This is a genomic window from Streptomyces flavusporus, assembly GCF_046267975.1.
GTDB lineage: Bacteria > Actinomycetota > Actinomycetes > Streptomycetales > Streptomycetaceae > Streptomyces > Streptomyces flavusporus.
Genome location: NZ_CP176503.1, coordinates 5,893,575 through 5,951,245, shown reverse-complemented (window position 1 = coordinate 5,951,245; position 57,671 = coordinate 5,893,575). Strand labels below are relative to the sequence as shown.

Annotated in this window: 50 protein-coding genes, 1 tRNA gene and 3 pseudogenes (2 of these 54 cut by a window edge); 27 read left to right on the top strand and 27 right to left on the bottom strand. The window is 67.4% G+C overall.

Translation table 11 applies throughout. The features are described 5' to 3' along the window. From ACKTSN_RS28210 to ACKTSN_RS28195, 4 genes and pseudogenes are all read right to left on the bottom strand, one after another. Positions 1–514, bottom strand: a pseudogene (locus ACKTSN_RS28210) (hypothetical protein) (its annotated part extends 19 nt beyond the left edge of the window); the annotation flags it as partial. 273 nt (positions 515–787) lie between these two features. After that, complete coding sequence (locus ACKTSN_RS28205; protein WP_409471671.1) at positions 788–1,123, bottom strand: TniQ family protein; 336 nt, start codon at positions 1,121–1,123, stop codon at positions 788–790. Then, a complete protein-coding gene (locus tag ACKTSN_RS28200) occupies positions 1,116–1,982 on the bottom strand; it encodes a DUF6221 family protein (protein ID WP_409474939.1) in 867 nt (288 codons plus the stop codon). The genes ACKTSN_RS28205 and ACKTSN_RS28200 overlap by 8 nt, the downstream gene beginning before the upstream one ends. A gap of 150 nt (positions 1,983–2,132) precedes the next feature. Beyond that, positions 2,133–2,300: pseudogene (locus ACKTSN_RS28195) on the bottom strand (TniQ family protein); the annotation flags it as partial. Between the two features lie 70 nt (positions 2,301–2,370). Here ACKTSN_RS28195 and ACKTSN_RS28190 point away from each other — a divergent pair. Further along, the gene (locus ACKTSN_RS28190) at positions 2,371–3,633 is read left to right on the top strand and encodes an IS701 family transposase (RefSeq protein ID WP_409467247.1); all 1,263 of its coding nucleotides are present in this window, start codon (positions 2,371–2,373) and stop codon (positions 3,631–3,633) included. Between the two features lie 106 nt (positions 3,634–3,739). On the opposite strand, the gene ACKTSN_RS28185 is transcribed toward ACKTSN_RS28190, so the two are convergent. The 3 genes from ACKTSN_RS28185 to ACKTSN_RS28175 form a co-directional block, all read right to left on the bottom strand. Next, complete coding sequence (locus ACKTSN_RS28185) at positions 3,740–4,018, bottom strand: TniQ family protein (protein WP_409471670.1); 279 nt, start codon at positions 4,016–4,018, stop codon at positions 3,740–3,742. After that, positions 4,015–4,149, bottom strand: coding sequence for a hypothetical protein (locus ACKTSN_RS28180; RefSeq protein WP_409471669.1), 135 nt, complete (start codon positions 4,147–4,149; stop codon positions 4,015–4,017). Before ACKTSN_RS28180 ends, ACKTSN_RS28185 begins: the two co-directional genes overlap by 4 nt. Before the next feature lie 212 nt (positions 4,150–4,361). After that, on the bottom strand, positions 4,362–5,873 hold the full coding sequence (locus tag ACKTSN_RS28175; RefSeq protein WP_409471668.1) for a transposase domain-containing protein: 1,512 nt from the start codon (positions 5,871–5,873) through the stop codon (positions 4,362–4,364). 323 nt (positions 5,874–6,196) lie between these two features. On the opposite strand from ACKTSN_RS28175, the pseudogene ACKTSN_RS28170 reads away from it, so the two are divergent. Both ACKTSN_RS28170 and ACKTSN_RS28165 read left to right on the top strand, forming a co-directional pair. Beyond that, positions 6,197–7,434: pseudogene (locus ACKTSN_RS28170) on the top strand (amidohydrolase family protein). Positions 7,435–7,644: 210 nt separating this feature from the next. Beyond that, positions 7,645–8,205, top strand: coding sequence for a class I SAM-dependent methyltransferase (locus ACKTSN_RS28165; RefSeq protein WP_409471667.1), 561 nt, complete (start codon positions 7,645–7,647; stop codon positions 8,203–8,205). A gap of 8 nt (positions 8,206–8,213) precedes the next feature. Here ACKTSN_RS28165 and ACKTSN_RS28160 read toward each other — a convergent pair whose 3' ends face one another. The 8 genes from ACKTSN_RS28160 to ACKTSN_RS28125 form a co-directional block, all read right to left on the bottom strand. Then, positions 8,214–9,143, bottom strand: a complete 930-nt coding sequence (locus ACKTSN_RS28160) for an LnmK family bifunctional acyltransferase/decarboxylase (protein ID WP_409471666.1) — start codon at positions 9,141–9,143, stop codon at positions 8,214–8,216. 2 nt (positions 9,144–9,145) lie between these two features. After that, complete coding sequence (gene hisC, locus ACKTSN_RS28155; protein WP_409471665.1) at positions 9,146–10,267, bottom strand: histidinol-phosphate transaminase; 1,122 nt, start codon at positions 10,265–10,267, stop codon at positions 9,146–9,148. 42 nt (positions 10,268–10,309) lie between these two features. Continuing rightward, the gene (locus tag ACKTSN_RS28150; protein ID WP_409471664.1) at positions 10,310–10,540 is read right to left on the bottom strand and encodes an acyl carrier protein; all 231 of its coding nucleotides are present in this window, start codon (positions 10,538–10,540) and stop codon (positions 10,310–10,312) included. A 142-nt stretch (positions 10,541–10,682) separates the two neighbouring features. Continuing rightward, positions 10,683–11,723 carry a 4-hydroxy-2-oxovalerate aldolase gene (gene dmpG, locus ACKTSN_RS28145; RefSeq protein ID WP_409471663.1) on the bottom strand — a complete coding sequence of 347 codons (1,041 nt, stop codon included), beginning with the start codon at positions 11,721–11,723 and terminating at the stop codon, positions 10,683–10,685. Then, the gene (locus tag ACKTSN_RS28140) at positions 11,720–12,613 is read right to left on the bottom strand and encodes an acetaldehyde dehydrogenase (acetylating) (RefSeq protein WP_409471662.1); all 894 of its coding nucleotides are present in this window, start codon (positions 12,611–12,613) and stop codon (positions 11,720–11,722) included. The genes dmpG and ACKTSN_RS28140 overlap by 4 nt, the downstream gene beginning before the upstream one ends. 46 nt (positions 12,614–12,659) lie before the next feature. Further along, entirely contained in the window at positions 12,660–13,454 is a 795-nt protein-coding gene (locus ACKTSN_RS28135) for a 2-keto-4-pentenoate hydratase (protein ID WP_409471661.1), read from the bottom strand. 34 nt (positions 13,455–13,488) lie between these two features. Further along, positions 13,489–14,475 (bottom strand): class I SAM-dependent methyltransferase, encoded by a 987-nt coding sequence (locus tag ACKTSN_RS28130; protein ID WP_409471660.1) that lies wholly within the window; start codon positions 14,473–14,475, stop codon positions 13,489–13,491. Positions 14,476–15,063: 588 nt separating this feature from the next. Continuing rightward, positions 15,064–15,891 (bottom strand): aspartate 1-decarboxylase, encoded by an 828-nt coding sequence (locus tag ACKTSN_RS28125; protein ID WP_409471659.1) that lies wholly within the window; start codon positions 15,889–15,891, stop codon positions 15,064–15,066. 1,007 nt (positions 15,892–16,898) lie between these two features. Here ACKTSN_RS28125 and ACKTSN_RS28120 point away from each other — a divergent pair. The 14 genes from ACKTSN_RS28120 (at position 16,899) to ACKTSN_RS28055 (ending at position 33,214) form a co-directional block, all read left to right on the top strand. After that, positions 16,899–18,227 carry a hypothetical protein gene (locus ACKTSN_RS28120; RefSeq protein WP_409471658.1) on the top strand — a complete coding sequence of 443 codons (1,329 nt, stop codon included), beginning with the start codon at positions 16,899–16,901 and terminating at the stop codon, positions 18,225–18,227. Positions 18,228–18,527: 300 nt separating this feature from the next. Next, positions 18,528–19,790, top strand: a complete 1,263-nt coding sequence (locus ACKTSN_RS28115; protein WP_409471657.1) for an ATP-grasp domain-containing protein — start codon at positions 18,528–18,530, stop codon at positions 19,788–19,790. A 9-nt stretch (positions 19,791–19,799) separates the two neighbouring features. Continuing rightward, entirely contained in the window at positions 19,800–20,675 is an 876-nt protein-coding gene (locus tag ACKTSN_RS28110; RefSeq protein ID WP_409471656.1) for a TauD/TfdA family dioxygenase, read from the top strand. 5 nt (positions 20,676–20,680) lie between these two features. Then, positions 20,681–22,609: a methylaspartate mutase subunit E gene (locus ACKTSN_RS28105; protein WP_409471655.1), complete on the top strand. Its 1,929-nt coding sequence runs from the start codon at positions 20,681–20,683 to the stop codon at positions 22,607–22,609. Positions 22,610–22,703: 94 nt separating this feature from the next. Next, complete coding sequence (locus ACKTSN_RS28100; protein ID WP_409471654.1) at positions 22,704–24,011, top strand: trans-sulfuration enzyme family protein; 1,308 nt, start codon at positions 22,704–22,706, stop codon at positions 24,009–24,011. Next, complete coding sequence (locus ACKTSN_RS28095) at positions 24,008–25,042, top strand: OsmC family protein (protein ID WP_409471653.1); 1,035 nt, start codon at positions 24,008–24,010, stop codon at positions 25,040–25,042. The genes ACKTSN_RS28100 and ACKTSN_RS28095 overlap by 4 nt, the downstream gene beginning before the upstream one ends. 120 nt (positions 25,043–25,162) lie before the next feature. Next, positions 25,163–26,512 (top strand): lysine N(6)-hydroxylase/L-ornithine N(5)-oxygenase family protein, encoded by a 1,350-nt coding sequence (locus ACKTSN_RS28090; protein WP_409471652.1) that lies wholly within the window; start codon positions 25,163–25,165, stop codon positions 26,510–26,512. 6 nt (positions 26,513–26,518) lie between these two features. Continuing rightward, complete coding sequence (locus ACKTSN_RS28085) at positions 26,519–27,784, top strand: MFS transporter (protein ID WP_409471651.1); 1,266 nt, start codon at positions 26,519–26,521, stop codon at positions 27,782–27,784. A 901-nt stretch (positions 27,785–28,685) separates the two neighbouring features. Then, a complete protein-coding gene (locus tag ACKTSN_RS28080; protein ID WP_409471650.1) occupies positions 28,686–29,303 on the top strand; it encodes a hypothetical protein in 618 nt (205 codons plus the stop codon). A 138-nt stretch (positions 29,304–29,441) separates the two neighbouring features. Next, entirely contained in the window at positions 29,442–30,464 is a 1,023-nt protein-coding gene (locus ACKTSN_RS28075; RefSeq protein ID WP_409474938.1) for an ABC transporter ATP-binding protein, read from the top strand. After that, positions 30,461–31,102: an ABC transporter permease gene (locus tag ACKTSN_RS28070; protein ID WP_409471649.1), complete on the top strand. Its 642-nt coding sequence runs from the start codon at positions 30,461–30,463 to the stop codon at positions 31,100–31,102. Before ACKTSN_RS28075 ends, ACKTSN_RS28070 begins: the two co-directional genes overlap by 4 nt. A gap of 1 nt (position 31,103) precedes the next feature. Next, entirely contained in the window at positions 31,104–31,766 is a 663-nt protein-coding gene (locus ACKTSN_RS28065; RefSeq protein ID WP_409471648.1) for an ABC transporter permease, read from the top strand. Positions 31,767–31,775: 9 nt separating this feature from the next. Further along, positions 31,776–32,714 carry an ABC transporter substrate-binding protein gene (locus tag ACKTSN_RS28060; RefSeq protein ID WP_409471647.1) on the top strand — a complete coding sequence of 313 codons (939 nt, stop codon included), beginning with the start codon at positions 31,776–31,778 and terminating at the stop codon, positions 32,712–32,714. Between the two features lie 74 nt (positions 32,715–32,788). Beyond that, positions 32,789–33,214 carry a hypothetical protein gene (locus ACKTSN_RS28055; RefSeq protein WP_409474937.1) on the top strand — a complete coding sequence of 142 codons (426 nt, stop codon included), beginning with the start codon at positions 32,789–32,791 and terminating at the stop codon, positions 33,212–33,214. A 431-nt stretch (positions 33,215–33,645) separates the two neighbouring features. On the opposite strand, the gene ACKTSN_RS28050 is transcribed toward ACKTSN_RS28055, so the two are convergent. After that, positions 33,646–35,034 carry a cystathionine beta-synthase gene (locus ACKTSN_RS28050; RefSeq protein ID WP_409471646.1) on the bottom strand — a complete coding sequence of 463 codons (1,389 nt, stop codon included), beginning with the start codon at positions 35,032–35,034 and terminating at the stop codon, positions 33,646–33,648. Positions 35,035–35,190: 156 nt separating this feature from the next. Between ACKTSN_RS28050 and ACKTSN_RS28045 the strand changes: the two genes are divergently transcribed. The 3 genes from ACKTSN_RS28045 (at position 35,191) to ACKTSN_RS28035 (ending at position 38,795) form a co-directional block, all read left to right on the top strand. Then, complete coding sequence (locus tag ACKTSN_RS28045; RefSeq protein ID WP_409471645.1) at positions 35,191–36,210, top strand: SGNH/GDSL hydrolase family protein; 1,020 nt, start codon at positions 35,191–35,193, stop codon at positions 36,208–36,210. A 314-nt stretch (positions 36,211–36,524) separates the two neighbouring features. Next, on the top strand, positions 36,525–37,745 hold the full coding sequence (locus ACKTSN_RS28040) for an acetyl-CoA C-acetyltransferase (RefSeq protein ID WP_409471644.1): 1,221 nt from the start codon (positions 36,525–36,527) through the stop codon (positions 37,743–37,745). Between the two features lie 270 nt (positions 37,746–38,015). Then, a complete protein-coding gene (locus ACKTSN_RS28035) occupies positions 38,016–38,795 on the top strand; it encodes a hypothetical protein (protein ID WP_409474936.1) in 780 nt (259 codons plus the stop codon). Between the two features lie 179 nt (positions 38,796–38,974). On the opposite strand, the gene ACKTSN_RS28030 is transcribed toward ACKTSN_RS28035, so the two are convergent. Then, positions 38,975–39,286 (bottom strand): hypothetical protein, encoded by a 312-nt coding sequence (locus tag ACKTSN_RS28030; protein WP_409471643.1) that lies wholly within the window; start codon positions 39,284–39,286, stop codon positions 38,975–38,977. A 103-nt stretch (positions 39,287–39,389) separates the two neighbouring features. On the opposite strand from ACKTSN_RS28030, the gene ACKTSN_RS28025 reads away from it, so the two are divergent. Beyond that, complete coding sequence (locus tag ACKTSN_RS28025; RefSeq protein WP_129799881.1) at positions 39,390–39,617, top strand: DUF4287 domain-containing protein; 228 nt, start codon at positions 39,390–39,392, stop codon at positions 39,615–39,617. Between the two features lie 102 nt (positions 39,618–39,719). On the opposite strand, the gene ACKTSN_RS28020 is transcribed toward ACKTSN_RS28025, so the two are convergent. From ACKTSN_RS28020 to ACKTSN_RS28005, 4 genes are all read right to left on the bottom strand, one after another. Then, positions 39,720–40,619 carry a Bax inhibitor-1/YccA family protein gene (locus tag ACKTSN_RS28020; protein ID WP_409471642.1) on the bottom strand — a complete coding sequence of 300 codons (900 nt, stop codon included), beginning with the start codon at positions 40,617–40,619 and terminating at the stop codon, positions 39,720–39,722. Positions 40,620–40,822: 203 nt separating this feature from the next. Next, positions 40,823–41,998, bottom strand: coding sequence for a 4-hydroxybenzoate 3-monooxygenase (locus ACKTSN_RS28015; RefSeq protein WP_409471641.1), 1,176 nt, complete (start codon positions 41,996–41,998; stop codon positions 40,823–40,825). Between the two features lie 194 nt (positions 41,999–42,192). Then, the gene (locus tag ACKTSN_RS28010; protein WP_409471640.1) at positions 42,193–42,681 is read right to left on the bottom strand and encodes a DoxX family protein; all 489 of its coding nucleotides are present in this window, start codon (positions 42,679–42,681) and stop codon (positions 42,193–42,195) included. A 257-nt stretch (positions 42,682–42,938) separates the two neighbouring features. Beyond that, positions 42,939–43,021, bottom strand: a tRNA-Leu gene (locus tag ACKTSN_RS28005). Positions 43,022–43,456: 435 nt separating this feature from the next. Between ACKTSN_RS28005 and ACKTSN_RS28000 the strand changes: the two genes are divergently transcribed. Further along, positions 43,457–44,227, top strand: a complete 771-nt coding sequence (locus ACKTSN_RS28000; protein WP_409471639.1) for an ABC transporter ATP-binding protein — start codon at positions 43,457–43,459, stop codon at positions 44,225–44,227. Between the two features lie 37 nt (positions 44,228–44,264). Continuing rightward, a complete protein-coding gene (locus tag ACKTSN_RS27995; protein WP_409471638.1) occupies positions 44,265–46,793 on the top strand; it encodes an ABC transporter permease in 2,529 nt (842 codons plus the stop codon). Between the two features lie 70 nt (positions 46,794–46,863). On the opposite strand, the gene ACKTSN_RS27990 is transcribed toward ACKTSN_RS27995, so the two are convergent. The 4 genes from ACKTSN_RS27990 to ACKTSN_RS27975 all read right to left on the bottom strand — a co-directional run bounded on the left by ACKTSN_RS27990 (position 46,864) and on the right by ACKTSN_RS27975 (position 50,147). Further along, entirely contained in the window at positions 46,864–48,156 is a 1,293-nt protein-coding gene (locus ACKTSN_RS27990) for a class I SAM-dependent methyltransferase (protein ID WP_409471637.1), read from the bottom strand. Positions 48,157–48,276: 120 nt separating this feature from the next. Beyond that, positions 48,277–48,894 (bottom strand): Uma2 family endonuclease, encoded by a 618-nt coding sequence (locus ACKTSN_RS27985; protein WP_409471636.1) that lies wholly within the window; start codon positions 48,892–48,894, stop codon positions 48,277–48,279. Between the two features lie 126 nt (positions 48,895–49,020). Next, complete coding sequence (locus tag ACKTSN_RS27980) at positions 49,021–49,812, bottom strand: ATP-binding protein (protein WP_409471635.1); 792 nt, start codon at positions 49,810–49,812, stop codon at positions 49,021–49,023. Continuing rightward, positions 49,809–50,147: a hypothetical protein gene (locus ACKTSN_RS27975; RefSeq protein ID WP_409471634.1), complete on the bottom strand. Its 339-nt coding sequence runs from the start codon at positions 50,145–50,147 to the stop codon at positions 49,809–49,811. Before ACKTSN_RS27975 ends, ACKTSN_RS27980 begins: the two co-directional genes overlap by 4 nt. A gap of 208 nt (positions 50,148–50,355) precedes the next feature. Here ACKTSN_RS27975 and ACKTSN_RS27970 point away from each other — a divergent pair, with 208 nt between their 5' ends. The 4 genes from ACKTSN_RS27970 to ACKTSN_RS27955 all read left to right on the top strand — a co-directional run bounded on the left by ACKTSN_RS27970 (position 50,356) and on the right by ACKTSN_RS27955 (position 54,591). Further along, positions 50,356–51,228, top strand: coding sequence for a helix-turn-helix domain-containing protein (locus ACKTSN_RS27970; protein WP_409471633.1), 873 nt, complete (start codon positions 50,356–50,358; stop codon positions 51,226–51,228). After that, positions 51,225–51,434, top strand: a complete 210-nt coding sequence (locus ACKTSN_RS27965) for a DUF397 domain-containing protein (protein ID WP_409471632.1) — start codon at positions 51,225–51,227, stop codon at positions 51,432–51,434. Before ACKTSN_RS27970 ends, ACKTSN_RS27965 begins: the two co-directional genes overlap by 4 nt. Positions 51,435–51,735: 301 nt before the next feature. Then, complete coding sequence (locus ACKTSN_RS27960) at positions 51,736–52,074, top strand: hypothetical protein (protein WP_409471631.1); 339 nt, start codon at positions 51,736–51,738, stop codon at positions 52,072–52,074. A gap of 1,128 nt (positions 52,075–53,202) precedes the next feature. Then, complete coding sequence (locus tag ACKTSN_RS27955) at positions 53,203–54,591, top strand: IS1380 family transposase (RefSeq protein WP_409471630.1); 1,389 nt, start codon at positions 53,203–53,205, stop codon at positions 54,589–54,591. Between the two features lie 252 nt (positions 54,592–54,843). Here ACKTSN_RS27955 and ACKTSN_RS27950 read toward each other — a convergent pair whose 3' ends face one another. After that, the gene (locus ACKTSN_RS27950; RefSeq protein ID WP_409471629.1) at positions 54,844–55,494 is read right to left on the bottom strand and encodes a hypothetical protein; all 651 of its coding nucleotides are present in this window, start codon (positions 55,492–55,494) and stop codon (positions 54,844–54,846) included. 3 nt (positions 55,495–55,497) lie between these two features. After that, positions 55,498–57,671, bottom strand: partial view of a hypothetical protein gene (locus ACKTSN_RS27945; protein ID WP_409471628.1) — the 3' portion only. 115 nt of this gene lie beyond the right edge of the window; 2,174 of the gene's 2,289 nt are visible here — the last part of the coding sequence; the start codon falls outside the window, past its right edge; it ends in the stop codon at positions 55,498–55,500.

Sequence of the window (57,671 nt, the reverse complement as noted above, 5' to 3'; positions counted from 1 at the left end):
AGCGTGAGCCGGCCCGAGTCGGATCGGCCAGCCAGCCGCGGGCGACCAGGCGTTCGCCTTCGACCTCAGCGCCTCCACCCGCACCGGAACCACATCCATGCCGAACAAAGCGGCCATCTCCTGGCAGCTCATCGCCCTGCCCGAGCCGGGCCTGGTCCGCGAGCGCCTTGATGATGCGCTGGTACTCCACCGACAACGCCGACCACGCAAGCCCTTCACGCGACACCGGCACTTGCGACGTCGCCTTCGCCGCTTCCGGCGTTGACGATGCCTCCTCGGCCTGCCCGTCGGCGGTCGGCGGTCGCCGCTGTCCGGTCAGCCTGGCCATAGCCATCCTCGGTCTCGTCTGCCGGGGCAAGCACCTCGCCCACCCGCGAGGAGCGATGGCCCATTCCTTCCAGTCCCGCTCGGCCACGGCCAGTTCAGCCTGGATGCGGTCGGCCTCCTCCCGCAGCTCGTCCATGCGACGGCGAGCGACAAATTCGCTGCTCCAGCAGCCCAAGACCGACGGCACCCACGACCTCCACAGCAGCAGCGACACAACAGACCACCACTCCCACAGGATCGTCGACCCTTTGTCCCACCAGCGAAAACGCCGTCCTCAAGCCCGGATAGGCAACAGCTTCTTAAGATCGCCGTCAAGTTCCATGCCGACGGCGTCAGCTGGCTCCAACTCCTCCCGGCCGGGAAGCCGCTCACCTACCACTCTCATTCTTGTTGTCCCAGAAGCGACATGGCACCAAGGCAGCCAAACTGATAGTGCGCAGGTCAGCGGCCTTGTCAACTATCACTCCTGATGTCGTCCCTCATCGACGTGACCGACGCGCCCGTTGTCCTCAGCGAGCTGCGGCAGCACCGTCGGCGCGTAGAAGCCGAACAGCATCCGCTCCACCTGCGCCGGCCTCAGACCCGTACGCCGCCGCAGTCCTTCCAACTGCGCCGGGCTCAGATGGAACTGGTGGGTGCTGAAACTCGCGCTGCCCGGCAGTCCCAGGGTCCGCAGGGCCGCCGCCCGCGACACCCGCAGACTCGCCGCGACGGTGTCGACCCAGCTGACGAACGCCTCCCCCGGAAACGGGGCCGGAACCACCCCAAGCCGCCGGACCGGCTCCTCCTCAGCCACGGCCCGTCCCTCCCCGTCCCTCTTCCCCGGCCGCGCTCTCCACGAGGGGGCGCGCCGGGCTCTCGCCCTGGCGGGGCAGCCACGTCGTACGGAAGTCCGGATGCCCCACGTAGGGCAGCAGCAGGCACCGTACGGCGTACCGCCGGGACCTGCCCTCGCGTGTACGGGCAGCGGTGGCCGCGCAGGCGTCCAGGATTAGCCGCTGGGCCTCGATCCGCTGCCGGAGCAGATCGTCGTCCTCCTCGCCCAGGCGCTGTTCCTCTTCACGGAGGCGCGCGTCGAGGAACCTCAGGCACGGCTCGGTGAAGGCGTCCGGCCCGGTGTGTTCGCGGGATCGGGCCCGACGGGTGAACGCCTGAGCGTGCCGCGGGCAGTAGGTGTCCCAGCCGTCGGTGTCGCCCAGCACAACGCCGTGCCCGGCCGGCACCCAAGCGAAGCAGCCACTGTCACGGCAGCGGCCACCGAACCGGTTCGCTGCCAGTTCGACCTCACCCCGCTGCCCGGACCGCCTGGCGCCCCAGTTCGGCCGTGCGTGTCCGCTGCCGGCCGTCTCGCCATCGGCGGCGTCAGGGCCGGCCTCGGTGGCGATCTTCACAGCGGCGGCCACGAGCAGAGGGCAGAACCGCTTACCCCTTCCGCCGGGTGCAAGATAGCGGTCCCAGGCCCGGTGAACCGCCTCGTCCGTCGCAGGCAGCCGAAGGGGCCGCACCGGCGACCAGGCGTCCTGCATCGAGCGGTACAGCGCTCCGAGGACGTCCCGTGTCTTCTCCGGCGTCGTGGTGTGCGGGTCGTCGAGCAGGCGGTCGATGTGCCGCTGGCAGGCCAGAAGCGAGCTGTCGCGGACCGGCTTGCCCCGCATGCGGCGGATGTCGCGCCCGCACGGCTGTGCCGGCGTACGCAGCCCCAGCCCACGGGAGGCCCCGGGACAGATCCAGGACTGCGGGTCCCCGGGCCACACCCGGTGCAGGGCGGAACCGCAGCCGGAGCACTGCGAAATCAGATACCTCTGGTGCCGCACGCACGCGAACGACCAGACGAGCCGCCATTTCAGGAGCCAGCGGCCACCGTTCTCCCTCAGGCACGGCGGACAGGCGTTGGAGTGCTTGGGAAGCACCGTAAGCTGCCGGTACCTCCACGTGGCCCAGGCCCCGTACTCCGTCGCGTCGTTCGGCGGCAACGGCTCTAGTAGGGCTTTGTTAGGTACCCCGATTGATCATCGTCAGGTAGATTGTGATGTTCTGTCAGGTGTGACACCTGAGGAGATGGAGACGGTCCGCCCGCGCCTGGAGGCGTTCGCGGCGGAGATGCTCGGTTCGCTGGCGCGTCGGGACCAGCGGGCCAAGGGCGAGCTGTATCTGCGCGGGCTGATGCTGGACGGCAAGCGCAAGTCCATGCAGCCGATGGCCGAGCGCCTGGGCGTGGACCACCAGCAGCTGCAGCAGTTCGTCTCATCGTCCACCTGGGACTACTCCAAGGTCCGTGAGCGGCTGGCCCGTTGGGCTGCCGCGCACATTTCTCCCGAGGCGTACGCGATCGATGATGTCGGCTTCCCCAAGGACGGCTACGACTCACCGGGGGTGGCGCGGATGTACTGCGGCGCCCTGGGTAAGCGCGGCAACTGCCAGGTCGGCGTCAGTGTGAACCTGGTCAGTGACCGTGCGTCATCGGCTGTCGACTGGCGCCTGTTCCTGCCCGAGAGCTGGGACGACACCAAGTACGGCGAGGACGCGCTGATGGCCGAGGCGATCCGGCGCCGCCGCGCCAAGGCGGGAATCCCGGACACCGAGCGGCACCGGGAGAAGTGGCGCCTGGCGCTGGACATGCTCGACGAGGTGCGCGACAACTGGGAGTTGCCCGACCTTCCGGTCGCCGCCGACGCCGGATACGGCGACGCCACCGGCTTTCGCGAGGGCCTGACCGAGCGCGGCCTGACCTACGCGGTCGCGGTCAAAGCCACCACGACCGCGCACCCCGGCAATGCCACACCCCAACGCCCGCCGTACTCCGGGCAGGGCCGCCCTCCCGTGTCCGCCTACCCCCAACCGCACACCACCCTGCGCGCCCTGGCCCTGGCCGTCGGCCGAGCGGCCACCCGCACCGTCACCTGGCGCCAGGGCAGCAAGGCCACCAGACGCAACCCGAACGCCGAGATGCGCTCGCAGTTCCTGGCCCTGCGGGTCCGACCGGCCAACCGCACCATCCGCCGCGCCGCCGACGGCTCCCTGCCCGACTGCTGGCTGCTCGTCGAGTGGCCACCCGACTCCGCCGAGCCAACCGACTACTGGCTCTCGACGCTTCCCGCCGACACCCCACTGCGCGAACTGGTACGAATCGCCAAGATCCGATGGCGAGTTGAGCACGACTACCGCGAGCTCAAGGACGGTCTGGGCCTGGACCACTTCGAGGGCCGCAACTACCTCGGCTGGCACCGCCACGTCACCCTCGCGTCCCTCGCCCAGGCCTTCTGCACCATGCTCAGGCTCGACCCAAAAGCCCCTGCGCCGGCCTGACCCTCTACGCGGTCCTCCGCGAACTCCAGGCCCTCCTGGCCACCTGGACCGGCGCCTGCTCGATATGCGGCCAACCCGCACCAGCACCCGAACCCCACCACAGGACCTAACAAAGCCCTACTAGCGCACTACCCGCGTAGTAGGCGAGCGTCATGCTCCGCAGCGGCTGCCCCGTCACCCCGGTGCTCTGGCTCACCGCACGCACGACGGCGTCACTGACGCGGTAGCCGAACACAGCCGACACCGTGCTGGAGCTGATCAGACCCGCCATGCGCAGCGCCTCGGTCCGGGAGACCTGGTTGAGCCGCGCGAGCGCGTCCCCCCAGCTCAGCAGAGACTCACCGGGACAGGGATCGGGTACGAGCGCGAGCCGGCGCGGACTCATGTCCCAGGCTCCCGCCGCGGCGTTTCCGGATTGATTCCCAGGCCAGTGGCGACCGACCTGATCGTCACGTCGGGCTGCGGCTCGTACAGCGCGACCGCGTCCGCCTTGGACTCCAGCGGGTAGTTCTTCATGACCACGAGATGTCCGTTCTCAGATCCTCAGGACCAGTGTCTCGTGTGTCCAACATTAGGGGTCAAGGTCCAAGGCCGGGTAGTTAGCGTTTTCGCAGGTCACGCGAGTGGGGCTGGAGACCACGGTGTTGCGGCGTAGAGGCCGGGGCCGAGTTTGTGGATGAGGCCGCTGGCGGCCCAGCGATTCAGTTGTCTGTACATGGTCTCCAGAGTCACATCGCCGAAGTGGGCAGCGATGCCACGGGGCTGCCAAAGGCGCGTGGGGTCTTCCTGGAGCAGGGCCAGGATGCGGTGTCGGCGCCGCGCGGCTGGGGCGGCATGCCGTCGTCCCGGGAGGCCGAGGGAAGTGCGGGTGAGCGATCCACGGGTTCGAGGACAGTGACGTTGAGGTGGGTGACGGTGCGGCTGGTGTCGGGGCGGCCGTCGGCATGGCGCTCGCTGTAGCGGGACATCGGTGATTTGACCTTGCGGGTGCTGACCCGTTGCCGACGGGTCGCGAGCAGGCCTGTCAGGATCCGCCGACCGATCGTCCCGAGGAGCGTGTCCTGGTCGGTGTCCGCGGGGATGATGCCGGTGGCCTGGATCACCTGGTCGCGGGCGGTGTGGAGCGTGATGCTGAAACAGCAGCGGTCCGGGTCGGTGCCGGGGAGGGACTCGGCGGCGTCGACCATGACGGCGCTTAGGGCCTGGTAGAGCGTGAGCAGTGACCACATCTCCTGCTCGATGCCTGCCGGGTCGCCCGAGCGGAGGTTGCGCCCGTTCATGATCGTGTGGCGGAGCGCGTAGTACGCGGATTTGTGTTCCCACCGCGGGTGATAGAGACCCACCAGCGCGGTGGCGGGGTAACGGCGGGCGTCGGTCAGAGTCGTGACCAGTCGGTAGGACCCGGTGAAGGACGTGCCGTCCGTGCAGGTCACGGCGATCTGTGCGTCGATGATCCGCACTTTCACGGCGCCGATCGCCGAGAGGTAGGAGCCGTCGACGAGGAGGGTGAGGACCGGCGTGCGCCGGTTGCTGCGGAGCCGGCCCAGGACCTGGGCGCCGGTGTCGGTGACCCCCGCGAGGAAGGCGTTGCTGTCGAATCCTTTGTCCCACAGCACCAGCATGTCCGGCCGCAGCAGATGCAGCAGCCGGCCGGCGTAGCTTGTCTCGCCCTCAGCGGTGGGGCCGAACACCGCGCAGACCAGAGCCCGGGTGCCGGTCTCGACCAGCGTTATCAACTCCAGCGTCGGATAGCCATGATGCGAAGTCCTGCCCAGCCAGGCCTGGTTCAGTTCGGAATCGGGAACCCTCAGCGAACTGCAGCCGTCGAACGACACCGTCCGGTACGAACCAAAACGCACACCTGGCGTCGTCGGCCGGGCCAGCAACCCGGCCAACACCTCGAACAACGCCCGCACCGGCGCGCTGCCGATCCGCCGGCGCAGGTCACGCAACGCCTTCGCCGACGGACAGACCACCGGCATCCCGGACAGACCCGCGGTCAGCTTGTCCCAGACCAGCCCGTAGCCGACCTCGGGGAACAGGCACATCGCCAGCAAGAAGTAGACCCCGACCCGCGACGGAAGATCACGCAGACGCCGCTGCACCGTCCTTGTCTCCGCCAGGACCGCGTCCACCAGTTCGAACGGCACGACGGCGGTCAGTTCCCCAAGATGTCCGGGAGCGAACCGGCCCGCGGCCACGGTGACCGTTCGGGTGATGGCCGTCAGCGCAGACGGCAAGACACAATGACGGGGCAACAGAACCCCTTCGGGACAAGCTGTTTTGGTCGACTGCCTGTACCAACGAGCGCCGTTGCTCTGCGTCGAGAATCCTGCAACTCGCCTGCGTGACCTGCGAAAACGCTAACTACCCGGCCTTGAGGAAAGGCCCGTTCGCCCAACTCCTCACAAGGCCCACACCCTGCCCTCGCAACCCGGGACGCGGTCCCGGCATTCCGGAGAAGGTCTCCCGGTGGCCCCCAACTGCGCCCAACTGCCTCCAGTGGCGCTCAGTGGCCTCCCGATAACTGACGCCCCGTCCGATCGGCGCTACCGTAAAAGGCATGGAGACCTTCCCGAGGACCTTCCCGGAGATCATCTCGGTGGACGACCACACGATGGAACCCCCTAACGTCTGGCGGGACCGCCTCCCGTCCAGGTATCAGGACAGGGGGCCACGCATCGTACGCGCCCCACTGAAGGAATGACCTTCCTGGGCGGCAGGTTCGCCCCGGTCACGGGCAGCCCCGGCGACGAAGGACCGATCGGCGACTGGTGGGTCTACGAGGACCTTCACCGCCCGCTCACCCGTCTCGACACCGCCGTCGGGCATGACAGGGACGAGATCAAGCTGGAGGTCATCACGTACGAGCAGATGCGCCCGGGCTCGTACGACGTCCCGCAGCGCCTCGCCGACATGGACGTCAACCACGTCCAGTCCGCCCTCTGTTTTCCCACTTTCCCCCGTTTCTGCGGCCAGACCTCCACCGAGGCCAAGGACCGCGAGCTGGGGCTCCTCTCCGTGCGCGCCTACAGCGACTGGATGGTCGAGGAGGGGTGCGGCCCGGCGGCCCGGGGCCGGCTGATACCGCTCACGCTCATCCCTCTGTGGGACGCGGAGCTGGCTGCGCAGGAGGTACGGCGCAACGCCTCCCGTGGAGTGCGGGCCGTCGCCTTCTCCGAGATACCTCCGAACCTCGGACTGCCCTCGGTTCATACGGACGACTGGGATCCGTTCCTCGCCGCCTGCGACGAGACCGGCACGGTGACCGCCATGCACATCGGGTCGAGCAGCCGCATGCCCTCCACCTCCGCCGACGCCCCGCCCGCCGTCGGCTCCGCCATCACCTTCGCCAACTGCTGTTTCTCGATGGTCGACTGGCTGATGAGCGGCAAGTTCGAGCGTTTCCCGAACCTCAAGGTCATTTACGCGGAGGGGCAGATCGGCTGGACCTACATCCTCGAACGCGCCGACGTGGTGTGGGAGGAGAACCGCGGCTGGGGCGGCGTCGCCGACAAGGTCCACCGTCCGCCGTCCGAACTCTTCACCGAGCATGTTTACGGCTGCTTCTTCGACGACGCCTTCGGCCTGAAGAACCTGGACGCCATCGGCGTCGGCAACGTCCTCTACGAGACCGACTATCACCACTCCGACTCCACCTGGCCCAAGTCGCGCGAGGTCGGCGAGGCCCAGATGGGCCAACTGGACGCGGACGTCGTGGACCGGATCGTCCGGCGGAACGCGATCGAGCTGCTGGGGCTGACGGAGGACGGGCTCTGGGCGTCGGCGAAACAGAGGTGAACGGACCCGCCGTCCGGACGCCGGCGCCGAACCGCACCGCGCACCCGCGCGGTGCGGCGCCTTCGGGCAGAGCCGGCCGTCACGCCGACCGATGACCTGTGTAACCTGCGGCCGGTGGAAATGGGACTCAACGCAGATGACTGGCTGGCGGATACACGGACGTCTTACGACACCGTCGCGGCAAGTTACAGAGAACTGACGCGACACATCTTGGACGAAGCACCTGAAGAACGCGAGGCCCTGGCCCTGTTCGCGGGCCTGGTGCGTGCCCGGGGCGGCGGGCCGGTCGCGGACGTGGGGTGCGGGACAGGCAGGATCACGGCCCACCTGCGGGAGCTGGGCCTGGACGTGTTCGGCATCGATCTGTCACCCGGAATGATCGAGGTGGCCCGCCGCGACCACCCCGGGGTGCGGTTCGATCTCGGTTCTATGACGGACCTCGCCCTGGCCGACGCCTCGGTCACCGGTCTGGTCGCCTGGTACTCGCTGATCCACATTCCTGACGACGAGATCGGCTCCGTACTCGCGCACTTCCGCCGAGTGCTCGTGCCCGGTGGGCCCTTGCTGCTCAGCTTCCACGTCGGAGACGCGTCGCATCTGAAGACCGAGGGCTATGGAGGGCACCCGATGAAGGTCCATGTCCATCGCCGGCAGCACGACCGGATGATCGCGTGGCTTGAGCAAGCCGGCTTCGATGTCGAGACGCACAAGACCCTCACCTCGGCCGAGAGCAAGCTGGGAGGGATCATCCTCGCGTGTCGTCGCCCCTGAGAGCGGGCTCAGGGGCCGGTCTCGATCTCCACACCGGTGACGGCGATCAGGCGGCCTGTATCCGCCTCGTGCATTGCCATGTCTGCGATCTCCGTGCCCGGGCGTTTCGTGCTGCGCCATCGGCGGACGGCGATCGTGAACACCGCGCCGGGGTCCGCGTTGCCGAAGTAGCCGATTTCCTGATCGGTCACCTTGCGCCGCAGGAACTGCTCGTCGGTGCGGCCGAGCGAGCGCCACAGTCGCAGCAACGCCGTGTCGAAAATGGAGAAATAGGACGCGAAGTACATCAGACCGGCGCCGTTGAGGTCACGCACGACGTCGAGGGTGTATTCGACGGTGAAGGGCGGATCGGCCTCGACGAAGCCGGGTGGTCCTGCGGGGTGGAAGCTGTCCGCTGTGCGGGCCCTGCCGACCAGGGCGCGGGGCGAGTACTTGTTCGGGAGACGTGGTAGGTCGGCGTACGCGAAATCCGCCGGGCAGACCTGGGCCAGGCTCTTGTTGCTGCTGGCGCTCGTGCGGGCGATCCAGCGGTTGAAGTTCTCGGCGTAGAGGCAGTCCGGGTGCCGTCGTTCGTACACCTCGACGGGGTCGAGCGGCACGTCGTCGAGCTCCAGGTCCGCGGGCGCCAGCCGGTGAAGGGTCATCACGGACCGGCTTCCCAGCTGGAACGCTCTGGAGCTGACCCGGAGTTCGTCCCCGAAGGTGAGGCCGTGGGGGTGGATGGTCCGTCCTCCGCGGACGCGGAAGTAGTAGAAGGAGAGATAGGCGGGGTCGCCGTCGGGGGTGCGGGCGGAGTGCACCTTCATGCGGCAGGCGTCGGCGACCGTGTCCCAGGTCCAGTCGCCGATCCGGCCGAAGAGCAGCGATCCGCCGCTGCACATGCCGGGAGCGACGACCACATGGCGGGAGCGAAGCCGAGCCGTGGAGGAGTCAAGCATGTTCATTTCTCCACCGTCCCCTGCCCCGCGCGCTCTTGACCATTGACTGCCGAGAACCTGGTCGTGCGCCAGGTCCCGGCGGCGGTAAGGAAGGCATCGTTGTCCTCGGCCGAGCCGATCGTCACGCGGACGCCTTCACCCGGGAAAGGACGGACGGCGATGCCCTGGCGGGTGCACCACCGGCCGAATGCGGCCGCGTCCTCGCCCAGGGGGAGCCAGAGGAAGTTCGCCTGGCTGGCGGGGACGGTCCAGCCGTCACGCACCAGGGCGTCGTGGACGCGGGTGCGTTCCTCGACCGTGCTGTCGACGTGGCGCATCAACTGGGCCTGGAGCGCGAGGGCCTCGACGGCGGCCTGCTGCGCGACGGTGCTGACCGCGTAGGCCAAGCCCACCTTGCGCAATGTCCGTACAACGCGAGCGTCTCCGACCAGATAGCCGATCCGGAGCCCGGCAAGTCCGTACGCCTTGGAAAAGGTTCGCAGGACCACCACGTTGGGATGCGCGGCGCCGTATGCGAGTCCGGTGGTCGCGGGTGAGCTGCGGACGTATTCGTAGTACGCCTCGTCCAGGGCCACCAAGCAGGTCGGCGGGACACGGGCGATGAAGCGTCCGAGCTCGTCCGGGGTGACGGCCGTGCCGGTCGGATTGTTGGGGTTGCAGACAATGACCATACGGGTGTGCGGGGTGATGCGGTCTGCCATCGTGCGCAGGTCGTGGGCGCCGTCGACCAGGGGCACCGGCGTGCTGGTGACGCCGGCGAGCCCGGCGAGGACGGGATAGAGCTCGAACGAGGGCCAGGCGTGGACGACTTCGGCCCCTGGTTCGGCGATCGTCTGGAACAGCGTCTGAAGGAGGGCGACGGACCCCGCGCCGATCACGATCCGCTCCTCGGCGATTCCGTGCACCTGGGCCAGAGCGCGGGTCAGCGCGGTGCAGCCGGGATCGGGGTAGCGGTTGACGGTGGCACCGGCCCGCGCGATCGCCTCGGTGATGCCCGGGAGGGGCTGGTACGGTGATTCGTTCGCCGACAGCAGGCGGAGGCCTCCCTCCGACGTGTAGACGCCTTCGGACGGCTGGTAGGAGGGCATGGTGTCGAGCACGGTGCGGAGTCGGGGGAGAGACATGAGGCTCCTAGGAAGTGGAGGTGCCGTCGGGGAGCTTCGGGCTCAGCCACACGCCTGCCGTCCGGCGACCAGCTCCGCCATCTCGGCGAGCGTGGTGGTGTCCAGCAGCTCGTAGTCCTGGATCTCGATGCCGAGCCTGCTGCTCAGCACCTCCGCCAGTTCGAGCGCCGCGAGCGAATCCAACCCGACCTCCTCCCGGGTGGCGGTCGGCAGGACGTCCTCCTCCCGCACCTGGAGGTCGTTCACCAAGATGCCCTTGAGTACTTCGTACACGGTCTTCCCTTCTGTGTCGGCGCGGGGGTCGGCCGGGGGACGCGGGGCTCGGGGCTCGGGGCTTTGCACCCTGCGTGCCCGGCGAGGCCGCGTGCTCCGGTGCCGGGCCGCGCGACCGGGGCATGCAGGGTGCGTGGTGGCCTCAGCTACCGAGTGCCTCCCGCAGGGTCAGGGCCACGTCCACGATGAGGTCTTCCTGGCCCGCGACCGCCTGGCGCCGGCCGAGTTCGAAGAAGACGTCGCGCGGGTCGACCTTCTCGCGCCGGGAGATGTCGAGAACGCGGTTCTTGAAGCCGGAGAACACCCCGGCCAGACCGCTGACGACGGCCACGGAGTCGATGGTCGGTGGCGCCGGCATGAGTTCGCGTTCCGCGATGTCGGCGGCGTTGAGGACGCCGTACAGGTCGATGCCCGTAGGGAAACCCATACGCTGCAGCACCGGCACCAGAACTTCGAGTTGGGTGTTGCCGGCGCCGGCGCCGAAGCCTCTGGCACAGGCGTCCAGGATGCCCGCCCCCGCCTCGGCCGCCGCGATCGAGTTGGCCACCGCCATGCCGAGGTTGTTATGTCCGTGGAATGCCACCGGTACGTCGACGGCTCCGCGGATGGCGGTGATGCGCTCGGTCACGTCCGCCGGCAGGTAGTGCCCGGAGGAGTCGAAGATGCCTACCGCGCCCGCCCCGAATTCCACCAGCTGGGCGCATTCCCGGGCCAGCCGCTCGGGCGTGGCCATGTGGCTCATCAGAAGAACGCCCTGGGCCTCGACACCGTTCTCCCGCAGGAAACCCAGATGGCGTTCGGCGAGATCGCTCTCGGTGCAGTGCGTTCCGATGCGGACGACATCGACCTGGTGGGTGATGGCCTTGCGGAGGTCGGCCGTGGTGCCCCAGCCGGGCAGCATGAAGACGGCCATCCTGCTCTTGCTCAGGGACTCGCGCACGACCGCCAGCATGTCGTCGTCGCTGAGCCGGGCCTGCCCGGCCTGGAGAGAGGAGGCTCCCAGACCGTTGCCGTGCCCCACCTCGACGACGGGTACGCCGGCAGCGTCCGCGGCCTTCGCGTATGCGCGCAGTTGCTCGGCGCCCAGTTGGTGGCGTACCGCATGGTGGCCGTCGCGCAGGGTCGGGTCGTGGACAACGACGTGCTGCGGCGTGTTCACCTGCTCGTGCTCCGGTGTGTTCATGACGTCTCCCCCGCCGCGCTGGAAAGGCCGGCTGCCGCGTACCGCTCCGCGACCTGGATCGCGGCGGAGTTGATGATGTCGAGATTGCCCGCGTACGACGGGATACGGTCACCGGAGGAGGTGACCTCCACGGCGACGAAGGCCCGGCTGTCGGCGACGACGCAAGCCGCCACCTCGAAGCCCGCGGCGAAGGCCCGTACGTCTGCTGCCGCGGTCGCCACCGCCGTGCGCACCGTTTCCGCGCTCAGTCCTTCACCGATCAGGGTCATGGCGACCCGAAAGGTGGCGGGTGGCCTGGCCGGGCTGATGTTGAGAATCGCCTTGACGTCCTTGACGCCGGTGAAGGTCCGCACGGCATCCTCCGTGGTGTCGACGTACTCGTCGAGGTTCAGCCGTGTGGAGCGGCCGACACTCAGACTGGCGGCGGTGGTGACGACCTCGACGTAGTCGATCCGGTGTTCTCGGGTGATCGCGTGCAGGATCGGGATGGATGCCTGACCACCGCAGCTGACCATGTTGATGTCGCCGCGTTCCGGGATGTCCGTGCCGTTCACACTTGGCACGATCATCCGGCCGACTCTGCTCGGTGTGAGATCGACGAGCAGGGTCTTCAGCGGCATGAGCAGTTGCGCGTGTTCGGCATGGGTCAGGGCGTTGGTGGCGTCGAAGACGATGTCGAAGGGTTCCTCGGCGTCCACGAGCGACCGGATGCCGTCCGCGGACGTCGGCAGGCCGAGAGCAGCAGCCTGGCGCAGTCCTGGTGTGCTGGGGTCGCGTCCCACGACCAGCGAGCAGTCGAGGGCCTCCGAGCGCATGACCTTGGTGGCGAGATCGACTCCGATGAGACCGGCCCCGAGCACCGCCGTGGTCAGCCGCCCTTGTCGGTTCATGGCTGTATCGCCCTTCCCTGTACGGAGATTCGCCTTGCCGGTCGGGCTACGCACCGCCGACATGGAGCGTGACGGGACCAAGCCGGTCGAACTCGGCGACGAACCTGTCGCCGGGATGCATCGGTACGGCGGCGTGGAGGGCGCCTGTCATGATCAGGTGTCCGGCCTTGAGGGTCACGCCGTGCCTGCCGAGCGTGTTGGCAAGCCAGGCCACCACCTTGACCGGGTCGCCGAGTGCGGCGGCTCCGGCTCCGGTCGCCACGACGTCGCCGTTGCGCGTGAAGACCATGCCGGTGAGCCGGTGGTCGTGTTCCGGGTCGAGCGCGAGCGGTTGTGACAGCACGATCGCGCCGTTCGACGCGAGGTCGGCGATGGTATCGGCGAGCCGGATGCGCCAGTGCTCTATGCGGGAGTCCACGATTTCCAGTCCCGCCATAACTTCGGAAATGGCCTCGCGAGCGGTCTCCACGGTGACGCCGGGGCCGCGCAACGGCCGCCCGAGCCGGAAGACGATCTCCGCCTCCACCTTCGGTGCGATAAACGCGGAGGCGGGGACGATCGCCCCGCTGGCACGCACCGTCGAGGCCAGTACGGGGCCGTAGTCCGGCGTGCGGGTCTTGAACATCTCCTGCATCGGCTCGGAGGTGAGCCCCGCCTTGTACCCCACGACGCAGTCGCCGTCCGCGAGGAGCATGCCGACCAGTTCACGCTGGATGGCGTAACCGTCCTCGGCCTCCAACGTGGGGTCGGCGTCGGTGAAGGGCGCGATGGCGAGGCGGTTGGCCCGTGCTTCGTACAGGGCTCGCGCCCTGCTGTTGGTGTCGTCGGCGGAAGTGTTCACGCTTCTCCTGTCCGGATCGCCCGGTTGCCGCGCACTAGTCCTGAGCCACGAAGACGCGGCTGCCCGGCATGGGCAGCGGGGTACTGCTCACCTTGGTGAAGCCGGCTCGGCGGAACGCCTCGTGCCAGTCCTCCTCGGTTGGCAGCCGGACGTCCATCGAGCTGGAGTGGAGGTAGGTGAAAAGCGCGCTGAAGGCACGTTCACGTTCCCCTGCGGCGTACGGCACCGCGTCGGTGACGACAAGACATCCGTCGTCTGCGAGCGACGACCGGCAGGCACGCAGAACCCCATCGAGCACGTGCGGGCGACCCACCACGTCGTGCATGACGAACCCGGCGTGTATCACGTCCGCGTCACGGACGGGCGAGGGGTCGTCGACGAGGGACTCGACAGACCGCTCCACGACCTGGAAGCGGTCGCCCACGCGCGCCTCCTGGGCGGCCCGTTGTGCTTCCTCGCAGGCGGCCCGGCTGAGGTCCAGGGCAAGTCCGGTGCTGTCCGGAAGCGTGGCGAGCAGATGGATCAGCAAGCCGCCCGCGCCCGCACCGAGATCGACGATCCGGCGTGGCTTGCGCCCGGTGATCTCCGAGACGACACCCGGGTAGAAACCGAAGGAGCCGATCCAGCGGGAGGAGACCGCGACCCGACGGCCGTCGCGCTGGTACTGAGCACCCGCCGAATCCGGGTCGCGCAGGAACTCGGCCGCGTGGTCGATGTAGGGCCGGTTGGCGTTCAGCGACCAGGACAGGTATCCGGCCGCGTACCTGCGGTCGGCCATGTCGGCGCAGGGCACGAAGTGCCGCTCGTCCTGCCCCTGTTCCACCAGTCCCGCGCCGAGCAGCGCTCGGAGCAAGTGGCCGGCCGCAGGCTCCATGAGCGCGGAGGCCGCCATCATCTCGTCGAGAGTGAAGGGTTCCGGTCTGTCCAACAGGGCAGAGAGGCCGAGGCCCTCGGAGATTTCCAGGAGGGCCGTGTACGCGGCCAGGTCAGCTGCCGTTTCTCTGCCATCGATCCTGCTCATGCATGACTCCTGAAGAGGGTGCATCTGGATGGGGCTTTCCGTGCCGGTACGCCGGTGGACCCGATCCGGTCAGGGATCCGGATTCGAGCAGCCGGGTTCTCCGCCGGGATCGCGATGGACGTGGATGTTTCTCTGTTTCTCTGTTTCTCTGCTTCTCGGTACGAGATCCCGTCCGTCCCACGATCGGCCGGCCCGGTCCACGAGGCAGCGGCGATCCGCTCGTCCGCATACGCGATGACCAGCGCCTTGCCCCACCGGCGAGCGTGTCGATCGGACAGGCAGTCCCTGTGCGGCACCACCACGGGTGCCGCACAGAGGGAGTCCTGCCCGGATCACGCACGGCCCGCACCTCGCGCCATGGTGCCGACGCCACCGCCCTCGGCCGGGGAGACAGCGGTACGAGCCGGCGTTCCTCGTTCGCCCGAGGGGCCGTTTCCCGACAACGGCTTGGACCCAGGAAAAGTCCCGTCGTCCCTGGTCGGGGGCGCTCCCCGCCTGTTGGACAAGCCTCGGGACCTCACACTTGTGAAAGTGCGAGGTCAAACGCCGCTGCCGGGGCCGGGCCAGGTCGGGTAGCCGTGAGCCAGGCTATTCGAGTGTTCCGGAAGAAATGGCCGCATTTCCGTCCGTGTCGAGCACGGAAGCAGTCAGGGAGCGGTCTCCGAGGGCGAAGGATGCAACATGTACGCGGGTTCCGATGGGCGCGAACCCGGCCATCGCACCGGTCGTCATCACGACCCCGGGAGGCATGGGTACGGCATAGGTATCAGTGCACCCGCCGGACGAGGAGTTATATACGGTCACCATGTTGTGCCGTGTCATCCCTACCTGGTCCATCAAACCGCCGGGTATCTCCGCACTGCCCAGGAGGCAGTCGTCGTTCGTGTCATTTACGACGAGATTAGTAATGAGGCTGTGAAGTAGAACGCGCGGCATAAGAACCTCGCGGAGGCTCGAATCATCGGGCGAGCCCGCTATTTTCTCATCGGGACGTCCCAGACGCTCGTACTTGAGAGTCCCGCTCTGGAAGCCCTGGCCCGGGACGATCCCGTAGTCGACGATGTGGAGATCGCCCGACCGGTGGAGCTGCTGGCCCTGCGCGCTGAGGCGAGTTTCAGAGATGACGCATACCAGGTCACCTTCGGACAGAAAGTACCCGAGGCTTCCCCGGGCCTCCACGTTCTCACTCGTCGAGGGCGCAACGAACGTGCGCACCCGATTGTGCAGGTTATCTCCACCGATTCGGGCAACGATAATTGCCTCACCAACCACCAGATCGCTTGCTGTGCGCAGCGCCTCCGGAAGTGCCAGGCCCTCGCCGATGCCCTCATCGGGCTTACGGTCGGGGTTGGGCCCGCCGGCGTCGATCCGCAAATTATGGATCGCGCTACGCTTACACGATGCGATGACATCCATGACCTGACTCCTTTTTTACGTACCGACGCGAATGTGATCAGCCTGACGATCTAATTGGTAACACTCGAATCGTCAGGCGGCAAGTAGGTGTCTTGCTTGTGAAGCAATCGCGCAATCCTCGTGCGGCAGCCCGGGGAAATAATCCGAGGAGGTTCGGTGATTAGTCCCGGCTGATACCGCTTGACAGTTGACGTGGTCAGGCCGACTGCGCCGTCGTGCAGGTATGTCCGTCGATGAGTCTCGACGATATGGCATTCCGCTTCGCCTGAACAAAGTCGACGGAAAACATACCCAGCGATTTAACTGTGAAACAGATGCGTTTGAGACATGCGGGGAAACACCCGCTCGCCCCCGGCATCGATCCCAATGAGTGACCGCCTTTTCTTCATGTATGCGCCACTTGTCCCTATTGCCCCCGTGCTGCACAGCATCTTTTCCGTCCGACGTCACGCAGAGCCATGTGTGGCTGGAAAACGCACAGGTAGCGTCGGCCTATCGGCCTGAATGTCCATTCTCGTCCGCATCCGGAAACCCCCCGGCCCACGGCGCCCTGTCGCCTTCCCGGCCATAACGAACGGCCAAATTCGGTAACGTCCCCTGGCGAGATCAGATCCATGGTTACCCGCCTCGTCCGGAGCCGGCAGGACCGCCTTGACGAACACAGGGCGCTGTGTGAATGTTGTTGAACGGGATGCTCGGGGTGAGCCTGCATGCCGAAATGCGTACATCTTTCTTTGAAAGGTCTGGCATATAGTTCTTGAACTGGTTGAGAGATCGAAAAGCTGCGGACAGCCTTAGTCCACCGCTGACTGTGCATGTGCCTGCGGGCGTCGGCCGGCGCTTTCTGCGCCTCATTGCCGCGCTGCCGCTGCCAGTCGAGATTTCGTCGTACGGTGCGCTCACATATCAGCCAGTAGGCGTCATCAACGGCCTGGTGTGTGTCGGCACAAGGTTGCCGGCAGCCCCTGGCGTCAGCCGTTTCGGCCCACTTGAGGACTGGATGGGAAATGACAGATCAAAAAACGCGTAAAATAATTCTACTCAACGTACGCGCAGAGTACCCTCCAGAGATCGCGCTGAATGATGCACACCCCATTGTCAGGGCTTGCCGCCGGACCGCGTGGTACGCCGAAGAAGGCGATGTCATCGCCAGTCCCCTCTCGTTTGAACCTGACTTCCTCGATCATGTGGGTGGCTCTCTCGGCTTCGATGCCCGTACGATCTCGGTCGTGGTGCGGGGCAGGCTGCTGACGGACGATGTGATCCTCGCGCCGGACTTCATAGCCGAGCTGCGCGAGGCGATAGCTGGGCATCCGAAGTGGCGGCTTTCCGCCTGTTTCCTGACCGAAGGTGTGGCCGAGCTGGCCGAGCAGCTCGGCGTGGAGTTCGCCGGAGCGGCGTTCGCCGCCGAGCGTGGCGGCGACCTGCTCAACCGCAAAAGCCACTTCCGGCAGCTCGCAGCCGGTGTAGGAATGCCGTTGGCTGCGGGTGGCGTGGCTCAGTCGCCCGAGCGGTTGGCTCAGATGATCGAAAAGTGGCTACCCGACACCGGAGCCGTCATCGTCAAACAAGAAAACGCCGGCGGGGGGTTGGGGAACGTGCTGCTCGCGACCGATGACATCGGTCCGCTGCCGGGCGCCCGGGAAATCAGAAAAATCGGCAAGGACATCGGAGCGACAGCCGAGAAGCTGTGGGTCGAGCTGTTCCAGGAACAGCACCCCGGTCTGGTCGTCGAGGTCTACCACCCTGATACCCGCCATATGTTCTACGTCGAGTATTTGATCGACGATTCGGGCAACCCGCACTTCCTCAACAGTGCCAGATTCAAGCTGGTTCACGCCGGTTCCAGCGAAGATCCCTATCTGTCCTGGGTGGGGCTCGAACTTCCGGCGGACGTGCCGCCTCACTCGCTGTCCCGCGCTCTGACTCACGCCACGAGGTTCGCGACACTCGTCTCCCAGGTCGGCTATCGCGGATACATCAATATAGACGCCATCGTCACCGCGTCGGGCGAACTCATCTTCAATGAGGTCAACGGCCGTTGGGCCGGCGGGACAGTGTTGCACACGGTGGCGGCCAGGCTGCTTGGCGAAGACTACGCGGACCACTGCGTCGCCTCCTCTCTGCGGGACGTCCGGCCGATGAAACTGAAGACGGCTCTGGACGCGATTCGCGATCACGGACTCGAACTCGACCTGGAACGCCGGGATGGCGTGGTCGTGCTGTACTGCGATTCGGCAGAGAACGAGAACTCGGAGTTCCTGCTGATCGGCTCTTCGGCTGAGCGAGTTCGCGAACTTGAGACCGCGCTGCGAGCGGCCGTGTCGGACCAATGAGTCCGGCAGCGTTGCATACGAGCACCGATCTTCCCCGGCCACTTCGAGCAGCGGCGGTCCAGTTGGCTGTCTTCCCGCAGCGGTAGAGACCTTTCCCGCATCGAGGACTGGAACATCGGACTTCCGATACGGTCGCGCCGACCTTGCCCGGGTCGGCGCGCTCGTGGTCGGTACACCAGTAACACCGGCCGCGGGCGTGGATCTCCGGCTCATCGAATTCGTCTTCTCGCGGAAGCGGGAACATCGCAGCCACCGGCCCGAGCGCTGCCGCACGGGGAAAATCGTACAGAGAGGGAGCCGATGGCCATCCTTCTGATTCATTCAGGCAATGTCAGCCGCCGCAGCCACTTCATCCATATCCGCGACTACGCGGCTGCACGCGGCGAGCGGTTCCTGCTCGTCATGAGCGATCCGGGGTGGGAGACGGAGTTCGTCGACGGATTCGTCCAGGCCGACACCTCCGACCTTGCGGCGACTGTGCGAGCCGTCGACGGCCTGGCTGCGGCGGAACCGCAGCGGATCCGTGGCGTTGTCACGTTCAGCGAGCACAGCGTTCCGACAGCCGCTGCGGTAGCCGCTCATCTGGGACTGCCTTTCGTGGATCCGCTGACGGCTGAGACCGCCCGGGACAAGTACGCGATGCGGCAGGCTTTCGAGCGGGCAGACCTGGAGCAGCCGGCCTTCGGTACAGCGACGGATGTCCAGGGGGCGTTGGCCCTGGCAGAGCGGATCGGCTACCCCGTGGTGCTCAAACCGCTTATCGGTGGCGGAAGTTCCCACATCCGCAGGGTGGACGGTCCGGCGGAGCTGTCCGAACACTTCGAGCGCTTGCGTGATCGGGCCTGGAGCGACCTTGAGTACGACCCTCTCCACCGCATTCTGGCCCAGAAGTACAGCGGAGCTTTTCTGATCGAGGAGTTCATCGCCGGTGGAGAGATCAGCGTCGAGTCGATCGTTGTGGACGGGCACACCCATGTCGTCGCAATCCATGACAAGCCACTCCCGGCCAATGGTCCCTACTTCGACGAGTATTTCTACGCCACCCCGACCTGTCTGCCACCCGCCGCGGTGAGAGACATCCACGCTGCGACAGCTGCGGCGCATCGTGCTGTGGGCATCGACATCGGAGGCACTCATACCGAGTTCCGGGTTCGGCCCGACGGTCGTCTCTCGATCCTGGAGACGGCTGCCCGGATCGGCGGTGGCCCGCTGTTTCAGACGGTGCTCACCAGCACGGGTGTCAACATGATTCACGCAGTGATTGACCTCGCCCTCGGTGAAAGGCCTCGACTCACTGCTAAATCCATGGCGACCCCGGCCGGCTTCTGTCAGTTCTTCGCCGAGCGCGCGGGCAAGGTGCGAGCAGTGCACGGCGAGGCCGTGGCCGCAGCCCACCCGCACGTCCATGAGCTGATGATCTATCTGAAGGTGGGCGATGCGGTCGACGTGGCGCCGTTCATATTTCAGGGCTACGGCCACGCCTTCTTCACCGCGGATTCCTACGAAGGTCTCGCGGATGTATCGGCCATGCTCCAAGAGACAGTCCGACTTGAGCTCGAATAGGTGATTGACATGGATAAAACCGCGCGCATATCACTCGAAAAGGTTGGCGGGCTGACTGCCAGGACCGTGGCTCGGGACACGCCGTCCAACGCGTGGCCCACCGATGCGCCGCCATTGGTCGAGGGCGGCTTTCGGGCAGGGGCGGAGGAAGTCGAACGGGTCGTCCGCACCGAAGGCTGCGCGATCGTCATGCTGCCGACCGAGCTCGACGACCACGAGTTGACGGTGGCGACCTGGAACCTGGTGTCCGCCGTCTACAAGCCGGTAAGTCAGTACGAATCCGGTGAACTCGTCTTTCCCGTCGAGGTGCGTCCCGGGGAATCCGGCAGCAGCCACTACTCGGCCAGCAAAGCCGCAGGAGGCTTCCATACCGATGGCAGCTTGATGGCGCAACCGCCTGCGGTCGGCGTTCTGCTGTGCCTTTCGCCCGCCGATTCCGGCGGGGAGACGATTCTTGTCGAAGCGGAACTGATCCGGCGAGCCGTGGCCGCGGCCGACCCCGCCTTCCCTGAACTGCTCGGCCAGCTGCAGCCGTTCGCCGCCGAGGACGACGTCCGCGATGTGCGGCAGTGGGCACCTGTCCTGTCCACGCGCGACAGCGGCGTCGGTCTGCGCTATCTGCGGAGGTATCTCGTCGCCGGCTGGGAGCGAACGGACCGGGCGATTCCCGACGGGCTCACCGACGCCTTCGACGTCATCGACAAGGTCGCCGGCGATCCCGAGGCCCAGCGCCCGCACGCGCTGCAACGAGGCGAGGTGCTGTTCTGGCGCAACTCCCGGTACGTGCACGGCCGGCGGGCCTTCGAGGAGCGGGAGCAGCGCCGCCGGCTCGTGCGCATCTACGGAGCCGATGATCCGGACCGCCTTGCGTGTCAGGCCGACTGAGGGAGATGGATCAGAAGATGGTCGACGAGCACCAGGACGCCGCTGAGGGCATATCAGGACCGCCCGCCAGGCGAGTCGTGCTCGCAGGGGTCGGAGCGGACGCGCATGCCGTCGGGCTGACCGTGTTGCAGAAAGCTCTGTCGCGCGCAGGGTTCGACGTTGCTTTTCTCGGTGTGCAACAAGACCTTGAGTCCGTCCTCCGAGCCGCGGGGGGTGCCGACGCCGTTCTCATCAGCAACATGGACGGTCATGCCAAGTACTACTTGTCGGACCTACCGGCTGCCAGATCCGAGGCATTCACAGACGGGCAACTGTGGTATCTCGGCGGATATCCCGCGCTCGATGAACGCGTTTCGGACCTCGACGGCCTCGGATTCGACCGCGTCTTTCAGGGTTACGTGAGTTCTGAGACCGTGTTGCATCATCTTCGAAGCGATCTTGCGTGCCGCCCGATGAGGAGGGCTGTGAACTCAGGTCCGGCCGGTGCGATCGAGATGCCCGCGGTGGGTCCGCTGATGGAGAGTGATCGCCGCAGGGACGTTCTGCAGGCCTGGCGCACGGGGGCCGCCGCACACGACATGGTGCGAAATGCCGAACGGCTCAGGGCGCGCACGAGTCTGGCTGAGCGTCAGCGAGAGGCCAAGGCGCGTGCGGAGATTCTCATTCAGCCCCGAACCGGGGTCTCCGATCCGGACGGGCAAGAGGCTCTGTTCTCCATGTTGAGTCAGCACGGGGCAGATGTCTTATCTTTTCAGATCGACTCGTTGACTCGCAGCAACCAGTACGAGGATATCGAGAGAATCCTTAAATCCTCCGCCGAGAGACCGTCCGGATCCTCCCAGCTCAATGGCTACCCGGCAGTCAATCTGGGGATGGGAGAAATGGCGCGGCTGTCCGCCCTGTTCGAGGACACCCCCTTTCAGGTGCGGCACGGCACCAGGGATCCGCGCCTGCTGGCTGAGATCACGTTCGGTGCGGGGATCGCCGCCTTCGAGGGCGGCGCACTGTCCTACAACCTTCCGTACTTCCGGGACTATCCGGTCGCCCACGCGATACAGCGGTGGCGTTACGTCGACCGACTCACAGGTCGATACCATGCGGAGTTCGGAATCACCATCGACCGAGAATTCTTCGGGGTGCTCACGGCGTGTCTCGTGCCGCCCTGTATCGCGGCCGCCGTGAACGTGCTGGAGGCGTTGTTGGCCGCACAGTGCGGCGTCAAGTCGGTGACTCTGGGCTATGCCGAACAAGGTTGTCGGGCCCAGGATGTGGCCGCGGTCCGTGCTTTTCAGCAGCTTGGTGAGGACTACCTGGAGCGATTCGGGTTCGACGACGTCGAAGTGAACGTCGTCTGGCACCAGTTCATGGGCGCTTTCCCCCGGTCCGAGGAGCAGGCCCGGAAAATTCTGCGTGGTTCCACTGAATCCGCGGTGCTCAGCGGCGCGGTCCGGCTGATGCTGAAAACCCATGCGGAAGCTGTGCGCATACCGTCCCTTGAGGACAACGTCGAGTCCCTCTCCCTGGTCCGTGACCTGTGCCGTTCACCGCGGGTCAGTGCCGGTCCCGGCGAACAGGTCCTCTTCGAGCAAGAGATGATCATGGCCGAGACGAGGGCCATTGTGGACAGCGCCTTGGTGGCCGCCGGTCACGATATCGGCCAGGCAGCGGTGCTCGCGGTCGAGCGTGGCTGGGTGGATGTTCCCTTCTCGCCCAGCAGGTGGAACGCCGGCGCGGCTCTGCCGCTCCGTGACCGCCGGGAGGCCGTGCGTTTCGTCGATACGGGCGGGCTGCCTTTCCCGGACGACATCAAGGCGTTCCACCGCAACGCGGTCGCCGCACGTCTGCGCCAGGACAACGACGATGTCGTGGCGCTGCTGGAACGTGATCTGTCCTCCACCGCGCGCGGTGAATTCGATGACTGGCCCTTGGCGTGACAGCGCCCGCGGTCCTCGGACGTAGACAGTGCCGGATCAGACCGTTCACGCTCTGACACGTAACCAAGAATGTTTCCCGACCATGGAGAGGCCAGTGGACCGCACAGCAATCGGATTCGGCGAAGGACACACACCGGAAGCGGAGTGGTTCGACGAACTGCGCCGTCGGCGCATCAAGGGGCCGATCTCCACACAGAACAGGTCGCTGCCAAGGTCGCTCAGTCCGGAGACGCTGGCCGTGCATGCCGGTACATACGAGGACCCGGTCACCGGCGCGGTGGGGACACCGATCTTTCAGACAAGTACGTTCCATCTGGACGAGGCAAGCTACGACGCATTTTCCGATGGTGCTCTCCGCGACGTTCCCATCTACTCCCGTTACGGAAACCCCTCCCAGTGGTCTGTGCAGGAGAAGATCGCCGCACTGGAGGGCGCGGAAAGCGCAGTCGTGACCTCATCGGGAATGGCTGCCATCGCGGCCACCATCTACGCGCTCACCAACTCCGGCAGCCACATCATTTCCGCCTACGATGTCTATGGAGGAACCTACAACCTGCTCCGCGAAGACATGCCGTCGGCAGGGCGCGAAGTCACCTTCGTCGACCCACTCGACCTCGAAGCGGTCAGGGCTGCAATTCGCCCGGAAACGCAACTCCTGCTCTTCGAGTCGTTGACGAATCCCATGCTCAAAGCCCCCGACATTCGAGGGCTGGCCCAGATCGCCCGAGAATGCGGCGCTCTCCTGGTGATTGACAACACTTTCCTCAGCCCCATCAATGTGCGTCCACTGAACCTGGGTGCCGACATCGTCATCCACAGTGCAACAAAATACCTCGGCGGGCACAGCGATCTTACTGCCGGCGCGGCCACGGGGCGCCGTAAGTTCGTCGACCGCGTCTGGTCGCAGGTCCTGCGATTTGGCGGAACCCTCGATCCGCTGGTCTGTTTCCTGCTGGAGCGAGGAATCAAGACGCTAGCACTCAGGATCCGGGCGCAGAACGAGAACGCCGTCGCGATCGCCGAGTACCTGGCTTCGAGTAAATACGTCGAGGCGGTATATCACCCGGCCTTGGGTGGTAAGGGGTACAGCGACCTCCGATTGCAGGATTATCAAGGTTTTGGCGGCATGGTCAGTTTCGAAGTGGTCGGCGGTGACACGGGTGCTCTGAGGTTCATGGAGCATTTGACGCTGCCTTACGTAGCGACCAGCCTCGGCGGGGTCGAGTCATTGGTGAGCATGCCTTCCAACACCTCTCACAGCTCACTGACGAAGAAACAGAAGGACATGATCGGAATCAACCCCGGGCTCATCAGGCTGTCCGTCGGAATCGAGAATGTCGGGGATCTGATCGATGATATCCAGGAGTCCCTCAAGGCGGCATGTGAGGTGAAGGCTCCATGAGGAACAGTTTTAATACGGCCAGCTTCAGTGAGGTCGTGCATGAGATCCGCGAAGACGCAGCGGAGGGGCTTTTCCGCTATGTCGGCAAGGCCCGACACTCGCCCCTTCGTGGGTTGTCTGCAGAAGTCGGACCTGCAATGTTCGGCAGTGTTAAATCGGCACGCCGATATTCCTACAGTGTCCGCACCCCTTTCCTGCCGACCCCAGCGTTCGGCGTGGATGAGCCGTCGCCGATGGACCTGGCGCTCACGGGCATAGGATCGTGCTCCTTGATGACGCTCGTCGGCGGAGGCAGCGCGAAAGGTATCGTGTTCGAATCCGTCGAAGCGGTCCTCGCCTGCGGCGGCAGCGATGACTCGCCGGTGAGCATCTGCTTCGAGATCGACGGGGATGTCACGGACGAGCAGATCGCGGAACTGCTGCAAAGGGTGCAGCAACGCAGTCCCAACTGCGTGACCTTGCCGGCCTCGGTTCCCGTGGAATGGGACCTCTCCCGTACGAATGCGCCAACCGCACGCAAGCAGCAGGTGTCCCACGAACAGCCGACGGCCGATCAACGGCAGTCGGACATGCGGCGTATCCGCTGGATCAGCGGACCACAGAGCGAATCGTTCGCTGACACCCCCGCAGCGACAACGCCACTGCGGGTCGACAATCCCAAACAGCTGACCGGAGTCGACTGGGGCCCCAACCCGCAGGAGTACCTGATGATGGGATACGCGGCTGAGGTGGCCGCATACCTGGGTGCCTTCTCGCGAGATCGACTCGGCCACGACGTGATCTGGGATGTGACCGCCCGCTGTACCGAGGATGTCAGCGGCCTGCTCCGCGCCGATCCTGACGCTGTCGTCCATCTCCAGGACGTCAGTTGCAGCGTGTCGATGTCCCCGCCACCGCCTCGCGACGCGAGCGCGGTCGAAGAGTTGGTGGACCAGGCGGTATCCGCCTCCTCCGTGGGCCGGCTCATCAGTGAGCCGCAGGCCGTGCACATCTCGTCGCGCAGATCGGCTGCCGCGCCACCCACCGGGTGACCACCAGGCAGTCATGGAGCCTGGTCACTGATCATCGACTCCGTGGCTGCCTTCCTGCTCGGGCCAGTCATCGCGGCTGCTCACCGCACTTCGTCCACTCGCGGCAGATTTTGGATCTGAATGATGCAGAACCGAACGGTCGACGTACTCGCCATAGGCGCAGGTCCCGCCAACCTGAGTTTGGCGGCCCTCGCCGCTCCGGCAGGAACCGACCTTTCCCTGGCTGTCGTCGAGGCCCGAGAATCGGCTTCATGGCACCCGGGGCTCTTATGGAGCAACTCGCGGCTCCAGGTGAGCGGGGTGAAGGATCTCGTAAGCCTCGTTGATCCTCGAAGTCGTTTCAGCTTCCTGAATTTCCTGCATGAAAAGGGCCGCCTCTACCGACATCTGATAGCCAGCAGGGAGTACGTCAGCCGGAAAGAGTTCGATCAATACCTGACCTGGGCAGCGGATCACCTCGGCGTCGAGTTCGGTACCGAGGTCACGACTGTCGACCATGACGGCGACCACTTCCAAGTGTCCACGACCCGCGGCACGCTGCGGGCCTCCCACATAGTCCTGGGCATCGGCCAGGAACCGTTCATTCCATCCTGTGCCGCCGACATGGACGACCCCGGAATCTGGCACTCGTCACACCACATAGACCGCGGTACGCAGACGCTCGACAAGCATGTCCTGCTGGTCGGTGGGGGGCAGAGTGCCGCGGAGATCGCTCTCGACATCCTGTCCGGCCGCAGGGGGCTGCCCCGTCGGTTCACCTGGGTCGCCGGCCGGGGCGGCTTCTCCCCACTGGACGACTCGGCCTTCAGCAACGAGTGGTTCAATCCACTCTTCGTCGAATACTTCCATGGGCTCTCGGACGCTCAACGCTCCTCCCTGCTGGAGGAGCAGAGTGCGGCGATGAACGGCATCTCGCACAACCTCCTTTCTGCCCTCTACCGGCGCCTGTACGAGATCGACTACCTGGACGACCTCAGCTGTCGGCACAATTTTCTGTCCGGTGTGAGCCTGGTGAAGCTGACGAAAGACAGAGCCGGGTTCATGTGCACCCTGCGCGACGAGATCAGCACGTCCGTACATGAGATGCACAGCGACGTGGTCATCTTCGCCACCGGTTTCCGGCACCGGATCCCGGCCTTCCTCCAACCGATCCAGGAGCGTATGCCTGTTCAGGGCGATGAGTTCCACGTCGAAAAGGACTACCGAATCCCCTGGAACGGTCCTGATGTGAACCGCATCTACATTCAGAACGGGGCACGAAAGAGTCACGGCGTCGCAGACCCGGGTCTGAGCCTCGCCGCATGGCGCAGCGCTGTGATCCTCAACAGCCTTCTGGACAAGGAGTACTACTGCCTTGGGGGCGATGACATCACACTCTCCTTCCTGCAGTCTCTGGACCAAAACGCCCGTCTTGGGGCACCGTCGAGCGGCCTCGCTTCGAACACACACACCACCGAGAAAGGTTCGTGATAGTCCGTGCGCGCTGCTCCCCTCTTCTTGGGCGGCCAGGCCGTTTCGTTAGTCGGTGACGGCGTCGCCAATCTGACCATTCCACTGCTGGTTCTGCAGATAACGCAAAGCCCGGTGGCCGCAGGGCTCTCCGCCGCACCTCGCGCCATTGGCTATGCCACCTTGGGGCTTGTCGGCGGAGTCCTGGTCGACAGGGTGGATCCCTGGCGCGTCCTGATCTGGTCCGATCTGGTGCGGACCGGCTGTTTCGTTGCCTTGTTCCTGCTGGCCGCGTTCCAGAGCGTGGTCCTCATCCTGGTGGTGGCGTTCGCCGCTGGAGCGGCCAGCGTCTTCTTCCAGCTGGCGCTCTCGATCGCGGTGCGCGACGCGTTCCCCGACCGCCTGCAGAGCGCGAACGCCACGCTCGAAACGGCCAACCAGATCGGCTTCGTGCTCGGACCGGGCATCGCCGGTCTGCTGGCATCCACCGGACTGCTGAGGGCCGGTCTGCTCGCCACCGCGGCCACGTTCGCGGTGTCGGTCGCCACCCTGGGCTTCGTGCGCGGTCACATGGCCGGCTATACCCGCCCCGCAGCCCCACGGGACTTGCGGACACTCCGCTCCGAGTTGGTCACGGGGCTGCGCTACACCGTCACCACGCCCCCGTTGTCCACCTTGCTGCTGGTGATGGCCATCGTGAACCTGGTGCTCGGCGTGGACACACTCATCGTGTACCTGCTCAAGACCGACATGGGCCTGTCGCCTGCCTCGGTGGGCCTGGTGGTCGCGGTCGGTGGCCTGGGCGGTGTCACCGGCGCTGTGGTGTCCCGCTGGATCCGGCGTATAGGGCCGATGTACACGCTCGCCGGTGGCACCGTCGTCTTTTCCGTGTTGCTGGCGGCGCTGGCGAGCGTGGATTCGGTCGTGCCCGCCGCGGCTGCGAGTTTCGGTATGAGCGCGAGCCTCGTGATCACCAACGTCAGGAACCGGACGATGTGGCAGCGGATCGTTCCGAGAGAACTGCTCGGCCGCGTGTCCAGCGCGCAGCGGATGGTCAATTATCTGGCCGCTGCTCTCGGCACCGTGCTGGCCGGTGTGGTGACCGGGTGGATGGGCGGAAGCGCCCGGCCCGTGTTCTGGATGGCCGGCGCGGTGTCGGTGGTCACCGTCCTGGTGGCTTGGCGGGTCAGCCTGAGGCAGCATCTCCACGTCGGACTTGAGGATCCGCCCCCACCGGCCGCCGAACCGTCCCAGCAGTACGGGCAGGTGAAGAGAGAGGGGGACGCGGGCTGACGGGGGCAGGAGACGCGCGGCCCATCGGCGCGGCTGCTGCCGGATGCCCGGGTCCTGAGCGCGTTCTGATCGCAGGCGGGCCCGTCAGGGGGACGAGTGCCCGCACCTGCCGTGTCTGACGGTACGTCAGCTATGACGATGGGTGTCGGCCCATCGACATGACGGCACGTCAGACAAGGGGTGCCGCTCCTGCTACCCCGATACACGCCCGAGGTGCCCGACAGACCGGCCCCGGACCTTCCGGCGCGAGCGGCTCCTCCCGCACCTGCACCAGCGGCGGAGCAGCTCCAGGCGCTCATCCATGACGCCACAGCACAGGCGCGGGCACACCTCCGTGACGCCACTCAGCTGGAGTGTTCACTGCACGAGGACGTACTCCGCCTGGCGGCCTCGGCCCCTGGAGTCCGGCTTCCCGAGACGGCCGAGCATCTGAGCATCGATATCTCCGATCTACGAGAGCAGATCTCGGCGTACACACCGACCCCGCTGCGGCGCCAGACAGGCACTTGACCACCAGGTAGGCCGGATGCGCGTCACCCCTGCCTACTGCAGCGCCGAACCGCAGCCCAAGAGCCATGCCACCTAAGTGTAGTCAGGGTTCAGGATCCACACCTGGGGCCACGTCCACGGACGTGAACTGGTTGCGCACCGCGCCACACGTCGTGCCGGTTCCCGAACAGGCCCGGCAAACACGGTAGGTCGACGAGGAAGAGCGCACCCGCGAGCGGTAGTGGCACATACTGATCAGGCACCGTCAGCTCCCGAACACTGCTCGGTGACGGAAAGCGAACGTGCGCCGGGCAGAAGGTAGCCGACCGTCTGCCACACCAGGGCATTGGACCGGCGCGAAAGTGACCCTTCGCATGAGGCCGGTGCGGAAACGTAGCCAGAAGGAAGTGGCGTGGAGAATCGGTTCGCAGGCGGGTGCGCATCGTGCTCGGTGTGGGTGTTGGCGGGCGGCGGGTTTCTCGGCAAGGGCCTCGACGGAGGTTGGGAACTGCGGTGCGCGACCTGCCAGTTCGCGGCTGGGCGTGCTGCGGCAGACGACTTCGACCCGGAGGTCATCGAGTTGCCGACGGAGCCGCCGCCCGGCAGCGCGACCACCGTGCCCCTGCGCGTCCTCATGCTGACCCGGGCATGCTGGTCCTGCGGAAAGGACACGGTGTGTCTGATCGGCCTGTACCCGCAGCGTCCCGGTCGCGGCTACGTCGGGCTGTTCACCACGGACAACGCCAAGACGATGGCGCTGGTGCGCCGGCTGCTCCAGCAGCACGGCCACGCGGCTCTGGCCGCGACCGTCAAGAGCCGCTACAGCAGGACCATGCGTGAGCGGCAGTTGTCCAACGGCTGCGTTCACTGCGACGCGCTGCAGGGCAACTTCCCCGTGCACGACGAGGCACTGGGCCGCGTCGCAGCGAGCGGCGTGGAAGGGCTGGACACGTTGCTGGTCGCCGCTTGCCCGGTGTTGAAGTGGCAGGCCGTCGTCCACGACAACAGCGGCGGCGTGATGGCTATCTGAGCTCACACGCAACGAGAACCTCCTGGTCAGGCCCACTCTCATTTCCCATGTCCCGGAATGACCTCGATTAGATATTCATCAAACTAACAGTGCCCAGGTCAGAGGGCATGTCAAGTCTCATCTTCAGCGACGGCTCTCATCGACGCGGTCCACAAGCGCTTCCCCAACGGCACGACAGCAGTCCACGACCTCTCCCTGGCCATGCCGGAGGGTGGCGTGACCGTCCTCGTCGGATCCTCCGGTTGCGGAAAGACGACCACCCTGCGGATGATCAACCGGATGGTGGAACCGACCTCCGGCACCATCCGGGTCGGCGGCAAGGACGTCCAGCAGCAGGACGCCGCCGAGCTGCGCCGGTCCATCGGGTACGTCATCCAGCAGTCGGGCCTCTTCCCACACCGCACGGTGCTCGACAACATCGCCACCGTGCCGCTGCTGCTCGGCTGGGGCCGCCGCAAGGCCCGCGCCCGGACCGCGGAACTCCTCGAGACCGTCGGCCTCACCTCCGAGGCCGGCCGCCGCTACCCGCACCAGCTCTCCGGCGGCCAGCAGCAGCGGGTCGGCGTCGCCCGCGCCCTAGCCGCCGACCCGCCCGTCCTGCTGATGGACGAGCCGTTCGGCGCGGTCGACCCGGTGGTCCGCACCCAGCTCCAGGACGAACTGCTCCGGCTCCAGAAGGAGTTGAACAAGACCATCGTCTTCGTCACCCACGACATCGACGAGGCCGTCCGGCTCGGCGACCGGATCGCGATCTTCCGCACCGGCGGCCACCTGGTCCAGTGCGCCGAGCCCGCCGAACTCCTCGCCCGCCCGGCCGACGACTTCGTGGCCGACTTCCTCGGCGCCGAGCGCGGCCTGAAGCTCCTCTCGCTCAGGACCCTCGCGGACGTCCCCCAGGGCCCGGCCCCCGAGGGCGGCACCTGGACCCTCGTACTCGACGAGGGTCGCAAGCCGCTGCACTGGGCGTCGAAGGACGCCGAACTCCCCGTACGACCGCTGCAGGACACCGACTCCCTGCTGTCGGCACTCAACGAGTCGGTCGCCTCCCCCACCGGCCTGATCGCCCGCGTCGACACGGCCGGCGTACTCACCGGGGTCTCCTCCCGCGACGACATCCACGAGCACGCGAACCGGGCGCACACCGAGGTCGTGGCCGCATGACCATCGACTGGTCCTGGATATCCGACCACACCGACGACCTGACCACCCTGACGGTCTCCCACCTCCAGGCCGCCCTGTCCGCCGTTCTCTTCGGCCTGCTGATCTCGCTCCCGCTCGCGGTGGTCGCCCACCGCGTCCGCCCCCTGCGCGGCTTTCTGCTCGGCCTCTCGAACGTCCTGTTCACCATCCCGTCGATCGCGGTCTTCGTGCTCCTCCTCCCGGTCTCCGGCCTGACCCGCACCACCACGGTCATCGGCCTGACGATCTACACCCTGGTCGTCCTGCTCCGGAACACCGTCGAGGGCCTCGACTCGGTCCCCACGAAGACCAAGGAGGCGGCGAAGGCCATGGGGACGCGCCCGCTGCGGACCCTGCTCACCGTCGAGTTCCCGCTCGCCCTCCCCGTGATCATGGCGAGCGTCCGGATCGCCACGGTCATGTCGATCTCCCTCGTCTCCGTGGCGACCTACATCGGCGACGGCGGCCTCGGCCAGCTCTTCACCGACGGCTTCCAGCGCAACTTCCCGACCCCGGTGATCGTGGGCGTGGTCCTCACCCTCCTGCTGGCCGTGGTGGCGGACGCGCTGCTGGTCGCCGTCCAGTACGTACTCACCCCGTGGACGAGGCGGCGAGCCTGAGATGTACGAACTCTTCGAGAACCTCGGCGACTGGCTGACCAGCGGCGAGCAGTGGGCCGGCCCCGACGGCATCGCCACCCGCCTCGCCGAACACCTCCAGTACTCGCTCCTCGCCACCCTCATCGCCGCCGCGATCGGCCTCCCCCTGGGCCTGCTGATCGGCCATACCGGCAAAGGCGCGTTCGTCGCGATCAACCTGTCGTCCTTCGGCCGCGCGCTGCCCACCGTCGGCCTGGTCGTGCTGGTCTTCCTCGCCAGCGGCCTTTCGATGTGGCCCGTTTACGTCGCGCTGGTCGCCCTCGCGGTCCCGGCGATCGTCACCAATACCTACGCCGGAATGACCGCCGTCGACCCGGACGTGAAGGACGCGGCGCGAGGACAGGGCATGCGCGGCCACCAGGTCCTCTTCCAGGTGGAGCTCCCGCTGGCCCTCCCCCTGATCATGACGGGCCTGCGTCTCGCGCTGATCCAGGTGGTGGCCACGGCCACGATCGCCGCGTACGTCTCCTTCGGCGGCCTCGGCCGGTACGTCTTCGACGGCCTGGCCCAGCGCGACCTCGTGCAGGTGATGGGCGGCGCGGTGCTGGTCGCCGTGGTCGCCGTCGCCCTCGACCTTCTGCTGAGTGCCCTCCAACGCTTCCTCTTCCGCCACCGCACCGCCTAGGACCCCGAAATGAACCGTCGCACTCTCCTCGGCGGCCTGTTCGCCGCAGCCTCCGTCCCCGCCCTCTCCGCCTGCTCCAGCGGCATCACCTCCCTCGACAGCGAGGGCACGACCACCTCCGGCGGCGGCTCCAGTAAGGGCGGCCTCACCATCGGCACCGCCAACTTCACGGAGAACCAGGTGCTCGGCTACCTCTACGCGGCAGTCCTCGACGCCGCCGGAGTGAAGACGACCGTCCGCCCCAACCTCGGCACCCGCGAGATCCTCATCCCCGCCCTCAAGGGCGGCGACATCGACCTCCTGCCCGAGTACCAGGGCGCCCTGCTGCACTACGTCGACCCCAAGTCGACGGCCACGGAGGAGGGCGAGATGCAGAACGCCCTGGCCATGGCCCTCCCCGCCGGCCTCCAGGTCCTGCCGTACGGCATGGCCGAGGACTCCGACGCCTTCGCGGTGACGCGGGAGACGGCGGAGAAGTACGGCCTGGCCTCCCTCGCCGACCTGAAGAAGCAGAACGGCAAGCTGGTCATCGGCGCCGCCGCGGAGGTCAAGACGCGTCAGGTCGGCGCGGTCGGGCTGAAGGACGTGTACGGAGTGGAGTTCAAGGAGTTCAAGTCCCTCGACTCCTCCGGCCCGCTGGTCAAGGGCGCGCTGAAGAAGGGCGACATCGACGTGGCCAACCTCTTCACCACCGACACCGACATCCAGGCCAACGACTGGGTGGTCCTGACCGACCCGAAGAACCTGATCCCCGGCCAGCACGTCGTCCCCCTGATCGCCGACCGCAAGGCCGACTCCACCGTCCGCAAGGCGCTCGCCGGGCTCGGCAACGTCCTCACCACCGCCGACCTCACCGAACTCAACCGCCAGGTCGACAAGGACAAGAAGGACCCCGAGGACGTGGCCCGGACGTACGCGGAGCACAAGGGGCTGACGGCCACCGGCTGACCCGCTCGCGACAGGGGGGGCTAACCCCAGTGCGGCCCGCGTACCCGCTCCCTACCGTGGTTCGCATGAGCGGAATGGACGCGCGGGACGCCGAGCTGAAAAAGGAACTCAACGCCACCCTGCAGGCCCGCAGGGAACTGGGCGAGGAGTACGAGTCCGCGCTGGTCGACTCGTTCCTGGAGAAGGTCGACCAGCGCATCGACGGTGCCGTCGAGCGCCGGGTGCGCCGGCAGCTGGCCGAGCAGCAGATGGTGGTGGCCCGGGACTCCCGGTCACCGAAGCCGACGGACTCCTGGGGCGAGCGCTTCGGCTTCGGCATCGTCTCGCTGGTCCTGGCGGTCCCGCTCTCCGCGATCGGCGGCGGCGTGGCCCAGCTCCCGGGCCTCCTCGTCGCCTGGGCAGGCATCGTGGGCGTCAACGCCTTCCAGGCGGCCCGCGTCAATCCGGGCCTGTTCGGCCGCCGCCGCAAGTCGTCCCAGGACGACGACTGGGAGGACTGACCGTTTTTGAAGCGACGACGGCCGCAACCATCAATTGAGGAACCACGACGGCGAGCAACCAGGTCCGCGAGAGCGGCGCCGGTTTAGGCGCAAAGGGGGTGTGCGCGGGGACCGCCGCACCCCCTTGACGGGGGGCGGGACGACGGCGGTCCCCGCGAGGGACGCGGGCCGGGTCAGGGCCGGGCTTGCGCGTCCGTGGCGTCCATGGAGGTCCGGGAGCCGCTCCGGAGGTCCTTGGCGCCGTTCGGTGCCGACCGGGGCGGGGAGCCGCTCCCGCCCTGCCGACACCCACTAATGTGCCGGACCCGTGTTAAGCGGGTGCTGCGCGGACGTGACACGCTCGTACCACTTCCGAGAAGAGCAACAAACACGCACGTCACCGCAAGTTCGCCGCCGGCACGGTCCGTTCACCGCAGGTTTGCCGTCCGGCCCTACTTCGCGCTCTTGGCGAGGAAGGCCAGCAGGTCCTGCCGGCTGACCACCCCGGTCGGCTTGCCCTCGACCAGCACGATCGCCGCGTCCGCCTCGCCGAGCACGGACATCAGGTCCCCGACCGGCTCGCCGGAGCCGACCTGCGGCAGCGGCTGCGACATGTGCTTCTCCAGCGGGTCCTCCAGCGAGGCGCTCTTGGTGAACAGCGCGTCGAGCAGCTCCCGTTCGACGACCGAGCCGACGACCTCGGCGGCCATCACGTCCGGGTGCCCGGCGCCCGGCTTCACGATCGGCATCTGCGAGACGCCGTACTCGCGCAGCACCTCGATGGCCTGGCCGACCGTCTCGTCCGGGTGCATGTGGACGAGGGAGGGGATGGCGCCGCCCTCCTTGTCGTTGAGCACGTCGCCGACGCGCGCGCTCGGGCCCTCGTCCTCGAGGAAGCCGTAGTCGGCCATCCACTCGTCGTTGAAGATCTTGCTGAGGTACCCGCGCCCGCTGTCCGGCAGCAGCACCACCACGACGTCGTCCGGTCCGAGCCGCTCGGCCACCCGCAGCGCGGCCACGACGGCCATGCCGCACGACCCGCCGACCAGCAGCCCCTCCTCCCTGGCCAGCCGCCGGGTCATCTGGAAGGAGTCCTTGTCGGACACGGCGACGATCTCGTCGGCGACCGTACGGTCGTACGCCGTCGGCCAGAAGTCCTCACCGACGCCCTCGACGAGATACGGCCGCCCGGAGCCACCGGAGTACACCGAGCCCTCGGGGTCGGCGCCGATGACCTTGACGCGCCCGTCACTGGCTTCCTTCAGGTACCGCCCGGTCCCGGAGATGGTGCCACCGGTGCCGACACCGGCCACGAAGTGCGTGATCCGCCCCTCGGTCTGCTCCCACAGCTCGGGGCCGGTGGAGTGATAGTGCGAGAGGGGGTTGTTCGGGTTGGAGTACTGGTCGGGCTTCCAGGCACCCGGCGTCTCACGCACCAGCCGGTCGGAGACGTTGTAGTAGGAGTCCGGATGCTCGGGCGCGACGGCGGTCGGGCAGACGACCACCTCGGCCCCGTACGCCCGCAGCACGTTGATCTTGTCCGTGGACACCTTGTCGGGGCACACGAAGATGCACTTGTACCCCTTCTGCTGAGCCACGATGGCGAGCCCGACGCCCGTGTTCCCGCTGGTCGGCTCCACGATCGTGCCGCCGGGCTTGAGCTCCCCGCTCTGCTCGGCCGCCTCGATCATGCGCAGGGCGATGCGGTCCTTCACGGAACCGCCCGGGTTGAAGTACTCCACCTTGGCCAGGACGGTCGCCCGGATGCCCTTGGTGACGTTGTTGAGCCTCACCAGCGGGGTGTTGCCGACGAGGCTGATCATCGAGTCGTGGAACTGCACCGTTGTCTCCGGATGCTGCAGAAGAGGTGGTCGTGGTAGTGCCGCCAGCCTATGGCCTGCCACCTGCGACCGGCGTTCACTCGCCGTTGAGATTGGCGGGCGGTCGCTTCGGGGCAAGCAAGTGGTTGTACGGGTACGAGGAGGTGTCGGCGACGCATGACGAGGATGTCGAGGGCGAGGGTGGCCCGGCGCATCGCGGCCGGTGCGGCGTACGGCGGCGGCGGTATCGGCCTGGCCGGTGCCGCGGTCGTCGGTCTGGTGCTGGCCGAGGTCCGGCTGGCCAGGCGCCATGTGGGCAACGGCACGGAGCCCCGTGTGCCGAACGCGGACGGACTGTACGGCCGTACGTACGACACCCAGGGCGATCCCCTCCTCCGCCTCACCATCCTCGGCGATTCCACCGCCGCGGGCCAGGGCGTGCACCGGGTCGGCCAGACCCCGGGCGCACTGCTCGCCTCGGGCCTCGCCGCCGTCGCGGAACGCCCCGTACGGCTGCGCAACGTCGCCCTGCCCGGCGCCCGGTCGGACGACCTGGACCGCCAGGTGACGCTGGCCCTGTCCGACCCGGGCCTGATCCCCGACGTCTGCGTGATCATGATCGGCGCGAACGACGTCACCAACCGCATGCCGCCGACCCAGTCGGTGCGCCATCTCTCGGCGGCGGTACGCCGGCTGCGCACGGCCGGCGCGGAGGTGGTGGTCGGCACCTGTCCCGACCTGGGCACCATCGAGCCGGTCCAGCAACCATTGCGCTGGCTGGCCCGACGGGCATCACGCCAGCTGGCGGCCGCCCAGACGATCGGAGTCGTCGAACAGGGCGGCCGCACCGTGTCGCTGGGCGACCTGCTGGGCCCCGAGTTCGCCGCCAACCCGCGCGAACTCTTCGGCCCCGACAACTACCACCCCTCGGCCGAGGGCTACGCCACCGCCGCGATGGCGGTCCTCCCCACCCTCTGCGCGGCGCTGGGCCTCTGGCCGGCGGAAGAGGAGCGCCCCGACGTCACCCGCCACGAGGGCTACCTCCCCGTCGCCCGCGCCGCCGCCGAGGCCGCCTCGGAGGCCGGCACGGAAGTCACAGCAGCCATGCCAACGGGCCCCCGGGGCCCCTGGGCCCTCCTGAAACGACGCCGCCGCCGCCGAGTAACCGCCACAGAGCCAGCACCACAACCCTCGTAGCCGCAGCTGCGGCCAGTCGCGTCTACGCAGCTGCGGGCAGTCGCGCCTACGTAGCTGCGGGCAGTCGTGCCTACGTAGCTGCGGGCAGTCGTGCCGCTGGGGCGGCACGGGTGGGCGCAGCGGCACCCCGCAACGCCGGGCCACGCGACCCACCCCACCCCACCCCAGCGCCAGCGCCAGCGCCCCGCACCAAAAAGCAAGCGCTTAGAAAACTGCGGCCAGGGTCACACACCCACACGCGTGACCCAGACCATACGTACGGGTAACTTCCCAACCAGCCCAGCCAACCCCGTACGTACGCCAATGGAGCCGTGATGCCCGAAGCCGTGATCGTCTCTGCCGCCCGCTCCCCCATCGGCCGCGCCCTCAAGGGCTCCCTCAAGGACCTGCGCCCCGACGACCTCACCGCCACGATCATCCAGGCCGCCCTCGCCAAGGTCCCCGAGCTGGACCCGAAGGACATCGACGACCTGATGCTCGGCTGCGGCCTCCCCGGCGGCGAGCAGGGCAACAACCTCGGCCGTGTCGTCGCCGTACAGATGGGGATGGACCACCTCCCCGGCTGCACGATCACCCGGTACTGCTCGTCGTCCCTCCAGACCAGCCGCATGGCCCTGCACGCCATCAAGGCCGGCGAGGGCGACGTCTTCATCTCGGCCGGCGTCGAGACGGTCTCCCGCTTCGCCAAGGGCAACTCCGACAGCCTGCCCGACACCCGCAACCCGCTGTTCGCCGAGGCCGAGGCCCGCACCGCCGCGGTCGCCGAGCAGGAGGGCACCACCTGGCACGACCCGCGCGAGGACGGCCTGATCCCCGACCCGTACATCGCGATGGGCCAGACCGCCGAGAACCTGGCCCGCTCCTGGGGTGTGAGCCGCCAGGAGATGGACGAGTTCGGCGTCCGTTCGCAGAACCTCGCCGAGGAAGCCATCAAGAACGGCTTCTGGGAGCGCGAGATCACCCCGGTCACCCTCCCCGACGGCACCGTGATCAGCAAGGACGACGGCCCGCGTCCCGGCGTCACCCTGGAGGGCGTCGCCGGCCTCAAGCCGGTCTTCCGCCCCGACGGCCTGGTCACCGCCGGCAACTGCTGCCCCCTGAACGACGGCGCCGCGGCCCTGATCATCATGTCCGACACGAAGGCGCGCGAGCTGGGCCTGACCCCTCTCGCCCGCATCGTCTCCACCGGCGTCTCGGGCCTGTCCCCCGAAATCATGGGCTACGGCCCGGTCGAGGCGTCCAAGCAGGCCCTGGCCCGCGCCGGCCTGACCATCGACGACATCGACCTGGTCGAGATCAACGAGGCGTTCGCCGCCCAGGTGATCCCCTCCTACCGCGACCTGAACATCCCGCTGGAGAAGCTGAACGTCAACGGCGGCGCCATCGCCGTCGGCCACCCCTTCGGCATGACCGGCGCCCGCATCACCGGCACGCTCATCAACTCCCTCCAGTGGCACGACAAGCAGTTCGGCCTGGAGACGATGTGCGTCGGCGGCGGCCAGGGCATGGCGATGGTCATCGAGCGCCTCAGCTGAACCCCTGGGTAGCCGCACCGGTACCCACCGGCCCAGAACCTCGTCACCACCGGGGTTCTGGGCCGATTTGTGACCCAATCTCCCCCAGGATGTGACCTATCTCCCTCGCAACAGGGATCACCGCAGGTCAGCGCATCCCCACCAGAAACGTCAGACAGAATTCCCTGTCCGTTTCGTGACGTTACGCACTGACAGCTGGTTAGTTCACCCATCAAGCTGATGTAGGAAGTCGGGGGTCGACTTTGAACCGGGAGTACGTCAGTGAGCCCCATGCCGATCGCCTTGCTGGTCACCACGGCCGCCACGGGCGCCGTGGGCGTCGCCGTCCTGCGCACCCTCCTGCAGCTGCGCCGCCAGGTCGCGAACCTGCACGCCGAGCTCGCTGAGGGCCGCGCCGCCGTGCGCACCCTCGTGCCCGCCGCCCGCACGGCCGCCGATGCCGACGAGATACGCGCGGCCGTGGCCGAGGCGCTGGCCGAGGAGCGGGAGCGGGAGCTGGCCGAGGCGCGCGCCTTCTGGGCCGCCCAGGAGGCGCGTGACGTCTCCGACGCACCGTCGCTGCTGGGCCTGACGGACAGCGACCTCTTCCTTCCGCGACAGGCCGATTTCGCGGCCCTGGAGCCGCTGGAGCCGGTGTCCGAGCCGAGCCCCGAAGGCGACGAGTTCGCCGGAGAGTCCCCGGAGCTGGCCGCTGCCCGCCGCCGCCACCCCTCTCACCCGGACTTCACGCCGACCGCCTCACCGGTCGTGAACGACCATGAGCGCACGGTCGAAACCCTCGAGGAACTGGCCGCATCCCGCGTCGAACTGACCGACGTCCGCCCCGGCCCGCTGGGCACCCTCGACGTCTACGTCTTCGCCAACGGCACGACCCTGTGCATGACTCCCGGCCACCGCGAAACCGCCGACCGCCTGGCGGCAGCGCTGCGCTCGGGCGAGACCCCGTTCCTGCTCGGCGGCTCCGGCATCTCGGGCGCGTACACCCTGACGTTCGCGTGCGGCGAGGAGAACGTCTACATCCTGGCGGACAGGGTCATGGCGTCTTTCTGAGTCCGGCCAGGGCCTGAGTCCGGCCAGGGCCTGAGGACGCCGGGCACGGGGAGCGCCCCATTGGGGGCGCGGGGCTGCGTCGACATGCGGCTCCGCCGCGATGGGGGTCCCCCGCTCGAGCGAAGCCGAGAGTGGGGGGGAGCGATCAACCACAACGGCCCCGCACCCGCCAACCAGCCTCACACCCCCGCCCGCTTCTGCGCCTCCCCCACCACCCGCACCGCCTCCTCCACCTCAGCCTCACTCGTCAGCACAACGGCCAAGTCCCGCCCCGCAACGGTGATCTGATCCGCGGCCGCGAACATCCCCGCGTCCGGCATCTCCCGAGGCTCCACCCCGGGCGCCTCCAACTCCTGCGTCCACCGGGCCAACGCCCGGGCCAGCGCCAGCGCCTCCGCGGCAGCGCCCCGCTGCAACCGGCTCTGCGGCGCCGCCCTCAACCGATCAGCAAATTGGTCCACCGCACCGATCAGACGCGTCGTATCCACCACGCCGCGAGACTACGCGCAGCTCCCGCACTGTTGCCAACGGGCGAACGCTCAGGCACGGTGACCTGAAGGACCGGCTTACACCCGATTGCGTCCGGAGGCGCCGATGTCCCAAGTCTTCTCCGAGGAGACCCATCGCAATCTGCTCGCTCGTATCCCCCACTGCACCGGTCGTGAAGTGGCCGACTGGCTGCGCACCGTCGAAGAAGGCCCCGCTCTCCGGTTCGAGGAGAAGGTCAGCTGGCTGCGCCACGAGCACAATCTCGCGTACGGCCACGCCAAGGCGATCATTCACGAGTACGACCTGAGGAGGGCCGCGCGCAAACTGCTCTGAGCGCGCACCACCGTCAACACACCGGACACGACGAAGGGCTCCGGGAGGGGAACCCGGGGCCCTTTCACCTGTGCGCGCTCACCGCGGAGCGCGCCGCGTCGATCAGTCGTCGCCGCTGAAGATGGCGACCAGCCGCAGCATCTCGACGTAGATCCACACCAGGGTCATGGTCAGGCCGAACGCGGCCAGCCAGGCCTCCTTGCGGGGCGCGCCGTAGGCGATGCCGTCCTGGATCTGCTTGAAGTCGAGGGTCAGGAAGAACGCGCCGAGCACGATCGCGATGATGCCGACGATCGCACCGAGCGGGCCCATGCTGCGCAGTCCGCCGTCCTCGGCGACGCCGAACGCGACGAGCAGCAGGTTGACCGCCATGACCAGGACGAAGGCGATGGCGATGGCCATGCCGATGCGGGCGTAGCGCGCGGTGACGCGGATCCAGCCTGCCTTGTAGATGAGCAGCGTCGCGGCCGAGACCGCCATGGTGCCGAGCACGGCCTGGAAGGGCGCGCCGGACCACTGGCTGTTGTACATCTCGCTGATCACGCCGAGGAAGACGCCCTCGAAGGCGGCGTACGACAGGATCAGTGCGGGCGAGGCGGTGCGCTTGAACGACTGGACCATCGCCAGGACGAAGGCGATGAGCGCGGCACCGATCGCCAGGCCGAAGCTGCTGGACGACACCGGCAGCACGGCCCAGGCGAGCACGGCACCGACGACGACCGTGCCCAGCGTCATCGCCGAGCGCATGACGACGTCGTCCATCGTCATCCGGTCGGTGGTGACCGGTGCCTGCGGCGGCGCGCCGTACTGAAGGTCCTGCTGGGCGTAGGGGTTCTGGGCGTAAGGGTTCTGGGCGTAGGGGTTGCCGGCGCTGGGCTGCGCGTACGGGTTGCCCTGCGTACCCACAGCTGCGCCCCCGGCCTGCGGCGCGGTGTTGAAGCCCGCGTAGCCGTTGTCGCGGCTGAACCCCCGTCGCGAGAAGACCGGGTTGCTGCTCCTCATTTCACTCCTCCATGGCCACCCTGCGTAGCCTTGGCTCAAGAGTAATGGACAGGCAAAGGAATGACCCTAGTGCTTGGGGAGGATCTTTCCCTCCTCGTGCTGGCCAACACGCTAGCCGGGTCCGTGATTCCCGGCAGCGGAGGGCCTCATTCATGACGAACTCGGAACATGGCCGGAACCGGCCGGTGATCACCGGCCGCTGATCAGTCGTGGGGGAAGCCCGTGTACGCCTCGGCGAGGTCGGTCTCGGCGGCGCGGGACGAGGTGATCCGCGCCAGCCGGGCGAGCTGCAGCCGCTCCTCGAAGGACGTGGCGTCGGGTGCCCGGTGCAGGAGCGTCGTCATGTCGTAGCTGAACCGCTCGGCCTGCCAGACCCGGCGCAGACAGGTCTCCGAGTAGGCGTCCAGCAGCTCGGTGGATCCCGTCTCCTTCTCGTACGTCAGGGCCCGCGCGAAGGTGACGACGTCCCCGACGGCCAGGTTGAGCCCCTTGGCGCCGGTCGGCGGCACGATGTGCGCGGCGTCGCCGGCGAGGAAGAGGCGGCCGTGCCGCATCGGCTCGTGGACGAAGGAACGCATCGGCGTGACCGACTTCTGGGTGATGGGCCCGCGGTCCAGGCGCCAGCCGTCGGCGGTCTCGAAGCGCTGCTCCAGCTCCGCCCAGATCTCGTCGTCGCTCCAGTCCTCGGCGTCGGTCCCCTCGGGCACCTGGAGGTAGAGGCGGGAGACGGACGGGGAGCGCATGGACAGCAGAGCGAAGCCGCGGTCGTGGCGGGCGTAGACGAGCTCGTCGTGCGAGGGCGGTACGTCGGCGAGGACACCGAGCCACCCGAACGGGTACGTCCGTTCGAAGACCCGGGACAGGGAGGCCGGCACCGCTGAACGGGAGACACCCCAGAACCCGTCGCAGCCGACGACGTAGTCGCACTCGAGGACGTCCTCGCGCCCCTCGTACCGGAAGCGCACGCACGGCCGCTCGCTCTCGGCCCCCTCGACGGCGAGCGCCTCGGCCTCGAACAGCAACGGACCGCCCTCCTTGAGCTGAAGGGCGATGAGGTCCTTGCAGACCTCGGTCTGGGCGTAGACCATCACGGAGCGCCCGGCGGTCAGGGCGGGAAAGTCGATGCGGTGACGGCGGCGGTCGAAGCGCAGTTCGATGCCGTCGTGCCGCAGCCCCTCCCGGTCCATGCGCTCCGCGGCCCCGGCCGCACGCAGTACGTCCACCGTTCCCTGCTCCAGGATCCCGGCCCGCTGCCGCCGCTCGACGTACGCACGGTCCCGGCTCTCCAGGACGACCGATTCGATACCGGCGTTGTGGAGCAGCCGCGCGAGGAGCAGGCCGGCGGGGCCGGCTCCGATGATGCCGACGGTGGTGCGCATCGGGCGTTCCCTTCGGGTGGGCGTCTTTGCCGCGTCATCCAGACGCTGGTTCGCATAGTGAAAATTACTTCACCATTCTGTTTCATGAGTCTCCGCCCCTGCCCGCCGAGTGTCAACGGTCCCGCGCTGAAAGCCACCGAGGAAAGGAGCAGGAGCCCGCGATGGCCCCTGTGAAAGGAGCAGGGCCGGGAGAGCTACCGCGCCAGAACGACGACGAGAACTCCCCCGACGACACCGAGGACCAGCGCGAACGCCGCCGACAGCCACCCACCGTCCCGCCAGGGGAAGAGCACGTCCAGCGACAGACGCCCCGGGCCCACCGCGGCGATGGTGAGCGCGGCGACGGCAAAGGTCATGGGGTAGGCGAAGGCGGGACCCTCGGCGGACCACAGTGTCTTTTCGGGCGCGACCGCCATCGCGTTGATCAGGACCCCGATCGCGGCCGCCGCGGCGAGCGGGGTCAGCAGGCCGACGGCCAGGCCCAGCCCGCCGAGGACTTCGGAGAGGCCCGCCAGTCCGGCGAAGAAGGCGCCGGGTTCGTAGCCGAGCTCGGCGAAGTACTTGCCCGTGGCGTCCAGGCCCGGCCCGCCGAACCAGCCGAACAGCTTCTGGGCTCCATGGCCCGCCAGGATCAGACCCACTGCCAGGCGCAGCAGGAGTATGCCGACATCGCCCGCGCTCACCCCCCCCCCCCCCGCGGCGCGGGGCGTGCGCTGTTGTCGGCGGAGGTACGCATACGCTCACCGGGCATTCTCATGGTCGGCTCCCTCCACTGGGATGCCGGGCGGCGAACGGCGTCGACGCCTCGGGGGAGCGCGCCGGCTCACACCACCCTCACCACCGATACTCCCCGCTCACCGCCCCGGGTGCAGCCCGACCGGCGTCCGATCATGGGGGAGGGACAGCGGGGGCTCTCGCCCGGACGTCGTGCAGGCGGAAGTGCCCGGAACCGGACTTGAACCGGTACGCCCGCAAGGGGCAGCGAGGTTTAAGCTCGCCGTGTCTGCATTCCACCATCCGGGCAGGCCATGGGCTCCGCATCGAGGTTCCGAGCCTATCGGGACGCTTCCCCCGAACAGCGGAAGCACGGGCCGATGTTGTCTTATTTTATTGACGCCTGAGGGTGCATCAGCACTGGGTAAGCGCCGTCAGCACTTGCCAATAGCCTTGCGTGCGACAGTCGGCCGCGCATGCGGAATGACGGAATTTCACCGCCCGAACGAGGGGGATCCACCCGTTCTCGACAAGGCCTTCGCACTGGGCCTTCGCACCGGCCTTCGCACCGGGCTCGACGCGGCGTCCCCTCGGGGTCGCCCGTCATCCCCAGGTATGACACCGGCACCCACGGCCCGACCGCAGTCTGCCTTCGGAACCGGAACAGGGGGTGACTACAGGGCGCCGTACGGCCGAGACGATGGATCGCATCCCCACACCGTCGTCCGACAGGAGCACCTTTCCGTGACCACCACACCCGTCGCCGACCGGGCCACCGCCGTGGCCGCACGCGCCACGGATCTCTCGAAGATCTACGGACAGGGCGAGACCCAGGTGGTCGCCCTGGACCGGGTCTCCGTCGACTTCCGGCAGGCCGAGTTCACCGCGATCATGGGCCCCTCCGGGTCCGGCAAGTCCACGCTGATGCACTGCGTGGCCGGACTGGACTCCTTCTCCTCCGGTTCGGTGCGCATCGGCGACACCGAGCTGGGCTCCCTGAAGGACAAGCAGCTCACCAAGCTGCGGCGCGACAAGATCGGCTTCATCTTCCAGGCGTTCAACCTGCTGCCGACACTGACCGCCCTGGAGAACATCACCCTCCCGATGGACATCGCGGGCCGCAAGCCGGACAAGCAGTGGCTCGACACCGTCATCGGGATGGTGGGCCTCGCCGACCGGCTGGGTCACCGCCCGTCCCAGCTCTCCGGCGGCCAGCAGCAGCGCGTCGCCGTCGCCCGCGCCCTCGCGTCCCGGCCCGAGATCATCTTCGGTGACGAGCCCACCGGAAACCTCGACTCCCGTTCCGGCGCCGAGGTGCTGGGCTTCCTGCGCAACTCCGTACGGGAGCTGGGCCAGACGGTGGTGATGGTCACCCACGACCCGGTGGCCGCGGCGTATGCGGACCGGGTGGTGTTCCTGGCGGACGGCCGGATCGTGGACGAGGTGTACGGGCCGACGGCGGACTCGGTCCTGGACCGCATGAAGCAGTTCGACGCCAAGGGCCGCACCAGCTGACGCCCCCTCACCCTCCCACTGAGAACTGAGACTTCCCATGTTCCGCACCGCCCTGCGCAACGTACTCGCGCACAAGGCCCGGCTCCTGATGACCGTGCTCGCCGTGATGCTCGGCGTGGCGTTCGTGTCGGGGACGCTGGTCTTCACCAACACCATCTCGGACGCCTACCAGAAGAGCTCCGCCAAGGGCTTCGACCACGTCGACGTGGCCGTGACGGCCGAGGGCCGGGAGGACACCGGTGACACGATCGGCAAGACGCCCGAACTGACCCAGGCCCTCCTCGACGACGCCGCGAAGGTGCCGGGGGCCGCCTCCGCCACCGGTGTCGTGACCGGCTTCACCGCCATCGCCGACAAGGACGGCAAGCTCATCGGCGGCGGCTTCCAGTCGCAGGGCGGCAACTACTGGGGTGACAAGGACCCCCGGTACCCGCTGAAGTCCGGCGCCGCCCCGCACGGCAAGGACGAGATCGCCATCGACTCGGAGACCGCGCGGCGCGCCGGTTACCAGGTGGGCGACAGCCTGCGCCTCTCGGTCGACGGCCCGGTCCTCACCCCGAAGATCACCGGCATCTTCACCACCGACGACGGCAATGTCGCCGCCGGCGGCAGCCTGGCCCTCTTCGACACCGCCACCGCCCAGCAACTGTTCGGCAAGACGGGCACGTACGACGAGATCGACGTGACGGCGAAGGCGGGCGTCACCCAGGCCGCGCTGAAGGCCGAACTCGACAGGGCGCTGCCGAAGGACGTCGTCGAGACCACCACCGGCAAGCAGCTCGCCGACGACCAGGCGGAGATGATCGCCTCGTCGATGAGCGGTCTGAAGCAGGGCCTGCTGGTGTTCGCGGGCATCGCGCTCTTCGTCGGCACGTTCATCATCGCCAACACCTTCACCATGCTGGTCGCCCAGCGCACCAAGGAGCTGGCGCTGCTGCGCGCGGTCGGTGCCTCGCGCAAGCAGGTCACCCGGTCGGTGCTGATCGAGGCGTTCGTGGTGGGCGCGGTCGCCGCCGTGACCGGCCTGATCGCCGGCGTCGGCATCGGCGCCGGACTGCGCTCCCTGATGGGCGCGCTCGACGCCACGGTCCCCGACGGGCCGCTGGTGATCTCTCCCGGCACGATCGGCGCCGCTCTCGCGGTCGGCGTCCTGGTCACCATGCTGGCGGCGTGGCTGCCGGGCCGACGGGCGGCCAAGATCCCGCCGGTCGCGGCGATGAGCAGCGTGCACGCCCAGGCGACCGTGAAGTCGCTGGTGCTGCGCAACACGATCGGCGCCCTGTTCTCCGCGGCCGGCGTCGCCGTGATCCTCGCGGCGACGACGATGAACGGTTCGGACGGCCAGGCCCCGATGGGAATGGGCGCGGTGCTGCTGATCATCGGCGTGTTCATCCTGACCCCGCTGCTGTCCCGCCCGCTGATCGCGGCCGCGGCTCCGGTGCTGCGGATCTTCGGGGTGTCGGGCAAGCTGGCCCGCCAGAACTCGGTGCGCAACCCGCGCCGTACCGCCGCCACCGCCTCCGCCCTGATGATCGGCCTCACCCTGATCACCGGCATGACGGTGATGGCGGGCAGTCTGCAGCAGTCGATCGACAAGATGGCCTCGTCGGCGCTCAGCGCGGACTACGTCGTCTCCATGGCGAACAGCAACACCCTCTCCCCCGACGTCGACCGGAAGCTGAAGGCCACCGACGGCGTCACCGCCACCAGCCCGCTGCGCAACGCGCCCGCGCGCATCGCCGGCGAGACCGAGTACCTCACCGGCGTCACCGGCGGCACGATCGGCGAGCTGACCGAGCTCAAGGTCGACGACGGCAGCTTCAAGGTCGGCGGCACGGACGTCGTCGTGGACGACGACACCGCCACGTCGCACGGCTGGAAGGCCGGCTCGACCTTCACCGCCTCGTTCGAGGACGGCAAGAAGCAGCAGCTGACGGTGGCCGGGGTCTACGAGGGCAACGAGATGATCCGCGGCATCATGCTCGACAACGCGACCCTCACCCCGCATGTGGCGGAGCCGACCGACATGCAGGTGATGGTCAAGACGTCCGACGGCCCGTCCGACGCGACGAAGGACCGGCTGGAGGAGGCCCTCGGCTCCAACCCGGCCATCAAGGTCCAGGACAAGAAGGACATCTCCAACGAGATCGCCCAGATGTTCACGTTGATGCTGAACATGCTGTACGGCCTGCTCGCCATGGCGGTGATCGTCGCGGTCCTCGGTGTCATCAACACCCTGGCCATGTCGGTCTTCGAGCGCTCGCAGGAGATCGGCATGCTCCGCGCGATCGGCCTGGACCGCAAGGGCATCAAGCGGATGGTCCGCCTGGAGTCCCTGGTGATCTCCTTGTTCGGCGGTGTACTCGGCATCGGCCTGGGCGTGTTCTTCGGCTGGGCGGCCGGTGAACTGCTGGCGTCGACGATGGCGACGTACGAACTGGTCCTGCCGTGGACCCGGATGGCCGTCTTCCTGCTCCTCGCGGCCACGGTCGGTGTCCTGGCGGCCCTGTGGCCGGCCCGCCGCGCGGCCCGCCTGAACATGCTCAGCGCGATCAAGTCCGAATAGCGGTCGAGGATTCGGTACGACGCTGAGGGCCCCGCTTCCTCCGGGAGGCGGGGCCCTTGGGGTCTGTCCGTCAGGCGTTCCAGGTACGCGCCCGCAGCGGCATCCCGGAGGCGCCGGACTCGGGCGTTCTGACCGCCAGCACCTGGTTGACGCCGATGCGGTTGCGTTCGAAGGACAGCGCGGACGCCGCCATGTACAGCTGCCATACGCGGGCGCGACCGGGGCTGGTCAGCTTGACCGCGCGCGTCCAGTCGGCCTCCAGGTTGGCGACCCAGCGGCGCAGGGTGAGGGCGTAGTGCTCCCGGATCGACTCGACGTCCCGCACCTCGAAGCCGGCCCGCTCTAGCTGGGTGACGGTGCTGCCGATGGGCTGGAGCTCGCCGTCCGGGAAGACGTAGGAGTCGATGAACTCGTCCACGTGGTAGGTCGACTCCTCGCGCTGCGGGCGGCGGGCGATCTGGTGGTTGAGCAGCCGGCCGCCCGGCTTGAGGAGGCGGTGCAGGACGTCGGCGTACTCCAGATAGCGCTGGGCGCCGACGTGCTCGGCCATGCCGATGGACGAGATCGCGTCGTACGGCCCGTCGCCGACGTCCCGGTAGTCCTGCACCCGGATCTCGACCATGTCGGTGAGCCCCTCGTCGGCGACACGCTTACGGGCGTACGCCGCCTGCTCCTGCGACAGCGTGATGCCGACGACGCTCACGTCGTGCTCGCGGGCGGCGTGGATGGCCATGGAGCCCCAGCCGCAGCCGACGTCGAGAAGCCGCTGACCCGGCTTCAGGGCGAGCTTGCGGCAGATGAGTTCGAGCTTGTCGCGCTGGGCCTGTTCGAGCGTGCTGCCGGCGTCCTCCCAATAGGCGCACGAGTAGACCATGGACGGGCCCAGCACGAGCTCGTAGAAGTCGTTGCCGACGTCGTAGTGGTGGCTGATGGCCCGCCTGTCGCTGCGCCGGGTGTGCAGATGACGGCGTCTGCGGACCTCCTCCCGGGGCGGGGCGGGCGGCAACGCGGGCCCGGCCAGCCGCACCAGGCCGCGGACGGCGGCGCGCACCTCGGGTTCGCGCAGCGCCTCACGGAGACCGCGGGCGTCCTCATCGCGCTCCCAGATCAGCCCGGCGAGCAGGCCGAGGGCGGTGTACAGGTCACCGTCCACATCGACGTCCCCGGCGACCCAGGCGCGGGCGAGTCCGAGTTCGCCCGGTTTCCACAACAGCCGGCGCAGGGCCCGCCGGTTACGTACGACGATCACCGGCGCGCCCGGCGGGCCCGCCTGCGTACCGTCCCAGGCGCGGATGCGCACCGGGATCGGAGTTCCCAGCACCTGTTCGAGCAGCCCCTTCAGCCGCGGCGCGGCGTCAGCCATGGCGCACACCTCCGTGACGGTCATCCCGGAATGTCCAACACCACGTAAACATCTGTGGGGCTTGCTGGCAGTCCCCCACGCGCGTTACGGCTGAGCAAACCCCTGTCAGGGGGTGAGTTGTCAGAGTTCCCTGAGAGCGTCCAGGGTGATGTCGATGTCGATGTCGTACGGCGCACTGAGCTTGAGCAGGTCGCGGTGAGTGCCGGTCAGGTCGTAGGTCTTGGACACGGGGTCGAGTTCATAGGTTCGGACCACGGGATGCTTGTTCGCACCCCCCAGCTCGACGAGCCAGTAGTGCGGGATGCCCGCGGCGGCGTACTTGTGGGGCTTGGTGTCGCGATCACGGGCTTCGGAGTCCGGGGAAACGACCTCGACGGCGAGCAGGACGTCGGCGGCCTGGAAGCGAGTCTGTTCCAGGTCGTCGACGACGGCCTCGGTGCGAACGACGGAGAGGTCGGGCTCGGGGCCGTTGCGGCGGTCGAGGACGACGGTCATCTCGCGCTCGACCTTCAGTTCCTTCGGGACCGTCCGACGCAGGCCGTTCAGCAGCAGTTCGATCATCTTGGCGTGAAAGCGGCGCTGCGGACTCACGAAGACCAGGCTCCCGTCGATCAGCTCGGTGTGCGGCGGGAGGTCGGGCAACGTGAACAGATCGTCCACGGTGTATCCGTCCCGGGGCGGCACCGGCCAGCGGCAGCCGGGCTCGGAGGTCGGCTCGGCGAGGGGCTCGGCGGTCATGATTCCTCCCATGGGCGGATTCTCGGCCTGCCCGTCCACGGTAGCCGCCGGAATCGATGATCGTCATCACAAAGAGTGACGTCAGGACTCTTCGGGCTCCTGGGCAGGCCCACGTCCTTGGCACGGTCATCCGGCAGCCTCCGCACCAGCGACGACGACATCGGCCCAGACGGTCAGCCCCCTACCCGCCCGCCGCGTTCCCCACCGGCCGGCCAGTGCGTCGGTGATCAGCAGTCCGCGGCCGTGCTCCTGCTCCAGGCCTGGCAGCCCTGCCGTGCCCGGGGACGGCATCGGCGAGTACCCCTTGCCCTCGTCGGTGACGCTGATCGTGACCATCCGGGAGGTGAGAGCACAGGTGACCGTGATGGTGTCGCTGTCGGTGTGCTCCAACGCGTTGGCGACGAGCTCTCCGGTGATCGTTTCCAGATCGTCCGTCGTACCGGCCGGCAGACCCCACGACCGGGCCGTCTCGCGTACGTAGCGCCGGGCGGCGCTTGCGGAGGTGAGGTCGCGACCGCGGAGTGTGAGCAGACCGAATGCGCGGGATTCGGTGGGGCTGTGCGCCAGGGCGTCGTAAAGGACAGTCGGCAACGACGCGGAGGCCGGCCAGCCCCCTCGGGCCCGCCGATCCCTGGCGAGCAGGGCACCCCGCGATACGGCGATGAGCAACACGTCCTGGAGCGCGTCCGCCAACTGATCGGCGAGACCGGCGAATTCCGCGCCACCACGTGAGCCACACCCAGGAAGCACCTCACGCGCACGCCCCAGCAGTCGCTCCGCGAGCCCGAGCTGCACGTCCTCGATCCGGTCGGCGAGCCGGGAGGCGGGGCCGCCGTCGCCGTCCGTGAGCAGCAGACAGGGCTGACCGTGTGCGCCGGTCCAGGGCAGGAGTCGTACGCGGTCCGCTTCCTCACTCATGACGCCGCTCCCAGTACGGCGTGGATGTCACAGGTGTCGAGGTCGACGCCGTACGTGGCGCACCAGAGGGTGTCGCGGCGCAGGCGCTGGAGGCGGGCCTTCTCCTCGCGCTCGTGGGCGGTGAGGTAGGGGCGGACGAGCGGGCTTTCCGCGCCGTCGATGGGGGTGTACCAGCGGCGGACGGTGGGGGCGGGGATGGGGCGAGGCGGCGCGGGTCGCTCGTACTGCGGGAGGGACGGAAGCCGCACCACCGGCAGCCGATCCGCCCGGTGCCGGCCCGAGACCGTGGCGACTCTCCGCAGCCAACGAGCCATGCGCTCCATGTAGCTGATCACGTCCTCAACTCCTCGAAGAGCGATCGAAACAGTTGAGGGAAGCCTGTCATGGGAATCCCATAGCTGGATCTACCGTAGAGGGAGTTCATCAATGTGGGTGACGAGCTTCGGATCCACGTCCGATTGGCCGAAGCAGCCCATAAAGTCAGGCGCCGTTGGCTTGCGGAAGGGGCCGAAAGGATCGGTTCCAGGGGAGGGGATCAGCGACATGACCGCTACGCAGACGGGACCAGCCGGCCGCATGCAGATCGCGCGAGGGCTGATCGCACTGCGCGAGCGATGCAGGCTGACCCAGACTCAAGTGGCGCAGAAGGCAGGCGTCAGCACCACAACAGTCAGCAGGTACGAAACGTGGCAGGACCGCGCCCGCATCCGGTGGGCCACGGTCAAGGCCTTGGCTGACGCCTGCGAGGCAACGCCCCAGGAATGCGAGGCCCTCGTAGCCATCGCCAAGTCACAAGCCGACGGCTGGTGGGTGGGCAACAACGCGGTGCCGGAGTGGATGGACCCGCTCGTCTCCTTCGAGTACGCAGCCGCGTACGAGCACGTGTTCGCGAACTCGGTGATTCCCGGTTTGCTTCAGACGAAGGAGTACGCCCTCGCCGTCCACCAGGCGCGCGAAGTGCGCAGCTCGAACGAGGACATCGAGCGGATGGTGGACGCACGCGTGCAGCGCCAGAGCATCCTACGGCGCGACCCGGCCCTGCATCTGTGGGTGGTCCTGGACGAGGCAGTCCTACGCAGGGCCGTAGGCGACACGGAGGTCATGATTCAGCAGCTCGTGCACCTCAACGAGGCAGCCAAGAGCCCCAACATCGACGTCCAGATCCTGCCGTTCAGCGCCGGAGCCCATGCTGCGGGAGCCAGCCATTTCGTGGTCCTGGGGCGGGACGACGAGCGGGAGCCCTTGAACTCGATGGCGGTCGTGTACATCGAGATGCGCCGCCGCGGGCTGTACCTCGATGACGCGGAGGACGTGAGTGCCTATAAGTTGACGTTCGACTACCTTCGTTCCCAAGCCCTGGACACGACCGCCTCATCGCGGCTGATCACCAGAGCACGACAGGAGCTGTCCTCATGACCGGCATAGCAACTCCATTGACTGAGCTGATGGTTGCGACATGGCGCAAGAGCAGCCATAGCGGCGGCGAAGGCAACGAGTGCGTCGAAATCGCCACCCTCCGAACCCAAGTGGCCATACGTGACTCGAAAGTTACACACGGGGCCACACTCGTCGTCTCGGCCGATGCCTTTGCCGCGTTCGTCGAAGGCGTCACACGGAGGTAGCAGCTCTTCGAGATTGAGTGGTGGAGCCGTCTCACGATGCGCATCACATGTGAGCCAGCCTCGGCGGCTCCCGGAGCCACTCGCCGTCGGCCATAGGAGCACGAACAAGAGCACGGCGCAGGCCAGGGGTCCAAGTAGCGCAAGTCAGGCCGATCTGGTGAGACTCTGGAAGCCCAGGCGAAGTAGAGCGCGATCAGGACGATGGCAGCGACGCCGAACTGGCCTCTATGGGTAGTCGGCGAAGGCCTGATGAGTAGTCGCACTCATGTCGTCATCCGGTTGCCGACCACAAGCTGGATCCGTGAACGTCACCCGGAACGTCAAACCCCGCGATCTGGCCGACTGGCCAGGCTGGCGTTGTCCCGCCCTGGTCTTCTGGAGCTGGGCGGCGCTGCTCACGTTCGGCCCTGTCCTTCTCGTGGCTGTTCTGTCCGTCGCCTGGGCGCAGCCACTGACGGCGGTAATCCCGTCGGCGAAGGTCACCGTGATCCAGGTCGGCCTCGCTGCGGCTGTATTGATCCCCCTCTACTTCGCCCCCTGCGTCCGCCGCCTCGCCAGTCCTGCCCGGTTCGCACTGCTGGGGCCCCTGGCCTTGGCCATCGTCCTGGCCGTGCGCATTTGTATCGGTCCCCACGTTTGAGCTGCGTTGCCCAAGGCTGATCTGTGGCCCGGATGCGATATGGGGGCTGCCCGGCGCCGCCCGCCGGCGGGAGCCCCGCCGCCGCCGACCCCGGCTTTTCTCCGCCGCTGCCCAGGCCCCGTTCCGACAGGTCACGCGTCCGGTCGAACGGCATCAGACGCGAGGGCCGCCTCGGCCTGAACTTGATCCGCTCTGAACTGGTCGAGGATTCCCTGGATCTCCGCTCTGGTGCCCACGATCTCCCGAGCATGCGGCTCGTTGATGCGGTCACCGTGGACCTGCGCCTCCAGCGCGCTGGCCCCGTAGATCTGCTGATCTAGAAAGATTTCCGAGTAAGCGTCCGGGTGCTGCCCGATCGAGCTCAGGCGAGTGCTCGAGCGTCATTCCGGCGAAGAGTCCGGCATGACGGAAGGCGGTGGCGGAGGCGGAGGTGGAGGTGGAGGTGGATAGGGCGGCCGGGGCGGGATCCGGGGCCCGGGCGTGGTCACCGGTGGAGGCGGCTGGGGTTCCAACGACCTCCGGGGGCGGGGTGCCGACTGCCGCGGTGTGAGGGGTGGGGCCGGAGACGGCGGCGGGGGCGGAGGCGGCTCCACCTCAGGCAGCACCGGGCCGCCCGCCCGCAGCCGTTCGATGGTCTGCTCGGCTCGGCGGCGGGCGTCAGGGGCGTCGTCACGTTCGTAGAAGCAGGGGACATCCCCGCGGCGGAGAGTACCGGTGGAGAGTGGCCGGTAGCCGAGCGCGTGAGCGATCTCCACCATGCGGCGAGCCTTCTCGGCGTCGACGTGGCCGAACCGCAGGTGGACACGGCCACGGCCGTCGAAGTGCGCGACTATCTCCTCGTCCTTCACGGCTCCCCGCTCGCCTCAGTCGTCCTCATAGCGCGGCAGTTCCTTCGGAAAGTCGCGAGGGTCCCGGCATCGGCCCAACTTGTACTCATGTTGGGCGAGTTGGTAGGAAAAATTGGTCACAGCTTGGCGCAGTGCTGCTCCGGAGACCCTTCCCTCTCCGCCTGGATCCACCGCGTCATAGTCGGTCTGTGGGCGACGGAATAAGAAGAGGTGCCCGCTGACCTGGGATGATGGGAGTTCCTACGCCCTCATCAGTCCCACGAAGCAAGGCACCTCGTAAGTGAAAGTTTCCCACAGCCCGGCGACGCTGTTCGCCACGTTCGACGACCCGGACCTGATCGCGCATGCCGGGCTGATCCCGACGATCCGGCTGGCCGAACGGTGCGGTCTGCCCCGGTTGGTGGCCGAGAAGGTGAAGCTCACCGGCGCGAAGAACGGTGCCGGTACGGCAGCCGACGCGAAGGCCCTGTCGATCGTGGGCGGCATGATCGCCGGGGCGGACAGCATCGACGATCTGGACGTGCTGCGGCACGGTGGCCTGTCCCGCTTGTTCGGCGGCGTGCGCGCCCCGTCCACGCTGGGGTCGTTCCTGCGCGCCTTCACCTGGGGTCACGTACGCCAACTCGAGTCCGCGGTACGGGCGTTCACCTGCAATCTTGCGGCACACACCGGCCTGGTCCCCAAACGGGACGAGGTGGTGTTCGTCGACATCGACTCCAAGGTCAAGCAGGTCTACGGGCCGGCCAAGCAAGGCGCCGCCTTCGGCTACACCAAGCAGCGCGGCCTGCACTTCCAGATCGTCACCGTCAAGACCGCAACCTGCGCTCCGGTCATCGTCGCCACCCGGCTACGCAAGGGCTCGGCAGGCTCCGGCAAGGGCGCGGCGAGCTTGCTGCGCGAGGCCCTCGCCACGGTCCGGGCGATGGGCATCACCGCGAAGATCATCGTGCGTGCGGACTCGGCGTACTTCTCCCACAAGGTGGTGGACGTGTGCCGGAAGGCGGGCGCGCACTTCTCGCTGGCCGTGGCGGTGAAGAAGACGATCCGCGAGGCGATCGCGGGCATGGACGAGTCCGCCTGGACACCGGTCAAGTACACCAGTGCGGTGTGGGACGCCGCCGAGGAACGCTGGATCTCCGACGCCGAGATCGCCGAGGGCCCGTTCACCGCGTTCACCAGCAAGAAGAAGGCGTTCCACACCACCGCCCGGCTGATCGTGCGCCGCGTGAAACGGCTGAACCCCAAGAGCGTGCCCGAGGGGCAGGCCGAGCTGTTCGGCGTCTGGCGCCACCACGTCATCTTCACCGACAGCCCGTTCGTCCTGGCCCAGGCCGAACCCATGCACCGCGAACACGCCGTTGTGGAACAGGTCTTCGCCGACCTGGAAGACTCCGCGCTCGCCCACCTGCCCTCGGGCAAGTTCACCGCGAACGCCGCCTGGCTCACCCTCGCAGCCACCGCCTACAACCTCACCCGCGCCGCCGGCCACCTCGCCTCCGCCTTCCACGCCAGGGCACGCACCGGCACCATCCGCCGCCACCTGATCAACATCCCCGCCCGGATCGCCACCGGCGCCCGCCGCATCACCCTCCACCTGCCCCAACTCTGGTGCTGGGCAGCCGACTTCACAGACCTGTGGACAGCGACCGGACAACGCATGGTCACCTGACCCACACGACCACCCTGCCCGCCCACGACCCGAAAGACCCTCGGAGACCCCGCACCGGACGGCCACCCGGCAATCGCCGCTGCCCGCACCCCGAAGAAACACCCGGAACCGCCCGACACCCGTGATCAGAATTCACGCGGTGGATCCAGGCTCCGACCACACCGGCCTCGGCAACGATCGCGCAGGACTTGTGTGCGTCGCTGGCCTGGACTCCGCGGGGGACGCAAGGGACAAAAGGACGACCGCATACGATCAGCGGTCGATCTTCAAGTCGCTCGGAATGTTGGGATTGTTGAGACACTTCAACTCAACGCGCAGCGACTGGGCCAGGCTGACGACCATCCGTTCGTGAAGTGCGGACGACACCTTGGCCGTTCCCACGCGAACTCTGATCTCGAGAGGTATCCGGTCCTGTTGTGCGCTTACGGCCCCACTGACCCTGCACGGAAAGATGACATCGGTGTCCCAGGTCTGACCGCTTGAAGAGTCGTCGATGTAGACGTCGCCGCCGGAGTGACGCCAGGGCGACGAAGACGACTGGACCGCTGTGAGGGTGTCCTTGGCCCATTCCACAGTCGAAGTGAACTGCGTGGCTCCCGAGAGATTGCAGGGTGCGTACTCCTTGAGCGAATAGTACTTCGCGGTCGGGGTCCACTCGACTACTTCTTCGGTCAGCTCTTTCCGTAGATCGTCCACGGAAAGCGCTTTGTTCGTGAAGCGTAGATCGTCTGCGCCGAGCGCGTCGCGCAGCGACGTCATGTTCTTGGAGCCGAACAGGATATCGCAAGCCTTCCATTGGATCGGCGAGCTTTCACGCAAGGAAGGTTCATCAGAACATCCGGTCAGAAAAGCGAGCGTTGCCATCGTCCCGCACCACGCCAGCCAGCTGGATTTCAAACGCATTCCTTAGCCCACCTTCTCCAGATCTCCCGCCAGCGCTCTCCCGTCATAGTAGGAACCCGCGATCTGTGGCTGTAGCTCCCGCATGTCGTCTTGGCTCATACCAATGGTCTGGCCGTAGTTTTGCACAGGTACCCAAGCGCCCCGCTCGCCGATTTCACGGACGGTCTGCGTGGCCCGGAGGGCGTCAGCATCGTTGTTCCACTCGTTGTCCTTCAGATACTGGAGGGTGTGTGTGCCGTAAGCGGTGTTGGCTGCTCCGCCGGCGGTCTCCATCACCAGCGGAACCGCGGTGGCGGCCACCAATCCGGCCGCAGGGCCGAGGACCACGGCCGACCCCACACCCACGACTGCGGCGACCGAGCCACTGACGGCGAACTTGCGCCATTCGCCCTGCTTTTCGAGATCCAGATTGTGCTGATCCTCGACGCCCTTGAACTCTGACCGAATCTCAAGTTCCCGGGTTGCGTCGAGAATTCCATGGACCTTGGATGCGTTGTGCGCAAAGGCGAGGCCGGAGCCCTTGTCGCCCTCGTGGACCGCCAGGCCACTGGCCTCGTAGACCTGCTGAGCGGCTGACAAGGTCTGATATCCCTCCTCGTCGCGCGCGACGAGCATCATGAAATTCCGGCTGGCTGTTTCGCCGAAATCCTTGCGCGGGCTTCCGTCACTGCTGTTCCCGAAGATCTCGCCGCGTCCCAGGGCTTCACCGGAGCCGCCAAAATTATAGGTCGAGTAATTCAGGTCGTCGATATAGGCAGCCCCCATACGCGCCAAGCTGTCCTTCATAATGTCATGCGGTCCGTCCGCTACGGTGACGTTGTACCGCTCGATGACGCGCGCCATGATGCCCTGGGTCGTCTCGTCCCGGTGCAGCTCCGGTGGGCCCGCGTCCCAGGCGTCGCCGGTAACCGCCGCCTCCAGCGCGTGCCCGAGGGCATCGGGGCCCATCTCGCGTGCATGCTTGGCCTCGTCACTACCGAGGTGAACGAGGCTGTCCGGGGCCCACTCAAAGTCCTTCTTGTTCAGCTCATCGAAATAGTCGTAGCCGAGCGAGGCGTTCTTGTTGGCCGTGCCGTCCTCCCTGTACACGGTCGGCTCATCAGTGAAGAACTTCTTCGCGGCCTCCGGGCTGTGTCCGAGCCCTTCCAACACGCTCGTCAGCGGGTCGTAGCCCGCGCCGTTCTTTCCTGATGGGTTGAAGCCCCAGTCGAGGTCGGATCCGGGGGCCGTGGGCTTGTTGCCCATGAACCGGTAGGGGTCCTTGTGATGCAGCTGGACGACGTGCTCGGCGATGGGATTGATGAACCGCGCGTCATAGTTGCCGTAGCGCAGGATTCCGCCCAGGAGCTGATAGCCGTACGGCGCGCTGCTCCCACCGGGATAGAGCTGGATCTGCTGCGTGCCCAGCTTGCGGAACTCCGTCGCCCAGCTCCCCGGCAGGTGCGACTTGTTGCCAAGGTCGGTCGCCGAGGCCAGGGCCACACCCATGTTCCGCTGGAGCTGCCGGGTGAGGGCGAGCCGCTCCTTGTCGTCTCCGATCGTGCCGTCCAGCGACATGCGGCCGTAGAACTCCAGGGCGTCCTTTGGGCCTCCGAGCGACTTGTAGAAGTCCGTGGAGAAGTCCGCGTCCTTCGCGTTGAACCTCATGATGGAGTTCAGCTCCATGAACTGCTTGTCACTCATCGTCGGTCCGAGCTTCGCGAGTTCCGCGGCGCGCTCGACCTGGGCCTCGTCGAGGGAGTCGTAGGAGCTGTGCCCGGCGTTGTGCGGGTCGTTGCCGTGACTCTTGCGCAGTGCACGCGCCACCGACGCGTCGACCTCGGAGGCATGGGCGAGGATCCGGTTGATCCGATTCTCCAGCTCCTGCTTGGCGTCGAGCTGTTCCTGCGTGCGCTCGCCGCTGTCGCCCCGGATGTGCACGAAGATGCACCGCACCGTGCCATCGCCGATGTCCTCGACACGGGCACCGAGGTTCGGTACGTCCACCTGGATGGCGGTCTTGATCTGCTTCTGGAGCGAAACGAGTTCCGTGTGGGCGTCGTCCAGAACCCGACAGATGCTGTTCGCCTCGGTGTGGAGGTCCGCGATCTCCTTCGCCGTCTTGGTGACGAAGCCGCGCGTCAAGGTGGCGTTCACCCCGGCCCACCGCGCCTTGTCCGACTTGGCCTGCATGCCCT

Excerpts from the sequence above, each read along its gene's own strand:
- ACKTSN_RS27995 (WP_409471638.1), top strand. The coding sequence starts at position 44,265 with ATGTTCCGCACCGCCCTGCGCAACGTACTCGCGCACAAGGCCCGGCTC.
- ACKTSN_RS27950 (WP_409471629.1), bottom strand. The coding sequence starts at position 55,494 with ATGCGTTTGAAATCCAGCTGGCTGGCGTGGTGCGGGACGATGGCAACG.
- ACKTSN_RS28020 (WP_409471642.1), bottom strand. The coding sequence starts at position 40,619 with ATGAGGAGCAGCAACCCGGTCTTCTCGCGACGGGGGTTCAGCCGCGAC.
- ACKTSN_RS27965 (WP_409471632.1), top strand. The coding sequence starts at position 51,225 with ATGACCGGCATAGCAACTCCATTGACTGAGCTGATGGTTGCGACATGG.
- ACKTSN_RS28090 (WP_409471652.1), top strand. The coding sequence starts at position 25,163 with ATGATGCAGAACCGAACGGTCGACGTACTCGCCATAGGCGCAGGTCCC.
- ACKTSN_RS28040 (WP_409471644.1), top strand. The coding sequence starts at position 36,525 with ATGCCCGAAGCCGTGATCGTCTCTGCCGCCCGCTCCCCCATCGGCCGC.
- ACKTSN_RS28185 (WP_409471670.1), bottom strand. The coding sequence starts at position 4,018 with ATGAGTCCGCGCCGGCTCGCGCTCGTACCCGATCCCTGTCCCGGTGAG.
- ACKTSN_RS28055 (WP_409474937.1), top strand. The coding sequence starts at position 32,789 with ATGGACGCGCGGGACGCCGAGCTGAAAAAGGAACTCAACGCCACCCTG.
- ACKTSN_RS28035 (WP_409474936.1), top strand. The coding sequence starts at position 38,016 with ATGCCGATCGCCTTGCTGGTCACCACGGCCGCCACGGGCGCCGTGGGC.
- dmpG (WP_409471663.1), bottom strand. The coding sequence starts at position 11,723 with ATGAACACACCGGAGCACGAGCAGGTGAACACGCCGCAGCACGTCGTT.
- ACKTSN_RS27985 (WP_409471636.1), bottom strand. The coding sequence starts at position 48,894 with ATGACCGCCGAGCCCCTCGCCGAGCCGACCTCCGAGCCCGGCTGCCGC.
- hisC (WP_409471665.1), bottom strand. The coding sequence starts at position 10,267 with ATGTCTCTCCCCCGACTCCGCACCGTGCTCGACACCATGCCCTCCTAC.
- ACKTSN_RS28095 (WP_409471653.1), top strand. The coding sequence starts at position 24,008 with ATGAGGAACAGTTTTAATACGGCCAGCTTCAGTGAGGTCGTGCATGAG.
- ACKTSN_RS28160 (WP_409471666.1), bottom strand. The coding sequence starts at position 9,143 with ATGCTTGACTCCTCCACGGCTCGGCTTCGCTCCCGCCATGTGGTCGTC.
- ACKTSN_RS28060 (WP_409471647.1), top strand. The coding sequence starts at position 31,776 with ATGAACCGTCGCACTCTCCTCGGCGGCCTGTTCGCCGCAGCCTCCGTC.
- ACKTSN_RS27980 (WP_409471635.1), bottom strand. The coding sequence starts at position 49,812 with ATGAGTGAGGAAGCGGACCGCGTACGACTCCTGCCCTGGACCGGCGCA.
- ACKTSN_RS28120 (WP_409471658.1), top strand. The coding sequence starts at position 16,899 with ATGACAGATCAAAAAACGCGTAAAATAATTCTACTCAACGTACGCGCA.
- ACKTSN_RS28110 (WP_409471656.1), top strand. The coding sequence starts at position 19,800 with ATGGATAAAACCGCGCGCATATCACTCGAAAAGGTTGGCGGGCTGACT.
- ACKTSN_RS28200 (WP_409474939.1), bottom strand. The coding sequence starts at position 1,982 with ATGCGGGGCAAGCCGGTCCGCGACAGCTCGCTTCTGGCCTGCCAGCGG.
- ACKTSN_RS28125 (WP_409471659.1), bottom strand. The coding sequence starts at position 15,891 with ATGGATGTCATCGCATCGTGTAAGCGTAGCGCGATCCATAATTTGCGG.
- ACKTSN_RS28070 (WP_409471649.1), top strand. The coding sequence starts at position 30,461 with ATGACCATCGACTGGTCCTGGATATCCGACCACACCGACGACCTGACC.
- ACKTSN_RS28115 (WP_409471657.1), top strand. The coding sequence starts at position 18,528 with ATGGCCATCCTTCTGATTCATTCAGGCAATGTCAGCCGCCGCAGCCAC.
- ACKTSN_RS28065 (WP_409471648.1), top strand. The coding sequence starts at position 31,104 with ATGTACGAACTCTTCGAGAACCTCGGCGACTGGCTGACCAGCGGCGAG.
- ACKTSN_RS27970 (WP_409471633.1), top strand. The coding sequence starts at position 50,356 with ATGACCGCTACGCAGACGGGACCAGCCGGCCGCATGCAGATCGCGCGA.
- ACKTSN_RS27990 (WP_409471637.1), bottom strand. The coding sequence starts at position 48,156 with ATGGCTGACGCCGCGCCGCGGCTGAAGGGGCTGCTCGAACAGGTGCTG.
- ACKTSN_RS28140 (WP_409471662.1), bottom strand. The coding sequence starts at position 12,613 with ATGAACCGACAAGGGCGGCTGACCACGGCGGTGCTCGGGGCCGGTCTC.
- ACKTSN_RS28025 (WP_129799881.1), top strand. The coding sequence starts at position 39,390 with ATGTCCCAAGTCTTCTCCGAGGAGACCCATCGCAATCTGCTCGCTCGT.
- ACKTSN_RS28015 (WP_409471641.1), bottom strand. The coding sequence starts at position 41,998 with ATGCGCACCACCGTCGGCATCATCGGAGCCGGCCCCGCCGGCCTGCTC.
- ACKTSN_RS28045 (WP_409471645.1), top strand. The coding sequence starts at position 35,191 with ATGACGAGGATGTCGAGGGCGAGGGTGGCCCGGCGCATCGCGGCCGGT.
- ACKTSN_RS28130 (WP_409471660.1), bottom strand. The coding sequence starts at position 14,475 with ATGAGCAGGATCGATGGCAGAGAAACGGCAGCTGACCTGGCCGCGTAC.
- ACKTSN_RS28105 (WP_409471655.1), top strand. The coding sequence starts at position 20,681 with ATGGATCAGAAGATGGTCGACGAGCACCAGGACGCCGCTGAGGGCATA.
- ACKTSN_RS28180 (WP_409471669.1), bottom strand. The coding sequence starts at position 4,149 with ATGAAGAACTACCCGCTGGAGTCCAAGGCGGACGCGGTCGCGCTGTAC.